Below are 57,671 nucleotides of genomic sequence, written 5' to 3'. Positions count from 1 at the left end.
TTACCCGACCCGCTCGGCCCGATAATCACCACCACCTGGCCTGGGAAGACATCGAAGTCGATACCGTTAAGCACCCGGTTGGTGCCAAAACGCTTGCCGAGATTACGGATCCTGATGATGGGATTGCCGTTAGCGCGTAAGTCTTTCATTGCAGCGCCCCTTTCGATTTGAGCCGTTTTTCACCATAACGCAATGCCAAAACAGAGATTCCCGTCAGGCAGAAGTACACCGCGGCGATAACCAGATAGGTTTCCAGATCCCGGTAGGAATTACTGATAATCGTCGATCCCGCCTGCATCACGTCCTGGATGGTGATAAGCGACACCAGCGCTGAATTCTTGATCAACGCGATAAATTCATTACCCAGCGGCGGTATCATCCGGATAACGGCCTGCGGCAGGATAATTTTATACATCGCCTGGCCGCCGGACATGCCCAGCGAGCGCGCGGCTTCATTCTGCCCTTTTTCAATGGATTGAATAGAGCCGCGTACCACTTCCGCCACATAGGAACTCGAATACAATCCCAGGCCGATAACGCCACAGAAAAATGACGGCAGCACCAGGCCAAGGCGAGGAAGCCCGTAATACCAGATAAACAGCTGTACCAGGAGCGGCGTGCCCCGAATCAACGCCACGTAGGCGCTGCACAGGACGTAGATAACTCGCCGTTCGGGATTAAGACGGCCAATACCTAATAGCAATCCAAGCGTACAACTCAAGAGCAATGCGCAAAGCGTGATTTCAACGGTCACTATCGTGCCTTGAAGCAACAATCCGGCTCCAGCAAAGACAGGTGAAAAGTTCAGGTCTAGATTCATAGGTATTTCCGTGTATTGTGCCGCAGGTACAGGTATTTAAATCAACGCTTAAAAGCCGATGACATAATGCGCATGCCTTATCGAGCCGTTCTTATTCGGTCGTTCCTATTTCGTCGTAGTGGGGAACCATTTTTGTACCAGGGCCGCATAAGTACCGTTGGCCTTGAGCTGATCAAGCGCCCCATTGATATCCGCCGTCAGCTTTGGCTGGTTCTTCTGTACGGCAATACCATATTCTTCGGTGGTCAGCTGATCGGCCAATATCCGAACGCCGCCTTTGGTGCGCGCATATTGGAACGCCGCCGGTTTGCCGGTGACAGCGGCATCAACCCGTCCGATGTCCACCAGGCTGAACATCTGCTGGTTTTTCTCGACCTCCACCAGTTGGGCCGACGGAATATTGTCGCGCAGCCACTGTACCGATTTAGTCCCCACCTGAACGCTGATTTTCTTGCCTTTCAGATCATCCAGGGTGTTGATCGTGGTATTGCCCTCTTTAACCATCGCCACCAGGCCACCGCTCAGGTAAGAGTGCGTAAAGTCGATCACTTCCGCGCGCGCGGGGGTGATATAGATGGCTGAGACCGCAATATCGGCGCGTTGGGCGGTCACGCTGGGCACCAGGCCTTTAAAATCCACGTTGGTCCAAGCGATAGGCCGGTTAAGCACATGCCCGATCGCCTCGACCAGTTCGATATCAAACCCGGCAAACTTACCGTTCTCCATATACTCCATCGGTGGGAATGTGGCATCGGTTACCGCTTTAATAGGTTGAGCATCCTGCGCAAAAGAGGTTGCGGACAGGCATAATATGCCGGCGGCGAACAGACTGGTTAAAACGGGACGAATGATGGACATGGTTCTTTCCTTTTGAATCAATAGAAGAGTGAAAATCAACCTATTTGCAGGTGATTATTTATACGTTCCGCGGCCTCGGTGGTGAGGCTTATCAACTGCGGCTGCCGATCGGCGACCCGTTGCAAAGGCGCCATTAGCGATAACACGCCCAGTAAAAACCTGCCGGAGGCAAACAAGGGCACGCTAATCCCCCAAACACCGTCGTCCACCTCACCGTGGCTGCAGGCATAACCTTGGGTGCGAATGTCCTCCAGCTGTGCTTGCCTGTCGTTTTTCTCGGCCGCATCGGGAAATTCCGCCTGGAGAATATGTTTCCTGTCCAGCTCAGGCAGATGGGCCAACAGACACTTAGCGGTGGCGCCATCCCTTAACGGCAGGCTGCGCCCCTTCTCAAAAGAGCAGCGCAGCGACTGGGGCGCCTCGATCATGTCGACGCAGACCGCCTGGGCATTCACGGCAACCGTGATAGCCACCGTTTCACGTGAAAGATCGGAGAGCCATTGCATTTCCGGGCGGGCGTATTGCGTCAGCATAGACACAGCGTTAAATCCCAGGGAGAGCTGCAGGCTGACCGGGCCGGGCGCATATAAATTGCCTGATTCAAATACAAAGCCCCAACGCTTTAACATCACCAACTGGCGGTAAAGCGTACTCTTGGCCAGGCCGGTGGCCTTCATTAACTCCGCCGCGTTAACCGGACGGCCAAATTGCGCCAGCACTTTTAAAATCATTAAGACACGCTCATGGGAGGAGATGTTTTCCACACCATCGACCTGACTTTGCGCTGGGATATCGGGCATAGGTGACTTCGTATTAAGCAAAAGAGATAACCTGGGATAAGCAGGATCCATGCCATAATATGAGAATAGAGTCTCACCACGTGGGAATACGGCTTTCCCTACATTATTAATAGATGATTTTTATCGTTTTTAAAGGTACGCTGAGTCAAGCAAAAAAGCGCTCGAACCAGGGCAGGCATAGACAGCGAAGCGATGAAATGGGGTAATGCGGCGTATGCAGAGGCTGGAGCGCACAAAACATAAAATATTTTGCACCATAATGGTGCTTTCGCACCAAAATAGGGAATAATGCGAGCGAAAGCAGGCAAGGATAAAACCGACCAGTACTGTACAGGATACGGCCCGGCGAAACATAACAGCCCGCAGCTTACCGCATGACTTTTTTTAATCCCTCAATTAAGCTCAGGTGAATATTTCAGGCGTTTTTTTTCCATCATTGTGAAAAGATAACTCTATGACCAAATCTTCTATCCCGGTGACCGCCCGACAAGCCCGCGCAATCTGGCTGCGGGCGCAGCGGCTTGATGTTGCCGCGCCTTTCGGTGAAGGACCGGACGCCGTGCGCCTGGCCACCGGGCATCTCGGGTATGTGCAGATTGATACGATCAACGTTATCGAACGCAGCCATCATCATATCCTTTATTCACGCATTCCCGCCTACCGGCGCGCCGACCTGGAGCTGGCTCAGTCGGGCGCCAAATCGGTGTTTGAATACTGGACCCATGCCCTGGCCTATGTGCCGACGGCGGATTACCGCATGTTCCTGCCGGCCATGAACCAGTTTCGCGCCAAGCCCCACGCATCGTATGCCGACCTGGATGCGCAGCATTACGCCGCGCTGCTCAAACGCATCCGCGACGACGGCGCGCTGTCGATCCGGGATATCAACGACGATGTGCTGGTGGAGAAAACCCACCCCTGGGGCAGTCGCAAACCGTCAAGGCGCGCGCTGCGCTATGGCTTTTTCAGCGGCGACCTGACGGTCAGCAAACGTACCGGCATGTTAAAAAGCTACGATTTATCCGCTCGTCATTTCGGCTGGCCCCGCCGTCCCCGCCCGGCCACCGAACAGCAGTACGCCCACTATCTTGTTGAGCGGGCCCTGCGCTCCCAGGGTATGGTCAGCCTGGATTCAATTTGCTTTGGCAATGTGGGAGCGAAGGGGGCGGTCCGTACGCTTATCGACGCGGCGGAGAAAAAAAAACAGCTGGTGCCGGTTCATATCGACAACCATGCCAAAATCCAGCATTGGACCGTCCCCGCAGCGCTGGAACAAGTCATTGAGCTGCCACCAGCGCCACGCACCGCGATCCTGTCGCCCTTTGATCCCCTGGTGATTCAACGCAAACGGCTGCAGCTGTTCTTTGGGTATGAACACCGCTTTGAAGCCTACGTACCCGCCGACAAAAGGGTATTGGGTTATTTCGCGCTGCCGGTGCTGGTGGGCGACGACATCGTGGCCGCGCTTGATCTGAAGATGGACCGCCCGGCGGGCAGGCTGCTGGTGCAAAAATGGACCTGGTTCACGGTCCCGCGACCGGAGCTACAGGTTGCCGTTGACGAGGCGTTGGGCAGGTTTGAACGATTTCAGAAGGGGTAATCTGCTGGTATAGTTATTTATAAGCTAATACTTTTTAGTGCGTCTTATAAATAAACCGTGAACAGCTTTACGAAAATAGATCATAAAATCGGGTCTCCGCCCCCGCCCCGCCAGCTCACCTTATCGTGACTTGACTAAGAATTCCTTATCCCTAAAATGTGCTTATTAAGACTTTAACCCCCAGGACATTACCGCCATGACCGATAATAGTTCTCCTTTTGAATGTTATACCCCGAAAATCCGTTACTGCAGTGATGAAACAGGTTTATCAATGCACCCGTTATTTCAAGAAATTCTTGAGAATATTTTTATTAAGATGCGCTTTAATATGACTTGGGAAATATTCAGACAAAAAAATTGTGGTTAACCCTAAAATCAATCCGGCAATTTGCCATTCAGAATCAACCCCGCCTATAAATGCATAAGCAACCCCATTCCCAAGCATGGCTAAAAGTATATTGATTTCAGCCTGTTGAAATATACGATGCCGGCCGATCTTATCAAATAAGCAATTTGCATGACCGTAATTTTAAAAAATTAAACCCATAATCAGCAAAACAATATCGCATTCATATGATATATATTATTTGCATATTTTATTCATTTGCTTTTATTTATCTGAGAAAAACCGCCCCAACATTAACAGTCAGTCTATCAGGAAATTTTATATGATTTTGATATTGCAATCTGTCCACGTATGATTTAAGTTAAAGTCACTGGCCAGGCAGATTGGTTATTTTATGAAAGCGTGGCTCGCGAATAAATACTAATTTAGTACGGGAGACATAACTTTCATTGAATATTGATCATCAATTTTAATCTAATTATTTTGAATTTGGCTAATTATAGAATAAACAATGGGGTTTATTCATTTACTGCGAAATTCAAATTATAAACCGAGCTAAACACACCCGCGTGCTGGACAGTTTACAGTACGCATTTTCAACCCAAAAGAGGAGTAACCATGAACATAAAATCCCATAAAATTATCATTGTGGCAAAAAAAACACATCCTGTCCTGATGCCTTTGCACCTATGATAGCCCAAACCAATAAGGCATCTCCTTGAGGTGCCTTTCTTCATGGAGTAATGGTCATGAGCGAATTAAATTATTGTCCGCATTTAAATTGCACGTTATCTTTATCAAACAATCATCTGCTGGCGATCACTGACGAAGACGAATTCAGCATCAACGTATTACCTGTAACCCCCAATGAAGCATATAATTTCCTGTTATTATTAGACGGTAAAACATCAATACCAGATATCATTAAGAAAAATAAAACGCAAATATCCTGTGAAGACGCAGCCTTGCTTATAGATTGTTTGTCGGAATCGGGGTTATTGACTAGAAATTTACCGACGGAGTTCCTCTCAGGAAAAGAAGCGATACTTGAAATAGAAGATGTGCAAAACCGCCTGATGGATAAATCATTATATAACAATATATTCTGGAAAAAATGTAATACCCCTAGTGAAATACCTGAAAATGTGTTTGTCGGCGTGGCGATAGAAAATTATCACCTACTTGCGCGCGGCAGTTCATTTGATGCCCATGCCCTTTATTTTCACGGTTGCCGCAAGACCAGACAGGCGATGAATACTGTTTTTTGCAACGAAAATGGACATGCGGAGATCATTCTTTCCGCTTTAACATTACTCGGTATGGACGAACAGGATATTATCAACTCAGTCCCCCTGCCGGAAACGCTGGGATTAGCCAATTCCCTTGCCTATTGGTCGGCCAACGACCCGCTGTTCTTTTTTAGCACGATGGAGGTGATCGAAGGCAAGGACGCCGAAGTGGATAGCTATGTCATTGCGATGGAGCAGTCGGGGAGAATGGACGGGCAGTTTGTTGAGAAAATCAAGTCTCATTCCATTATCAATATGGAGCATAACCATACCAGTTTTGGCCGGCAGCTGTTCGCCAATATCCCGGTGATTTCGCGAGACGCATTAATTAAAATGAAAAGACAAACACACCTTTTTGTCGAACTTTATGATGCCTATTACCGTGCAATATGGAATTATTATTCTCACTCCCATACTCTTTTGCGACTAATCTGATCTCACCAACGGGGTAATACTATCATGAATAATTTTTTCTGTTTTCCACGATTAAGAAAAGGGGTTGCTATTACGACTAATGATACCGGTATTGCCTTGCATTATCATGAACAGGGCTGCGATATTACCGTGGAGCCGGAAACAAAAAACAAACTATTCCTATTCCTGAAAACGTTAGCGAAAGGTAAATACAGTACCAAGAACTTAATACAGAAATTTTCAGAAAACGAAGGTTTCTGTTGTGTAGAAATCATTCAACGCCTGGATAAGCTGGGCCTGATAGATGACGGCATGCAAATCAAGCAAACCGGCGCGCTTAGCGGTGAGGATTTTTATTTTAGTCGTTTGCTCCCCGTAGTGCGAAAATGGCAATATAATGCCGGAGACTCACCATTTTATAGTCGAATGGTCTCAGGGAAAATAACAAATAATGAAATTATTGGTTTTGCTATGGAATACTATCATCTCGTGAAAATGTCACCGGCGCTTATTGCCCCCGCGTTAAGCCATAACCTGAATGAAAATATACGTGCCCTGCTGCTGGGCCTGTTTATCGAGGAGTATGACCATGATAAAATGTTGCTGGCATGCCTGAGCGAGGTTGGCATCGATGAATCGGTATTGTTGGCACGGCAGCCATTACCCGCTACATTTATGGCTAATGCCAGCCTGGGCGTTTATGCCCGCCAGCATTTCTTGAGCTTCTTCAGCGCCCTCTTGCTGTTTGAAACACCAAGTCAGATGTTTAACAATACCTTTATTGATGCATGCATCAATAAAGGTCTGCCGGAAGAATTTTATAACCCAATAATAACACATTCGGATATTAACGAAGAGAGCGACCATGATTTGATAACCCTGAATCTGTTGAGAGAAATTCCCGTTATTGCTGTTGAGGAGCAGAATGTTATTCTGGTGCATATTTGCAATCTTATTGAAATGCTCTTTGAGGAAGACCGGCAGATAGTAGAATTTTATAGCCAAAAAAACGACCTGAGACGAGTGTACAATTACTGATGTTAAATTTTTTGAATAAACCCAATTTTGCCGATCAAAAAGCAGCGTCTGTCAGGAAGGCCGGGTATCGTTTGCTTAATTTTTTGTGCGTGCATTTTCTTGAACGCCTGTTATTTCTTGGCGTAGCTATCGTATTACCGTTAAAACTCGCTGGCGCCGGTGAGATGAGTATGGCGCAAACAGGTTTATATTACTCGTATATCTTGTTCATGTATCGCTGCACCCCTTTACTGTTCAGCTATCTTAGCCTTTTTATCCGGCGGGAGTTTATTTTTACCGCCGGAGTAATAGTTGAGGCTACCTCCTTGCTGCTTATGGCATACAGCCAGGATCCCCAAGCAGTTTATGGTTTTGCGTTACTTGCGGGGATCGGCGGCGGCGCTACCACCACCATGCTGATCAGCCTGCTCGAATCAGCCGATCGGGACGCCAAAAGCCTGGTGGGTAACAACATCAATCATGATATTTTTAACACACATTTAATGCTTATTAACGCGTCGGCATTTATCTGCCCATTTTTTGCTTTCTTTTCAATCGGGATTTATCAAGGGGTAGTCACGTTTATCATTCTGGTACTGCTGGCTCTGGTAGTTAATTTTTTCCGTCTGGGCAAGGTCAGCAGTCCCGAATATAACATTGCAATGTTTGAAAAACGACCAGAATTTGATAAGAAATTTTTCCTGATTTGGACGGCGGCGCTTTCAGTATGGGCGGCCTGTTCCATTGTTTATACGATCCTGCCCTCGCTGGATTCTCATTTCCTTGGACAGGAGGGGGTGAATATCTGGTTATCTTTTGATGCGATTGTCGTCGTATTACTCTTTTTCTTGCTCAGACACACTGATATCTTCCGGCAAAATAGTATCTGTAATGCCAGCATCGGGCTGATTGCAATTTTAGCGGCATTGCTTTTTATCGTGCTGAGCATGCACAATTTTTATATTTTACTGTTTTCACTAGCCGTGCTGGCGTTCGGCGGTTATATCGCATTCGGCCAGTTATACGGCCTGGCCATGCAGACCCGGTTCATCCAGCGAAAAACATTTTACCTCGGGTTATTATCTTTATCTGGCGCGCTTGGTGAAGGCGGCACGCAGGCGATATTTTGGCTGACCGAAAATGCCGGTCTCAGCTTAGTGATCACTTTCGGTATTGTGTTGATCGGACTGTTTGCGCTGCATCATCTGGACCATAACTGATGATACCATCGGCCCAAGGCCAGCGGCGGCTGGCCCGTGCTTAAGCACGGCGACTGTTTTTAGCTATCATGGCGCCCCATAGGGAACGGATCCGGCCGCTATCGGGTCAGCCAAACAGCTTGCAGTTGGCGGTGAGCTTTCGTACCGTTTTTTTATTGCCGATAATCGCGATACCCAGCAGCCGGAGCTCTTCGGGCCTTTGTAGCAGTAACGCGGCGCGGAAATCATGATAGTCCGTGGTTTCCTGCCCTTCGATGGGAAATATCACCCGGTCCAGGCCCTGTTGTCGACACATCGTGGATAGATTTTTCAGCGTTTCCTCATGAGCACTCAGCACCGGGATGCCGATCGGGATAAGCCCCGGATATTCGCCGTTATCCGCATCGATCAACGGCGCGCCCACCAGTTCAGGATGACGCTGGCCCACGGTGAGGGCGATGACCGCGGAGGCATTGGCCGCTTTGCCTGACGGCAAATCTTGGTTGAGAACGATAACGCATCGTTCAGGCTGGACGGAAATTGTTTCAATAATTGTACTCATGCTCATTCTCCTGCGTTGTGGAAAACAAAGCATAGAACATTGGCATTTTAGCGGTCTGGAACGTTTGTGCAGATCTGCCGGTAGGCGGCGGGCGTCATCTGATAAGCGCGCCTGAACCAGCGGCCCAGGTGGCTTTGATCGGCAAACCCCGTCAGGGCGGCCACATCCGCCGGGCTGACGCCCAACGACAGCAGCCTGCGCGATCTGGCCAGGCGCAGTTGTACCAAATAGGCATGGGGCGGCAGGCCAAAGGTTGCCGCAAACTCGCGGCTTAAGCGAAAACGATCCATCCCCGCCACGGCGGCCAGTTCTGTCAGGCCAATATCTTCGCTCATCATATCGTGAAGATAGTCCCGCACACGATGGACCGCCGGGGTTTTATGCCCTTCCGGGCCGGGCTTTTTACGCCAGGGGAACCGCCGGGTAAGGGACAATATCAATTGCTGTATCCGATAGTCCCTGACGATTTTCAGCTCCTGGAAATGCAGCGCGTCAAATGCCGCCAGGGTAACCGTGGCCAGTTGGCGATCGTCGATAAGCGTCGCCGGAAAAGACATTTCAAACCGATCCGGCGCCTGGTCAAAAATAGCCGGCAACGCCTGATGAAACAGCCCAGGCGGGATGTAAAGCATACGATAGGTGAATCCAGCCCGATCGATGGCATCGCCGTCATGGACATCTCCCGGTTCCAGCGCAAACACCTTGCCGGGCGTGCTGCGGTATTTTATCTTCCCTGAGTGGAATTGTTGGATCCCCGCCTCCGTTACCCCTATCAGATAACTGTCATGCCAATGGGCATCGTAGGCATGGCCCTCGAAATGTGCCCTGATGGTTTCGACCTGCGTATCATTATCCCTGGAGATATCGACCCAATAATGGTTGATCATGGCTCAGTTGCCTGTTCAGGTAGCGGTTAAAGTCATTCTATATTATCAGGCCCGACGCCGGACGCGAGGAAAAGAGCGCGCGGCCCGAGGATGTGTCGGAAGCTATAAATAATCATTTGTTTAACATTAATAAACTTATTATTTATATATCAATATAAAATTCCTATAAATAATCCACCTGGCAACGCACTGCCTTGCCGGAACGATATATACTTTAAACTACCTTTTCAGCTGTTGGTGGTATATTCCACTGGAATAAATGCATTATTATTGTAAATATGGTTGCTTATTGCCTAATTCCGAACACAACACGGCGTCATAAATTTAAGCTATATATTAGAAAAAAATATTCTTTGACAACATTTATTTCTGTCGGGTTAAAGTGATATTTATCTACATTGCCAGATCCGCATAATTCTTTACAAGCATAAAATCGAAAATTTTAACTATCGAATATAGGGTATTTTTTTAAAATAACATTTTTTCCATAAACAATAGATTTTTTGGATTGACAAATTGGTTCCTGACTACCAATATTAAGGCGCTAAGTTTGTATTAATTGAAGACGTGAATGAGTTAATTGACTTATTATAAAGATGTTATGGAGCTATGCTAAAAATGCCTACACTACACAAACCAGCAATTTATCTGCCGGAATATATTATTACCCTGGAGGATACGATTGAATTAGCTAAACGGGAATTCAAGGATAATCCCAACCTGGATAAAGCAATCGACCTTATTACCAATACAGGTGTTAAAAAAAGACATATTATTCAACCAATTGAACTTGCATCTCTTCACCCTGGCTTTGGCTATAGAAATGCAATTTTTGAGTATCAATCAAAACGACTTGTTCCGGGAGTGATTGAGGAAGCGCTAGGCCATGCCGATATTACCGCCAAGAATATTTCAGCGATAATTTACGTTTCCTGCTCCGGCTTTTTGATGCCGTCCTTAACCGCATGGCTTATCAATAAAATGGGATTTCCCCTCGATACCGTGCAAATTCCTATATCGCAAATGGGTTGTGCCGCGGGCGGCGCGGCGATAAACCGGGCGCTGGATTTTATCGTCGCGCATCCCGACAGCAACGTACTGATTGTCAGCTGTGAATTTTGCTCGCTAAGCTATCAGCCTACCGACGGTGATATCGGCAGTCTCCTTTCGGACGGCCTGTTTGGCGATGCGATAACCGCAGCGGTAGTCACCGCCCATTCCGGCAACGGGCTGGAGTTACAGCGCAACAGCAGTTATTTAATTCCGGAAACCGATGAATGGATCCGCTATGCCGTAAAAGACACCGGTTTTCACTTCCGGCTGGATAAACGCGTGCCCGGCACGATGAAACCCCTGGCGCCGGTGATGACGGAATTTGCCCACGCGCATGGCTGGGAAATCGATAAGCTTGATTACTACATTATCCACGCGGGCGGGCCGAGAATATTGGACGATTTATGTAAATACCTCGGCGTGCAGCGGGAGCAATTTTCATTTAGCCGCGACACGCTGGTCAATTGCGGCAATATCGCCAGCTCGGTGGTATTCGAAGCTTATCGGCGGATGCATGAATCCAGCCTGTTTAAAACAGGCGGCAAAGCTATCATTGCCGGTTTTGGTCCGGGTATTGTCGCGGAAATGTGTTTATCCCAATGGAGATAATAGCGGCGCAGTTATGTCCAGGTATTGAAACCGCCGCTATACGGCGGTGGCGTTAACACGTTTCAAGGCTTATGGCTTTACCGGCGGCCGCGGGGCCGTCTATTCTAGCAGCGATTGGCGTTATCCATGCCAATATGGGGGATGCCGTCTTCGTCATACACTTCGGTCACCGCGCTGAAACCTAAACGACCATAGAACGCCTGCAGATGAGCCTGGGCGGACAGGTGGATGGTCCGGCCCGGCCAATGCGCCGCGCATGCCGCCAGCGCCCGCTCCATTAACTGACGGCCCAGGTTGGCGCCGCGAGCGTTGGTCGACACAATTACGCGGCCGATGGCCAATTGATCCCCACCCGCCAGGATCCGGGCATAAGCGATTAATTCACCGTCCAGATAGCCTGCCACATGGCGGTTGTCGCCAACCAGATCACGGCCGTCAACATCCTGATAAAGGCAGTTTTGCTCGATGATAAACACCGCATTGCGCAGGGCCAGGATGTCATACAGGCGTTGAGTCGTCAGCTCGCGGTGGTGCCAGTCATACCAGTTCGGGTTCATCGGGATTCCTGCCAATGGACAGGCTTGAATTGCCGCCGGCGCGGTAAGTTTTAGGCCTGGTAATGTTAACGGATTGCCCGCAGGGCCGGATAGAAATCATTGGCAATGCCGGTTCACGGATGTCGCCGGCCATATTACGTTAATTCCCCCTGGGACAATAGCCCCGCCCGATTGCGTTGCGAACGGCGGTATACCCCTCCCCCACCAGCGTATTTTATCAGCATCTTAATCTTTCCCGCCAGGCTGGGCGGAAGATTTAAGCCTTGGGCATCGCCGTCGGCATGTCGTATTTTCAGCAAAACATGACGTATTCATCATGGTCTGCGATTGGCGCTGTGCAAAGATAAGGCTATCGAAACGAGTGCGGGGAAATGCCCATGCGGATAATTGAAACGGTGTGGATCACCCTGTCGGACGGCTGTCGGCTGGCGGCGCGGATGTGGTTGCCGGATGCCCCCGGGCCGGTGCCGGCGATACTGGAATATCTGCCCTACCGGCGGCGCGATCGCCATCGCGGGGACGATGCCATCTTGCATCCAGCCCTGGCCGAAGCCGGTTACGCCGCGGTCAGGGTCGACATGCGCGGCGCGGGGGATTCCGACGGCCTGATGAACGACGAATATACGCCGCAGGAATGGTCCGACGCCTGCGAAGTGATTGCCTGGATCGCCGCGCAGCCCTGGTGCGCGGGCGCGGTGGGGATGATAGGCATCTCCTGGAGCGGCTTTAACGCGTTGCAAATCGCCGCCCTGCGGCCGCCGGCGCTCAAAGCCATCGTTACCGCCTGCTCCACCGACGACCGCTATGCCGATGATATGCATTATATGGGCGGCGTGCTGCTTAACGATAACCTGCAGTATGGCGCCACGCTGTTTACCTGGACGCCGACCCCGCCCGACCCCGATATCGTCGGCGACGGCTGGCGGGATATCTGGCTGGAGCGGCTGCAGGCCATGGACCAGCCGCCCCCGGCGCGCTGGATGCGCCATGCGGTACGCGACGACTATTGGCGCAGCGGCTCGGTCTGCGAGGATTACGCCGCCGTCCAGGTGCCGGTGCTGGCGGTCGGCGGCTGGGCGGACGGCTACACCAACACCGTGCTGCGCCTGCTGGAAAACCTGCCGGGACCACGCAAGGGCCTGATTGGCCCCTGGGGCCACGCGTTCCCGCATATCGCCACGCCGGGACCGCAAATCGATTTTATCGGCTACGTCACGCGCTGGTTCGATCACTGGCTTAAGGGTGAGCGGACCGGCATTATGGATGAGCCAATGCTGACCTGCTGGATGCAGGAAGCGGAGCCCGCGCGCGCCCGTTATCCGGCGCGGCGCGGCCGCTGGGTTGCCGAACGCCGGTGGCCGGCTGAGTCGCCCGGCGCGCGGATCCTTCACCTGGCTGCCGGGGGTTTGCAGCCGGCCGCGTCGCCGCCGTTCGCCATCACCGTCTGTTCGCCGGCCACCACCGGCATCGCGTCGGGAGAGTGGTGTCCTTACGGCTGGGGTCCGGATATGCCCGGTGACCAGCGCGAGGACGACGCCGGTTCCGCCTGTTTCGACGGGCCGGTAGCCGATACATCGCTACAGATCCTGGGCCGCCCGATCATCAATATTGAGCTGGCCGCCGATCGGCCACAGGCCATGATCGCGGTACGCCTGAACGCGGTTGGCCCGGACGGCGCCTCTATCCGAATCACCTACGGCCTGCTTAACCTGACCCAGCGTAACGGCCACGATCGCTGCGAGCCGCTGGTGCCTGGCGGGCATTATACCGTCCGGCTGCCGCTTAAGGCCGTCGCGTTTGAGCTGCCCGCCGGCTTTCGCCTGCGCGTGGCCGTTTCCACCGCCTACTGGCCTTTGGCCGCCCCCCTGCCGACGCGCGCCGTCGTCACGCTGTACGCCGGCAGCGTTGAACTGCCGCTGCGCAACGACATAATCGACCCGTGCGCCGCGCCGGATCTCGGCGCTCCCCGGTCGCCAGCGCCCGTCCCTGCCCGGGTGCTGGTGCCGCCGCAGCGGGGACGCCTGCGCCTGGTCCGGGATATGGATGACGGCGATACCACCCTGGAGGTGGCGCGCAACCTCGGGGCGCTGATGCTGGAGGAAACCGGCCTGCGCCTGGACGCACTGGGACGGGAAACGTATAGGGTGAACGCTCTCGACCCGCTATCGGCCAGTTCCGAGGCGGTGCGCAGCGCCGGTTTTCAGCGCGGCGACTGGCAGGCCAGGCTGGAGGTGACCACCCGGCTAAGCGCGGACCACGACGGCTGGCGGCTTGAGTCCAGCCTTGATGCCTTTGATCATGACCGCGCCATCTTCTCGCGCCGCTGGGAAGATTATTTCCCGTTTTTCCCCGGCGCCCGGCCTGGCGGAGAGGTATCATGAAGATTGGCATCGCCCAGATAACCGGCGCGCCCGCCGGGCGGGGCGGGATCGCGGACTGGGTGCGCGCGGCGATGGACGCCCTGCCGGACGCCGATATGATCATGCTGCCGGAATTGGCCTTGTGCGGATATGACGATCCCGACCGTATCCAGCGTATGGCGTTGGCCCAAGGCGACGCGACCCTGCAGGCACTCGCGGAACTGGCGCGGGAAAAGCAGCAGGCGTTGGTATTCGGCTATGCCGAGCGGGGCGCCGAGGGGCTGTATAATGCGCTGCGCCTTATCGATCGCCATGGCCGGGTGTTGGCTAATTATCGCAAGACCCATCTATGGTCCGGTTACGAGACGGCATTGTTCCGCCCCGGCAACAGGCTGGTCAACGTGGTGCTGGAAGGGTTAAATTTCGGTTTGCTTATCTGCTACGACCTGGATTTTCCCGAAGCGGCGCGCGCGCTGGCGGCAAACGGTATGGATTGCCTGCTGTGCATCAGCGCCACCAGCGCCGGTTATGACGTAGTACCCCGCCATACGGTGCCCGCCCGGGCCTATGAAAACGGCTGTTATGTCGTTTTTGCCAATCGCGGCGATACCGGCGGCGCGTTCCCCTGCGTTGGTCAAAGCCGCTTGGCCGGACCGGACGGCGCCATTGTAGCGACGGCGCCCTCGGGCGGGGCGGCATTTATAACGGCGGACATCAGCCTGGAAACGCTCAGCGCCTGGCGGCTAAATCATCCTTACATCGCGGACCGCCGGGCCGATTTGTATTAACCCCGGCCACGCAAACGCCTCCATCGCCATCGGGGGCGGGGTTTCTCGGCTGACGTAATATCCGGCGCGGAAAACAGGCAGCGCGTTCAGCGGTTTTTGGCGCGCCGGGCGCGCCGCATATCCGACGGCAGCACGCCGAACGCGCGCCGGAATCCACCGGCGAAATGCGATGTGGAGCTGAAGCCGGCCGATACCGCAATATCAATAATCGATAAATCCGAATAAATCAGCATCTCCCGCGCCCGCTCCAGGCGCAGCTCCAGATAATAACGCTGGGGCGTCTTGGCAAAATAGTGGGCGAACAGCCGCTCAAGCTGACGACTGCCGATGCCGACCCGCGCCGAGATTTCCGGCAACGGCAGGAGATCTTCAATATGCGTCTGCATAATGGCGATAGCCGACCCCAGCGTCGCCGGGATCGGCGCCTGCGAGGGTCGGCCGCCGAGCTGATCGTCGGCGGCGCTGCGGATCCGTTCGTGATGGAACTGATTGGCGACGGCGGTGGCGCGATCGTCGCCATAGCGCTCGGCAATCAGGGTCAGCATCATATCCATCGCCGCCGTCCCGCCGGAGCAGGTCAGCCGGTTGCGGTCGATCTCGAAGATCTTGCGGGTACACTCAATGTCCGGATAACTTTCCTCGAACGCGGTGCGGCTTTCCCAATGGATAGTACAGCGATATCCCTTGAGCAAGCCGCATTTGGCCAACAGGAACGTGCCGGTGGAAAGAGAGCCGACAAACATACCGGCCCGGGCCGCCTGCCGCACGGCCTTGAGATAACCACGCTCGAACTTGGGCGCTACCACGCGTTCGCCGCCGCAGATAAACAGATAATGGGAAACCGGCAGCACGTCGTTAACCGGCACGGTGGGGAAGGGAATGCCATTGGCCGCCTCGACCGGCTCCCCGGCCAGGCTGGCCAGGTGCCAGGCGAAGGCTTTTTGCTCGTATAGCCGGTTATAGGATCGCAGCGGCTCAATGGCCGACGCCAGGCTCATCATGGAAAAATCATGGCCCAGCAGGAAGGTAAACACGATGGGTTCATTTGGCTGCATATTACAGGGTCCGGTTGCGCAACGTTAAGCCCGTCATGTTCACCATACTAACGTAATCAGGTGTTTTTGCCGTTAATTCTTGCGGCAAATTGCTGTTCCCACCGCCGTTCAAACACCACCTGCTGGTTTTCCCGCGCTTCATAGCGGGAGGTCAGGATCAGCGCGGAGTCTTTCCAGGCCAGGGTTGTTTCGCTGCGCAGCTCGATATGCCAGCCGGGCCGGGTATAACGCTGCATCCGTACTGCCTCCCAGCGGGCGCTTTCAGGCGTGGCGCCGATATCGTAGGACTCATGGCCCTCGCCGTCAAAACTCAGCTCGCCGATGCGGGTCTGCTGCCGTTTGGCATCCATGGTCAGCCGGTGCGTACCGCTGGCCGCGTCCCATTGTACCTGGCGTGACGTGACTTCCCGCGCCAATATATCATGGTCCAGCGCGGGCGCAGAACGGGCGGCCCCAAACGGCCCGGCGCGATCCAGCACGTCCGGCGCACGGGACGGCAGGCGGAACACCGCGCCGTGCGGGAACAGCGTTACCGGCCCCTGGCCGGGCTCGGCCCAGGCCATAGGCCAGTAGGTGGTCGACAGCGCCAGGCGCACCCGGCAGCCAGGGGAAAAACGGTAGGCAACGCCTTTTAACGGCAATACCACCCGAAAGGCCTGCCCGGCCGGCACATCGGGACGCACCAGCCGATGGATGCCAAAGGTAATGCGGGCGGAGCGGCCGTCGGCGGCTACCTCGTTTAACCGTAGGATCACCATGGCCGAGGGAGTATCAAAAGCAATATCCACTTCCAGCCCGGCCTTGCCGCATAGGATCAACGGCTCATTAAGGACCGGGGTATCAAAGCAGACCGACAGGCCGTCGTCCTGGCGCTGATCGTCCTGGAATTCCGGCGCGTTGCCGCCGCCGTCCAATGGGCACCACTCGCCGGCCATCAGGCCGCAGTGCATCGGCGTATCTATCACCAGCGAGGATGTGGGCGTATGCGTCGGCGCGTTCATTGAGGCGGACGCGGGCACAGGCGGAGGCGGAAGGTCCGACAACCGGCCGTCGGCCAGGTAGAAATCCCGGCTTGGCGAAGCCACCGGCCAGCCCGGCGCGGTGATCCACTGGCCATCGAGAGTCAGCGACGAGGGTTCCGAACGTAAATGCTCCCCCTGCCAGAGATCCAGCATCGGCTCGTCCATAATACCGGTCTCCTCACCCAGCAGCCATTGCCGCCAAAAGCGTTGGCAAACGCCGAGGAAATCGATAGCCGGTCCCGGCGTGCCCCAGTTAGGATAGATATGGGTCCAGGGACCGATCAGCCCTTTGCGCGGCACGTTCAGGTTTGCCATCAGGCGCAGGATGGCGTCGGAATAACCATCGGTCCAGCCGCCCACCGCATAGACCGCGCACTGGATATCGTCGTAGTTTTCGCATACCGATCCGTGCCGCCAGAAATCGTCGCGCTCCATATGCGCCAGCCATCGGCCGAGCGGCGGCTCCATGCCCTCAAGGCGTTGCAGCCATAAATCGCGCCAGCCCTCGCCCACATGGGCCGGGTCCAGCGGCCGGCCCAGCTGGGTAAACAAGCCGCTGCCCCATTGCAGCCCGTCGGTCAGCAGCGCCCCGCCCATGAAATGCACGTCGTCGGCATAACGATCGTCGGTGGAACAACAGGTAATAATGGCCTTCAGCGCCGGCGGCCGGCGGGCGGCGATCTGCAGCGCGGCAAAACCGCCCCAGGAGATGCCGATCATGCCGACGTTGCCGTTGCACCACGGCTGGGCGGCGATCCAGGCTATTACCTCCACCGCGTCATCCTGCTCCCGGGCCAGGTACTCGTCTTGCAGCAGCCCGGTGGAGTTGCCGCTGCCGCGCAGGTCGATACGCATGGCGGCCATGCCATGGGCGGCGAAGAAGCCGTGGATCATCGAGTCGCCCACCGCCGTATTATCGGATTGGCGATAAGGAATCCATTCGAGCACCAGCGGAACCCGGGTGTCGCCATCCGGCAACCACAGTCGGGCGGCAAGCCGCACGCCATCCGACAGGGGAATGACTATCTGGCGATACGCGGGTACCGCAAGTAATGGTTCAATAGTGTCTGACATGCTGGTGCCTCCCGGCGATAACGGATAAAAGTAGGGAAATCACGCGTTGCGCCGGGCGCTAAAGCAATCCCAGCCGGCGATGGCGGCTACGCCGGCCAGGCATGCCAGGCCGCCGATGATCATGGTCAGCGGCAGCCCGAGCAGTTCGGCCGCGCCGCCGCAGATCATGGCGCCGATGGGCACGGTGCCAATCAGCATCATGGAATAAAAGGACATCAGCCGTCCGCGCAGGGCGTCGGGCACCCGGTGCTGGAGCAGCGAGTTCGAGCTCAGGTTCTGGGTTAAAATGGCATAACCTATCGGCGCGGCTATCAGGGCGCTCAGCCAGAACAGGTGCGACAGGCCCAGGCAAACCTGGGAGACGCCCAGCATCAGCGCCGCCCACATCGGCCAGGGGCGCATCTTGCCGATATCGCTGCTCCACGCCAGGCGCAGGGCGGCCGTCAGCGCGCCGACGCCGGTAATGCTCATCAGGATGCCCGACCCGGCGGGGCCGCCTTTTAACACCGTATCCGCCAGCATGGGCAAAAAGGAAAAATACGGCACGCTGGTCAGGCTGCATAAACCGACCAACAGCAGGATACGCAGGGCGTCGGGATCCTGGCGCAGGAACCTCAGACCTTCCCCCATCTCCGTCAGCAGGCTACCGCTACGGGTCACCGGCGGGCGCTGCGGGATGCGCATGGTGGATAAAAACAGGATCAGCGGCACATAGGAGGCGGCGATAAAGGCAAAACACCATCCTTCCCCGACGGTATCCACCAGCACGCCGCCCAGTGCCGGTCCGATAAGACGGGCGCCGTTAAAAATAACCGAGTTCAGCGCCAGCGCGTTGCCCAGGTCGTTATATTCCACCAGGTCGACCACCAGCGACTGCCGTCCCGGCAGGTCAAACGCGCTGATAAGGCCCAGTCCCAGCGCGATAAAGATGGCAATTTCACCGGTAATCCAATGATTTAACGTTAGCACCGACAACAGCGCAACCAACAGCGTCAGGCCGATTTGCGTGGCCAGTACCAACCGGCGACGGTCGCAGCGATCGACGATAACGCCGGTAAACAGGCCAAACAGCAGGATCGGTCCCTGGCTGCAAAAAGCCAGCAGCCCAAGCATGACCGGCGACGACACGCCCAGCCGCCAAATCAGCCAGCCAAGGGCAATCGTATGAATCCAACTGCCGATCACCGATAACAGCTGACCGCCGAAAAATCGTCGGTAATTAGGATGCCTCAGTGCGCTGGCGGCGGTGCGTACGCTTTTTTTAGGGGCGAGGGGAATACGGGCAGTAGTCAAGGAAGCTCCCACATCCGGCCCCGGGCGCAATCATAAGCCCCGGGCCGATATTCTCTTTTTCAGTGATAAGCCCGGCGATATGCGCCCGGGCGGTAAAGCCGGATAATCAGACGCTCTTAATCTCGCGGAACAGCGGCCACTGGCCGTCAGGCGTCCAGGCGCCCTTGATATGGGTAGGCGTCACCCAGGCGTTGCTGCCGTGATACAAAAAGACATAGGCGCCGGTCTCCTCCAGCTGATCCTGCAGCTTGACGTACATGGCGGCCCGTTTAGCCTGATCCAGCTCGTTGGCCGCATCGGTGTTCAACTGGTCCCATGCCTTATCGCAGGTGCGCTGGGTATTCCAGATGCCCACCTGGCTACAGGTAAACCACGCGGTGACCCAGCTGGCGTCGGGCGCGGTGGTAAAGGTGGTCATGCGCAACTGGGCGTCCTTCCAGGCGGTGCCTTCGGACTCCTGGCCCGCAGCCACAAACGCGGCGCCATCCATCTGGTTGATTTTAAGCTGGATGCCCACTTCCGCCAGCTGTGACTGGATAACCTGGGCCACGGTGCCGCCGTCGGTGGAGGTCGTTAAATCCAGCCGCAGTTGCAAATTGTCGACGCCGGCCTCCTTCAGCAACCTTTTGGCGGCGTCCGGGGAATAGGGATAGATATTTTTGCCGCGAGCGCCGGACAACGGCGGCGGCACCAGGCCGAATGCCGGTTTCACCGCGCCGCCGAAGGCGGCGTCCAGGATGGACGGTACGTCGATCGCCTGCTGGATGGCCCGGCGTACCCGCAGGTCTTTCAGCAGGGGGTGTTCGACATTCATGCCCAGCCAGGTATAGGCCAGCGCCGGTCGAACGGTGAGCGTCGTGCCGTCCACGCCCTGCTGGTACTTGGGGATGGCGCTGATATTGATTTTGGTCATATCCAAATCGCCGGCTTCAAAGGCAATTTGCGCCGTATTCAGATCGCCGATCGGCACCAGTTGGATCTGGTCGTAAAAACTGTGCGGGCCGCTCCATTTGTCATTGCGCACCAGGGTCAGCCGTTCGCGCGGCAACCATTCGCCAATTCTATACGGACCGGAGGAGGCCAGCGGATCGGTGGCGATTTTTTTGTCCTTGGCGGCTTCCACCGCTTTTTTACAGACGATCAGGCCCGAGGCGTGCGGCAGGGTACTGGTGAACAACGGCGCAAAAGGGTGCTTGAGGTGGATAATGCCCTCATAGGTGCCTTTGACCTCCACGTGATCCAGCGCTTCCCAGTCGGAGGCATAGATGGCGGAGAGTTTCGGGTCCAGGAAACGCTCATACGAGTATTTAACGTCCTCCGCCGTCATTTCGCCGAAGTCGCCGGTCCATTTAATGCCGGGCTTAAGCTTGAAATGCACCGTCAGCGGGTCGACCTGCTCCAGCATTTCAGCCGCATCCAGCTGCCAGCCCCATTCGGTGCCCGCCTTGTACTGGCACAGGCCGGAGTACACCGCGAACATCACCATTTCGTCATACCAGCCGCTGCGGTTGGCCGGATCCAGATTGGTAATATCCAAATCGTTCTGGACCCGCAGGATCTTATTCTTATTATCCGCGGCAAACGCCAGCGTCTGGCCGCCGATCATCAGCGAGCTGGAAGCCCCGGCGGCAAGGATTGCCATCGTCTTGAGAAGGGAACGTCGGTTCATCGAGGGGCCTTTCATGGGTGCATCTCCTTTACTATGATGCGGTTGGGCTGAGCCTGTTTGGGTTGAGCGTTAATTAAAGGGGTATGACAGGAAACCTGATGCTCCCCGCTGAGTGGACGTAATACCGGCGCGGCCGAACGGCACAGGCCGGTCGCCAATGGACAGCGGGTATGGAATTCACAGCCGGAAGGCCGGCGGGACAGGGTGGGCACCTCGCCTGCCAACGCGCCGGCACCGGGCAGGTTATGTTTGCTTTTGGCGCTCAGCAGCGCCCGGGTGTACGGGTGGGCCGGTAGTCGAAACACCATGTCGGTGGGGCCGGTTTCCACAATGCGCCCGAGATACATGATGGCGATGCGGTCAGTCACATGACGGGTAATGGCCAGGTTATGGGTAATTATCAGATAGCTCATGCCCAGCTCGTGCTGCAGCGAGGTCAGCAGGTTAAGCAGTTCGCCCTGCACCGACAAATCCAGTCCCGCGGTGGGTTCGTCGGCAATAATCAGCTTGGGCCGCAGCGCCAGCGCGCGGGCCACCGCAACCCGCCGCGCCTGGCCGCCGGACAGCTGATGGGGATAGCGGTCCAGGAATAGCGACGGCAGTCCCACCAGGTCGAGCAGACGGGACGCCTCCTGCCGGCGCTTAATCTCACGGCCGTTAACGGTGAAAGGCTCGGTGACCAGATGTTCAACGGTCATGCGCGGGTCGAGCGCGGCCATCGGGTCCTGGAAAATCAGTCCGGTTTCCCGGCGGATGGCGCGCCATGACAGATCGCTGGCGTCATTCGGCGCCCGGCCGTTGACCTGGATGCTGCCGCGCGCGGCGGGCGCCAGGCCGATAACCGCACGGCCTAAGGTGGTTTTGCCGCTGCCGCTTTCGCCGATAAGTCCCAGGGTCTTGCCCGGCGGCACATGCAGGCTGACGCCCGCCAATACATCCACATGACTGACGGCGCCGGGCCGCAGGCGGCTTAGCAGGGTACCCGTCTTGTAGCGAACCACTAAATCCTGGATCTCAAGCATGGGCGCTCACCTTATGACAACGAACCACCCAGCCGCCGGCGTCAAGCACGGTGTCGGGCGGGGTTTCCACGCTGCAGGGAGCAAAGGCCGCCCCGCAGCGGGGCTGGAAAGGGCAGCCGACCCGATCGACGCTTGGCATCGGCACGGAGCCGGCGATAAACGGCAGTTCACGCGTGGCCACCTCAATCCGCTCCGGGTCGCAGGCTAGCAGCGCCTGCGTATAGGGATGGGACGGCGAGGTAAAAATCTGCTGTATCGGGCCGGCTTCGACTATTTCCCCGGCGTACATCACCGCCACCTTGTCGCAAAGGGCGCTGACCAAGTGCAAATCGTGGGTCACGAAGATGATGGCCCCGTCCACCAGCTTCCGGCTGGCCCGGAGTACCTCCACCACCTGCATTTCGGTGGTGGCGTCCAGCGCGGTAGTGGGTTCGTCGGCGATCAGCAGCTCCGGTTCGGTCAGCAGGGCGGCGGCAATGGCGATGCGCTGGCGAATGCCGCCGCTCAGCTCATGGGGATACTGCATTAACCGTCCTTGGGGGTCGGAGATGCCGACGCGCTCGAGCATCACCAGGGCGCGCGCCATCTTGTCCGCCCTGGAGCCCGGTTTATGATGCTGAAACGCCAGCAATTGCTTGCCGATGGTAATGACTGGATTAAGGGCGGTGAACGGGTCTTGGGATACCGTGGCGATACCGTTGCCGCGCAGTTTGCGCTTGGCGTATTCCGGCAGGCCGAGCAGGTTTTGCCCTTTATAGCGCAGTTGGCCGCTGGCGTGGGCGTTGGCCGGCAGCAGGGTAAGCATGGCGCCGACCAGCGTCGATTTGCCCGAACCACTCTCCCCCACTAATCCCAGGACCTCGCCTTTGTCCACACAGAGGGAAATATTGCGTACCGCTTTCAGCGGGCCTTTGGCCGAGTCATAGGTGACCGACAGATCTTCGATTTCCAGCAGGGCCATCAGCGCCCTCCCCGTGATTGTTGCGCGGTGCGCGGGTCCAGCGCATCGCGCAGCGCTTCGCCAAGGAAGGTAAACCCCAGGGTGGCCAGGATAATGGGAATGCCGGCGGCGATAACGATATGCGGCGCCTGGCGGATAAAGGAGTAGCCGTCGTTAAGCACCGTGCCCCAGCTGGCATCGGGAGGCTGAACGCCCTGGCCGAGGAAACTCAGCCCGGATTCGATGGCAATAACCGCCGGGATATCCATCGCCACCAGCACCAGCAGGGTGCCGACCAGATTGGGGATCAGGTGGCGGAACACCACGCTCAGGGGCGAGGCGCCCATGGCGCGGGCGGCGACGATATATTCCATGCGTTTCAGCACCCGCGTCTGGCTGCGCACCACCCGGAAATACCCCGGCACCATAAAGGTGACGATAATCATGATGATGGTGACCACGCTTGAGCCGATAAGCGTCACCACCGCCAGCGCGAATAAAATCATCGGAATCGACATCAGCGCGTCGCAAAACAACATCAGCAGCGTATCGATTTGCCGGGGACCATACCCGGCCAGCAGCCCCAGCATGGACCCGATCAGCAGCGCGCCGCCGGTACCGATAAACGCCACCGTCATGGCGATACGGCTGCCATAAATCAGGCGCGAGAGAATATCGCGCCCCAACTGATCGTTGCCCAGCCAATACTCCATGCTGGGCCCCTTGAGACGCAGCGCCGCCTTGATGGCAATGGGATCGTGCGGAGCCAGCCAGGGAGCGAAGACGGCACAGGCCAGCAGCGCGACGACGCAGATCAACGCAAAACGGCCCATGCCGCCCGACCAGACCTGGCGCAGCACCCGAAACGCGCCGGGACGTGGCGCGGCGGCGGCGGGCAGGGTATCCAGCCCGGCGGTGGAGGTAGTGATAAGAGCCATAATCAGAGCTCCTGCCGCACGCGCGGGTCGAGAAAGGTATTAATCAAATCGGCAATCAGGTTGGCCAGCACATAAAAACCCGAGGTCACCACCACCGTGCCCATCACCACCGGGAAATTACGCGAAATGACCGAATCAAAAGCCAGTTTTCCCAGTCCCGGACGGGCAAAGACGATTTCGGTCAGCACCGCGCCGGACAGTAGCGAGCCAATGCCGACGCCGAGCACCGACACCACCGGCACCACCGCAATCGGCAGCGCATAACGCATGGCGATCAGCCGCTCGCCGATGCCAAAAGCGCGATAGGTGCGAATATGATTTTCCTTGAGTACCTCCAGCATCGACGCCCGCACCAGACGCGATATATAGCCGATCCAGCTCAGGCCCACCGTCAAAGAAGGCAACACCAGGGCATTGAGCTGGGAAACGGGATCGCCCTGACGCCCCGCGCCAATGGCGGGAAACCATTTCAGGGTGACCGCAAAAATAAGCAGGGCGTAGATCGCCACCACAAAAGCCGGCAGGGCGATAACGCTGGTGGACAGGAGGCCGATAAGACGGTCGGCCAGGCTATTCTGGCGCAGCGCCGCCCAGCAGCCCAGCGGGATACCGAGCAGGATTGCCCAGGCAATGGCCGACAGGGCGAGGATCAGGGTATTGGGCAGGGCCCTGGCAATCAATTGGCTCACCGGCCGGCGGGTAAGAACATCTTCGCCCAGGTCGCCGGTGGCCACATTACCGATAAAGCGGCCAATCTGTACGATGGCCGGCCGGTCCAGGCCCATATGTTCGCGCAGCGCCTGTTTTTGCGCCTCGCTGGCGCGCGGCCCCAGCGCCACCGACGCCGGATCGCCCGGCACCAGGAACACCAGGCAAAAAAGTAACGAAATGGCAAGCAGCATCACTGAAGCCGCCAGCACCAGCCGCCGAAGCAGGTAGAAAAACATAAGCGCAGCCTGTTTAAATTTTCGCTAGGGAACATCCGCCGGCACACCGGTGAAAACGCGGTGGACGGACCGGATTCCGCCGGGTAGGAGCGGGAAACGTAAGCAAGCTTGCCAGTGTTTATCAAAGATGAACGTCGTAATTACGACACGTTTTCGCAAAAGAACGACATATAAGAACGACGTATGCTTCGATACGCGGCCACCCTCTGCCGGCAAGGACACAGCAGGTTTTTTGCCTTTGGCAGTCACATATTGCACTTATTACCAGCGGCTTTATCATAAGGTGGTATCGGTGGCGCCTGCGGATGAACATGGATAAAATTCTAATCAGCGCCTGCCTGGCAGGCTTTAACGTCCGTTATAACGGTTCGGCCAAAACGCTGCTCCATCCCGCGTTGCAGCAGTGGCGTAATGAGGGACGCCTGGTGGTGTGCTGCCCGGAGCTGGCGGCGGGTTTCAGCACGCCGCGGCCACCGGCGGAAATTACCGTGGGCCGCTATGGCGACACCCGGGTCAGCGAAGGGGCGAAGGTTATCGAGAACACTGGCCAAGACGTTACCGAACGCTATCTCCTCGGGGCCTACCTGACGTTAAAAATGGCGCAACTCCATCAGTGCCGCTATGCGCTGCTGACCGACGGCAGCCCTTCCTGCGGTAGCCAGACCATTTACGCCGGCGCATTTAACGGTGATACCAAATCCGGTTATGGGGTAACCGCCCAGTTATTGCATGAACACGGAATCGTTGTTTTTTCCCACCGGCAAATAGATCGGCTAACTCGCCGCGTAGCGGCTCGAGAATAAAAATAATGCCTTTATCTCTTTGTATAATCTGACAATAACCAGCCGGCCATCGGGTAGGATAAAAAACATAATAATTACAAATCAACAACTTAAATAAAATATCCGCGCGTTAAATCCAGGGCATCAGTTTTTGTGAGGAATTTATTTAAATTAATTTTTTTATCCCTTATTACTTTCCTATGAAAAAGAATAAGTGATTCATTTTTATTAATTTATAGATATTTATAAACACCATATACATCATGTAGTTACACCATTTATATTTGATAACAAATATAAAGATAGCTGACTATCAAGTTAATGTAAAAGTAATAAAATAAAATAAAGTATCACTGCCGTGATAACTCCATATTATATGCGTATTTTTCTATTAGTCATGTTTCAAAATAGAAAAGATTCATATAAACTGCGCTGGCAATAAACAACGCGTCATGTATATGGCTCCCTTCAAGGAAGAGCTTATTATTGATTTTCGTAACGCTTCATACGGTCAATTTTGACAAACCGAGGGGACACTTTATTCCCTGTATCGCCATAACAAATTTTTAACCTGCCATCGCGGCAAGTGAATCGCCTTAATTTCACAGAGAGATACCATAATGGAAAAAGTAATTGATATGTCAGTCACCGTAGAATCTTTATCACGCATCTATCATCGCCTGAGAAAAGAAGTGAACGGTCAACTGGTTAACGAAGGACTTTCATTGTCCAAAATGAAGATCCTGCAATTGATAACCCTCGGCAAAACCAGCGCTACCGATATCAAGAACTATATGGGTTTCTCTTCCCGTACGGTGGTGACCGTGCTGGACGCATTGGAAAAAGACGAGATGTTGCAACGTCAGCAAAGCCCGACCGATCGTCGTGTAAAACATGTTTATATTACGGAAAAAGGCCGCGACAAACTGGAAATTGCCCAACAGACCCATCGGGCTATCCTGGAGCGTATTCTTGCGCCGCTGTCGGAATCGCAATTGGAAAAATTCAGTGAGATTTGCAGTGCGCTTGAAGCCAGTCAGCGCTAATTGCCGTTTCAGCAGTCGAATGACGTATTCTAAAATGGTGGTGTATACCAGTTCACCCGTAAAACATAAGCAAGGCTAAACTTTTTTCATCAACAAGCGGTCATTTGTTGGTGAAGAAAGCCATCCCTGGAATCAGGAAATATAAGCCGTGCTTGATAAACATACGCCAATAGATTCTTCTGGCAGCGCGAGGTGAAATTAAGTCCTCGCGGTAATAACCATTACTCTACAAGGTGATATAAGCGGCGGTCGGTGTCCCTGTCCCGTTATATATCTGCTGTCGATGATAGCTGTTAATCATTGTTAGCATCACATCAATTAAATTTTATTTATGTAATACCCGAAAAGTATAAACTGCATCTACTATTTTCGAGCTCGTTGTTTTACCGGAGCCGTCTATTTTAACGGCGGCAACGGCACAAAACCCTCGCCCAGGCTGCGAGGGAAGCTGCAACATGGCTCAATGCCGTGTATAATGTGTCAGGATATCGCCTTCACATGTTGATTTATCAACTACCGTTATCAACTACAGCCGAAAAATTCCCACTATGGTCCATGGTACGCTCTACATTGTTTCCGCACCTAGCGGCGCGGGAAAATCAAGCCTGATCCAGGCGTTGCTTAAAACACAACCGCTGTACGACACCCAGGTATCGATCTCCCACACCACACGGCCCATACGTCCGGGGGAAACGCACGGAGAACACTATTTCTTCGTTTCCGAGGCTGAGTTTACGCGCATGATCCGGGAAGAATGCTTTCTGGAATATGCCAATGTCTTCGGTAATTATTACGGAACTTCGCGTGAAGCGATCGAACAGATATTATCCACCGGCGTGGATGTTTTTCTGGATATCGATTGGCAGGGCGCGCAGCAAATCCGTGAGCGGATGCCGCAGGCGCGCAGCATTTTTGTGCTGCCCCCCTCCAGGGAAGAACTGGACAGGCGCCTGCGCGGCCGCGGCCAGGACAGCGAAGAGGTCATAGCGCGGCGCATGGCGCAGGCGGTGGCTGAAATGTCGCATTATGCCGAGTATGATTATCTGATTGTGAATGACGAATTCAATACGGCCTTAATGGATTTGAAAACCATTATCCGTGCCGAACGCCTGCGTCTTGGCCGCCAAAAGTTACGGCATGACGCTTTAATCACCAAACTGTTGGCGGACTGAAACAACTTTCAGTATGATGCCCAGTCATTTCTCTATTTGCGGAGTAGCTCACATATGGCACGCGTAACTGTACAAGACGCCGTTGAAAAAATTGGTAACCGTTTTGACCTGGTGCTGGTCGCTGCCCGTCGCGCTCGCCAACTTCAGGTCGGCGGTAAAGATCCCCTGGTGGCGGAAGAAAACGATAAGTTTACCGTTATCGCCCTGCGTGAAATAGAAGAAGGCCTGATCACCAATCAGATCCTCGACTTGCGGGATCGCCAGGAACAGCAGGAGCAGGAAGCCGCGGAAATCCAGGCGGTTACCGCGATTGCTGAAGGTCGTCGCTAAACTCGGACAACGGTTCACAATTGTATCTGTTTGAAAGCCTGAATCTATTGATTCAACGATACCTGCCCGAGGATCAGATCAAACTCCTCCGGCAGGCATATCTTGTCGCCCGTGATGCCCACGAGGGACAGTCACGCTCCAGCGGCGAGCCTTACATCACCCATCCGGTTGCCGTGGCCTGTATCCTGGCCGAGATGCGTCTCGATCATGAAACGCTGATGGCGGCGCTGCTGCATGATGTAATTGAGGATACGCCGGCCACTTACCAGGACATGGAACAGCTGTTCGGTAAAAGCGTGGCCGAACTGGTCGAAGGCGTTTCCAAACTTGATAAGCTGAAGTTCCGCGACAAGAAAGAAGCCCAGGCGGAAAACTTCCGCAAAATGATCATGGCCATGGTGCAGGATATCCGCGTCGTGCTGATCAAACTTGCCGACCGCACCCACAATATGCGCACCCTCGGCGCCCTGCGTCCGGATAAACGCCGCCGCATTGCCCGTGAAACCCTCGAAATTTACAGCCCGCTGGCCCATCGGCTGGGCATCCATCATCTCAAGACCGAACTTGAGGAGCTGGGCTTCGAGGCGCTGTATCCCAACCGCTACCGGGTTATCAAGGAAGTGGTCAAGGCCGCGCGCGGCAACCGTAAAGAGATGATCCAGAAAATTCTGGCGGAAATCGAAGGACGGCTGACCGAAGCGGGTATCCCCTGCCGCGTCAGCGGGCGCGAAAAGCACCTTTACTCTATCTACTGCAAGATGCATCTGAAAGAGCAGCGCTTTCACTCCATTATGGATATCTACGCCTTCCGGGTTATCGTCGGCGAAGTGGACACCTGCTACCGGGTGCTGGGGCAGATGCATAGCCTGTATAAACCGCGCCCCGGCCGGGTGAAGGATTATATCGCCATTCCCAAGGCCAACGGCTATCAATCATTGCACACCTCGATGATAGGCCCCCATGGCGTGCCGGTGGAAGTGCAAATCCGCACCGAGGACATGGACCAGATGGCGGAAATGGGGGTGGCGGCGCACTGGGCGTATAAAGAACAGGGTGAAACCGGCACCACGGCGCAGATCCGCGCGCAGCGCTGGATGCAAAGCCTGCTGGAGCTACAGCAAAGCGCCGGCAGCTCGTTTGAATTTATTGAAAGCGTTAAGTCCGATCTGTTTCCGGACGAAATTTATGTATTTACCCCGGAAGGTCGTATCGTCGAGCTGCCGGCCGGCGCCACGCCGGTGGACTTCGCTTATGCGGTGCACACCGATATCGGCCACGCCTGCGTCGGCGCCAGGGTCGACAGGCAGCCTTATCCCTTGTCCCAGGCCCTGACCAGCGGGCAGGCGGTGGAAATCATTACCGCCCCCGGCGCCCGGCCCAATGCCGCCTGGCTGAATTTTGTCGTCAGCTCCAAGGCGCGTGCCAAAATCCGCCAGATGTTGAAAAACCTTAAGCGCGATGACTCGGTAAGCTTAGGCCGGCGATTATTAAACCACGCGCTCGGCGGCAGCCGTAAACTGGCCGAAGTTCCGCCGGAAAATATCCAGCATGAGCTGGACCGGATGAAACTGGCCACCCTGGACGATCTGCTGGCGGAAATCGGCCTGGGCAATGCCATGAGCGTGGTGATTGCCCGTAATCTCCAGGGCGATCAGTCCAATATGACGCCGACCGGCACCGCCGTCCCAGGCCCCAAGACCCTGCCGATCAAAGGCGCGGAAGGGGTGCTTATCACCTTCGCCAAATGCTGCCGCCCTATTCCCGGCGATCCGATTATCGCCCATGTCAGCCCGGGCAAAGGGCTGGTGGTGCACCATGAATCCTGCCGCAATATCCGCGGCTACCAAAAAGAAGCGGAAAAATTCATGGCGGTGGAGTGGGATCTGGATACCGAGCAGGAGTTTATCGCCGAGATTAAAGCGGATATGTTTAATCACCAGGGCGCGTTGGCCAACCTGACTGCGGCGATCAATGCCGCCGACTCCAATATCCAGAGTCTGAACACCGAAGAGAAAGACGGGCGGGTCTACAGCGCGTTTATTCGCCTGACCGTGCGCGACCGTGTCCATCTGGCGAATATTATGCGTAAAATACGCGTTATGCCGGATGTGATACGGGTCACCCGTAACCGCAACTAACGTCCTGGCCGCCAACTGGCGCGACATCACGGCCGTTCCGCCATTGCGGGCCAGTTTACCTGCCACGGAGTGCTGAAATGATGGAAGGCCGTCTGCTGAATGCCATACCGCTGAGTTCGCTTTCAGGGGTCGGCCCCGCCCAGTCGGCAAAACTTGCGCGGCTTGGCCTGGAAAACCTGCAGGACCTGTTGCTGCATCTACCCTCGCGCTACGAGGATCGTACCCGCCTATACCCGATTAACGATGCGCTGCCCGGCATGTTTGTCACCGTGCAGGGCGAAGTGCTGGCCTGTGATATCAGCTTCGGCCGGCGGCGCATGCTGACCTGCCGCATGCGCGACGACAGCGGCATGATTACCCTGCGTTTCTTTAACTTCAACGCCGCGATGAAAAACAGCCTTGCCCCAGGCAGGCGCGTCACCGCCTATGGTGAAATTCGCCGCGGCCAGCAGGGCGCCGAAATCATCCATCCGGAATACCATGTGCTCGGCGATCGGGACGATGTCGCGCTTGAACCCTCGTTGACCCCGGTATATCCCACCACCGAAGGCGTGCGCCAGGCAACGCTGCGCAGCCTGACGGATCAGGCGCTGACGCTGCTCGATACCTGCCCGATTGCCGAACTGCTGCCGCCGGAGCTGTGCCGGGGCCTGATAAGCCTGCCCGATGCCCTGCGTACGCTGCACCGCCCCGCGCCGGACATTTCACTCGCCGATCTGGAGCTGGGCAAACACCCGGCGCAAAGACGGCTGATCCTGGAAGAACTGCTGGCCCATAATCTCAGTATGCTGGCGGTGCGGGCCGGGGTGCGCAAGGACCTGGCGCTGGCGCTCACCGCCGATCATCATCTTAAGCAACAATTCCTGGGCCTGCTGCCCTTTGCCCCGACCGGCGCGCAGCAACGGGTAGTGAATGAAATCGAGCGCGACCTGGCGCAGCCGGTGCCGATGATGCGTTTGGTGCAGGGCGACGTCGGCTCGGGCAAAACATTGGTGTCGGCCCTGGCGGCGCTGCGGGCCATTGCCCAGGGCAAACAGGTGGCATTGATGGCGCCGACCGAGCTGCTGGCCGAACAGCACGCGCAGACCTTCCGTAACTGGTTTGAGCCGCTGGGTATTGAAGTAGGCTGGCTGGCCGGCAAACAAAAGGGCAAGGCGCGCATTGCCCAGCAGGATGCCATCGCCGCCGGCGCCGTGTCCATGGTGGTGGGCACCCATGCGATTTTCCAGGAGCAGGTGCAATTCTCCGGGCTGGCGCTGGTGATTATCGACGAGCAGCACCGCTTCGGCGTGCACCAGCGCCTGGCGCTGTGGGAAAAGGGCCTGGCGCAAGGATTCCACCCCCACCAGTTGATCATGACCGCCACTCCGATCCCCCGTACGCTGGCCATGACCGCCTATGCCGATCTGGATACCTCGGTCATCGATGAATTGCCTCCCGGCCGTACGCCGGTAACCACGGTGGCCATCCCGGACACCCGGCGCGAGGATATTATCCAGCGGGTCCGGCAAGCCTGTTTGCAGGAACAGCGGCAGGCCTATTGGGTCTGTACCTTGATCGAGGAATCCGATCTGCTGGAAGCACAGGCGGCGCAGGCCACCTGGGAAGGACTGGAGGCCGCATTGCCGGAACTGAACATCGGGCTGGTGCACGGCCGGATGAAGTCGCAGGAAAAACAGCTGATCATGCAGGCATTCAAGGCCGGCGAGGTGCAACTGTTGGTGGCGACCACGGTGATCGAAGTCGGCGTCGACGTGCCGAATGCCAGCCTGATGATTATCGAAAACCCGGAACGGCTGGGACTGGCGCAGCTGCATCAACTGCGCGGACGCGTGGGACGCGGCGCGGTGGCCTCCCACTGCGTGCTGTTGTACAAATCGCCGCTGAGCAAGACCGCGCAACGGCGATTGCAGGTGTTAAGGGATACCAATGACGGTTTTATCATTGCCCAGCAGGATTTGGAGATTCGGGGACCCGGTGAACTGCTGGGCACCCGCCAGACCGGCAATGCGGAATTCAAAGTGGCGGACCTGCTGCGCGACCAGGCCATGATCCCGGAAGTGCAGCGGCTGGCGCGGCATATCCACCAAACCTATCCCGAATCCGCCCAGGCGCTGATCGAGCGCTGGATGCCGGAGCGCGTGCGTTATACCAATGCCTGAGGCAAATTTATCTACCCCGCGCCGATCGCGCGCTCAATATAAGCGCCTGGGGCGGATGTAATTTCCTTCGCGCGGCCGGAGCGGGCGATAAGCTGCCATGCCCGCGGACGGCCGGGGGAGAATATGCGTCGGCATTGACCTATATCAACCGGCGGAGATGAAGGTTAGGTGCAATCGTTTGCTTTTAAAAGCAGGATGATTAAAATGCCTCCTTTGCCGCCCAGGAAAGCATCCCAACATGACCATGCCAGCCTCAGAAGTCGATGACGCGCCGATTCCCGTTGCCAAAAGCGAACTGATTTATCATCTCGACGATCGCCCACCCCTGGCGGAAACCCTGTTTGCCGCCTGCCAACATCTGCTGGCCATGTTTGTCGCCGTCATTACGCCCGGTCTGTTGATTTGCCAGGCGCTGGGATTACCGGCGCAGGATACGCAACATATCATCAGCATGTCGCTATTTGCCTCCGGCCTGGCCTCGATACTGCAAATCAAGACCTGGGGGCCGGTGGGTTCGGGCCTGCTGTCGATCCAGGGCACCAGCTTTAACTTCGTTACGCCACTTATCATGGGTGGCCTGGCGCTGAAGAACGGCGGCGCCGATGTGCCCAGCATGATGGCGGCCCTGTTCGGCACCCTGATGGTGGCGTCCTGCACCGAAATACTGTTATCCAGGGTGCTGCATCTGGCCCGGCGCATTATTACCCCGCTGGTATCGGGTATCGTGGTGATGATCATCGGCATTTCGCTGATCCAGGTCGGATTGACCTCCATCGGCGGCGGCTTCGCCGCCATGGGCGACCATACCTTCGGCGCGCCCAAAAACCTGCTGCTGGCGGGCGTGGTGCTGCTGGTCATCATCCTGCTCAATCGCCAGCGCAACCCTTACCTGCGGGTCGCCTCGCTGGTGATCGCCATGGCGGTGGGCTATCTGGCGGCCTGGATGATGGGCATGCTGCCGGACACCGTCCCCGCGCCGGCGCAATCCCTCATCATGGTGCCGACCCCGCTGTATTATGGCCTGGGTTTTGACTGGGACCTGCTGATCCCGCTGATGTTGGTATTTATGGTCACGTCGCTGGAAACCATCGGCGACATCACCGCCACCTCCGACGTTTCGGAGCAACCGGTGCGCGGCCCCGTCTACATGCGGCGCCTGAAGGGCGGCGTGTTGGCCAACGGCCTGAACTCCATGCTGTCCGCCGTGTTTAATACCTTCCCGAACTCTTGTTTCGGCCAGAACAACGGCGTCATCCAGCTGACCGGCGTGGCCAGCCGTTACGTGGGCTTCGTGGTGTCGCTGATGCTGATAGCGCTGGGGTTGTTCCCGGCGGTCAGCGGTTTTGTGCAGAATATCCCCGAGCCGGTGCTGGGCGGCGCGACCATCGTCATGTTCGGCACCATTGCCGCGTCCGGCGTGCGTATCGTTTCCCGTGAACGGCTTAATCGCCGCGCCATTATGATTATCGCCCTATCGCTGGCGGTAGGGCTGGGCGTGTCGCAGCAGCCGCTGATTCTGCAATTCGCGCCGCAGTGGCTGAAAACCCTGATGTCCTCCGGCATTGCCGCCGGCGGCATTACCGCCATCATCTTGAATTTGCTGTTCCCACCCGAGCGCAATTGAATAGTTGGCTATCAATTTATGCGGCCGCCGTATCAATACGGCGGCTTTTTTTTACCTGAAGCACATTGGCTATTGAGAAGCCCCGTTAATTACGGCATAAACAGGGTAACCTTTATGACAGCGATGGATTTGAGCAATGAAATTTATTGGGAAACTCTTGTTATCAATACTTTTGATAGTGCTATTGATAATCGTCCTGATCTACGTGTTGCTGCAAACCACCTGGGGCGCCGGCTGGGTTGGCCGGTTGGTCACCCAGCACAGCGATTACCAGCTGTCCTTGAATAAAATCACCCATAGCTGGTCCGATCCGAGCGAAATTTATTTCGACAACATCTCCTTCGGACAAAAAGAACGCCGGGCTACCCTGGTCGCCAAACGACTGGTGGCCGGTTTCAGCGTGCGTCAATTCACCGACCCTTATCATTTCTACCGCATCCAGCTGCAGGACGGCACCCTGAACCTGGATCCCGCTTCGCTGGCATTCCCGCTGGAAGCGGACGTCCTGCAACTGAACGGTATGGCCATCCAGTCCCCCTACGGGGGCTGGGAGCTTAACGGCCAAAACGTCAATGCCGGCATTACCCCCTGGAAACCGGAAACCGGCTTTCCGCTGGGGCGAAATTCCCGTTTCCAAATTAGCGCCCGCTCCCTGACCCTTAACGGCATTCCGGCGGAAAACGTGCTGGTGCAGGGCGAAATCAATAATAACCAACTGCGGCTGGACAACCTGGGGGCCGATCTGTCCCAGGGGGAATTAACCGGTAATGCCCGACGTGACGAAGACGGCGCCTGGCAGGTGGATAACCTGCGCCTGAGCAATGTACGCATGCAAACCGCGCAAAGCCTGGATGAGTTCCTGCGCCAGCTGTCGGAAGTCCCTAAAATTACCATCCATCGCTTTGATTTGATCGATGCGCGCATGGAAGGCAAGAACTGGGCCTTTAGCGACCTGGATTTGACCCTGCGCAACATCACCTTTCAGGATGGCGACTGGTCGTCGGACGACGGCGCCCTGTCGTTTAATGCCAGCGACCTGATTAACGGCGCCGTGCATTTAAACGATCCGATAGCCAATATGACCCTGTCCCCGCAGGGTATTGAAATACGCCAGTTCAGCGGACGCTGGCAGGGGGGGCTGATGCGCACCTCGGGCCGCTGGCAGCGCGACGGCCAGCGTCTGGAGCTGGATGATTTCATGGTGGCTGGATTGGAATACACCTTGCCCGGACAATGGCTGGACAGCTGGCTGCAGCCCTTGCCTTCCTGGCTTGCCGAGGTGCAGGTGGATAAATTTACCGCCAACCGCAATCTGCTGATTGATATTAATCCCGCGTTTCCGTTTCAAATCACCGCACTCGACGGCTACGGTAAAAACCTGGTATTGGCGCGTGATCATCAATGGGGCGTCTGGTCCGGCAGCCTCAACCTTAACGGCAGCGACGCCACTTTTAATAAAATTGATGTCCGGCGCCCGTCGCTGGCGTTAACCGCCGATCGGGGCAAGATTGCCATTACCGAGCTCAGCGCCTTTGCCGGCGAGGGATTGTTCGAGGCGACGGCGGTGGTTAACCAGCAGGCAGAACGGGGATTTACGCTGAGCCTGAATGGCAGGGCGGTGCCGTTAACCGTATTGCAGCGCTGGGGATGGCCCATGGCGCCGTTGCCGGGCAACGGTAATGTGCAGTTAACGCTGACAGGTAAAATGCCCGCCAATGCGCTGTTTAAGCCCTCCCTTAACGGCAGGCTGCATGCGCTGAACGCGCAGGGCCAGACGGTAGATCAAACCATGGTCAACGGGGATCTGGCGCCGATCGCGCCATAAATGGCAGCGCTTGCGGGCATGCGCTTCAAATAGTTATGCAGGTTCGTCAGCGGTCTGGAACCGGCTTAACCGGCCTGGGATCCGCCGCGCTCCAGCGGTTTATCCGGCGCGGGGGGCAGCACCAGGTAGACGCCCCTGAAGATAGCGCCCTTATCCTCGTTGCCAAATAATTCCACCTCAAGCTGTACCCGCGCCTTACGTCCGCGCGCCAAACGGTCGAGATCCCCGCTCAGGGAGCTCAAATCCGCCACGGCGCAGGGGCGGCCGGTCACCGGGGTGAGATAGCGGATATGGGCATCGGCCAGGATAATGGTGCCGCCCAGCTGGCGCTCGCGCAACAATAGCCATATCAGGCCCCAGCCGGTCAGGGTCGCCAGTGAAAACAGGCTGCCGGCAAACAGGGTATGATGAGGGTTCTGGTTACCGGTTTCAGGCATGGTGGTCATAAACTTCTGGCCGGTGTACTGGCTGATGCGCACGCCCATCTTTTCACTAAGCGGGATATGCTGATACCAGGCCTGCTGCAATTGGCCGCACCAGTCCGGACGGTGCAGGATATCATCCAGCGTCACAATAGGCTTGATCATCAAAAAATGGCGTATCGGCGTGGTGGACGGCACCATGATTTCGCCCTGATTAATGAACCCCAGCTTGGCAAAAAAATCCACCGCGTCCTCGCGCGCGCTGCAGACTACGCGTTTCACTCCTTCCTGGCGGGCCACCGATTCCAGCGTCATGGCCACCAGGGTGCCCAGGCCCTTATCCTGCACCTGCGGATCCACTGCCAGGAATCTGATGGAGGCTTCGTTGTCGGCGTTAATATACAGCCGGCCAATGGCCACCGGCCTGCCATCCTCATCAACCACCATCTGGTGATGCGCCATCGCGTCATAGGCATCCCTTTCGGAGCCTTGCGGCTGATGCAACGGCTTGCGTAACATTTCCCAGCGGAACTGATAGTAGTCGCTTAGCTCTTTTTCGGTGTGGGGAACGCGCAGGTGATACATGCCATATTCTCTCTTTTAAGGTCTTTAACGTCTCAAACCTGAAGCCAAAAGGTCACCGGGCCGTCATTAACCAGCGAGACCTGCATATCCGCAGCAAAGCGGCCGGTCTCGGTCCTGATATCCGCCTGACGGCAGCAGTGGTTAAAATACGCATACAATTGTTCAGCAAGCTCCGGCGGCGCGGCGCGCGAGAAGCCGGGACGCAGCCCCTTATCGGTTTCCGCCGCCAGCGTGAACTGTGATACCACCAGCACGCTACCGCCGGCCTGACGAACATCAAGGTTCATTTTACCCTGCCGATCGCCGAATATCCGGTAGGCTAAAACGCGCTCACATAGCTTTGCCGCCTTTTGCCTGTCGTCATCCCGCTCGACGCCCAACAGGATCAATAATCCGGGACCGATGGCCCCAACGCTGTCACCCTCGATGGCGACCTCCGCGCGTAGCACCCGTTGTATCAAGGCAATCATCGGGATAACCTCTCCTCTTGCCGCAAGCGCCGATGCTCCGTCAGCGAGGCGGTGATCTCCGCCCCCAGCAATACAATACACCAGCTCCAATACACCCAAAGAAATAAGATGGGTATCACCGCCAGCACGCCATAGATCAGCTGATACGACGGGAACATGGTGACATATAAGCCGAAGGCCTTTTTACCCAGTTCAAACAGCGCGCCGGCGACCAACGCGCCGATCAGGGCATCGCGGCCGGGAACGCGAACCGTCGGCACGACGCAGTATAATAACCAGAACGAGGCGCAGGAGAGCAACAGCGGGAAGACCCGCAGCACTGCGGTCACCAGCGTGGTGGTGCCGGTATTGTTCAGCCAGGTCAGGGAAATCAAATATGAGCTTATCACCATGCTGGCGCCGGTGAGTATCGGCCCCAGCGTTAACACCATCCAGTAAACCGCAAAAGAGAAAATGATCGGCCGCTTGTTTTTGCTGCGCCAGATGCTGTTGAGCACCGTATCGACTGAATAAATCAGCAGCAGCGCGGTCACGATCAGCCCACAGGTTCCCACCGCCGTCATTTTGCTGGTATTGAGGATAAACTGCTCGAGATAACGCTGGATCACGTCGCCGGTCGCCGGCATAAAGTTATGGAAGATAAAACTTTTCAGCTGCACGCTGGCGCCGGAAAATACTGGAAACGCGGCAATAAGCGCAAAAACGACGGTAATCAGCGGTACCAGCGAGAGCAGGGAAACATAGGCCAGGTGTCCGGCCAACACCGTCATCCCGTCATGGTCGATGCGTTTATATAACAGGGCGCAGTACGAGAAAAAACGGGTGATTTTTTTCCGATAAGCAGGTTTCATCGCCACAGCCTCCCCGATGAATACGCCACTTATGCAAAATAAGCGGGTATTACGCCCGGATCCGTTACATGAACCGACTCTAAGCCTACGCTTTGCGCACCCAGGATATTATCCGCGTTATCATCGAAGAAAACCGCGTCCCGTGCGCCCACCCCTTCCTGCTCCAGCACGGCGCGATAAATGGCCGGATCGGGTTTGCGCATGCCGAGATCCTGTGACAAATAGAGTTTATCCACGCACTGCTGGATTTCAGGATACTGGCTCGGCCAATAGTCACAATGTAAACGATTGGTATTGGACAGGATGACTACCCGGTGGCCCTGCTCGCGCAGGCGACGGATGATATCGATAACCCCTGGCCTTACGCCGACAAACACCGCCTGCCAGCCGGCAGTGAACTGCTCAAAGCTCAAGGCAATGCCCAGCTCGTTACAGATCAGGGCGGCAAAGGCCTCATCGGTAATATCCCCCCTTTCGTGCTGCTCGAACGCTTCCCCCATGACGAACTGCTTCTTCAGGCGGGCCAGGGGCACACCGCTGAGATTACTCCATACACCCAGTACGCGGCTGAAATCGATATCTATCACGACATTACCCAAATCAAAGATATAAAGCATGGCTCCCTCCCAATCTTTCATCATGTTCCCACTGTAGCGGTAAATGCGCCGACTGAACAGTCATGAACACGTATTCGGTTGGTTTCGAATGCATACCTCTTTTGAGTACGGGTAACCTGGCCATCGGACCCTTGCCGCGATGACCGATCATCACTCCTTGGGTTATGACGCCTTAACCACGCATATCAAGACAGCCCGCACGGTTTGCGCGGTTATATCATTGAAGGTAAAATTGCCAGCCTGTTTGTTGTGTTCACCACACATTGTCGGGACAATATGGAAACGCGGCGGGAAGAAAGGATTCATAAGCTGATACTGGCCCTGAAGCGGGAAGACAAAATGCATTTAAAAGATGCAGCCCTGCTGCTCGGCGTCTCGGAAATGACCATCCGCCGCGATCTCAGCGCCGAACCCGCGCAGGTGGTGCTGCTCGGCGGTTATGTGGTTAACGATCCGCGCAATCACAACGTCACCCACTATTTTGTCTCGGATCAAAAGGCCAAGCACGTAGAGGAAAAGAGCATCGCCGGACGTCTAGCGGCGGCGCTGATTGAGCCGGACGATACGGTTTTTTTTGACTGCGGCACCACCACCTCGTTTATCATCGACGCCATCGGCGACGACCTGCCCTTTACCGCCATCTGTTATTCCCTGAACACGTTCCTGGCCCTGCAGGACCGTTCCAACTGCAAAGTCATCCTGTGCGGTGGCGAATTCCATCCCGCCAACTGTATCTTCACGCCGCTGACACAGCATTCCATCCTGGATAATATCCGCCCCGACAAAGCCTTTATCTCCGCGGCGGGCATTGATATACGCTTTGGCGCCACCTGCTTCAACTTTGACGAACTCACCATGAAGCATCGCGCGTTATCCAGGTCGCAGCAGGCGATAGTGGTGGCCGATCACAGTAAATTTGATAACACCAAGGCCGCCTTCATCGGCGCCTTGTCCCTGTTTAATATCCTGATAACCGATCAATCGCCGCACCGCAAATTCCATGATTATTGCCGGCAGCATAAAATAACGCTGCGGTACCCTCGGGAATAACGGAGCGTTGGGCATAAAAAATGCCGGCCTGCTGATGCAGACCGGCATTCTTCGCTTAATCGCAGCCTGGTGAGGCGGGTTTAAGCTTCTTTACCCGAACGATTCGCGCGTTTACGATCGTTTTCAGTTAAATGACGTTTACGCAAACGGACGGACAGCGGCGTGACTTCCACCAGTTCATCATCATCGATAAACTCCAGCGCCTGCTCAAGCGACATCTTGATCGGCGTCACCAGCGTCGTGGCCTCATCGGTACCGGAAGCACGCATGTTGGTAAGTTTTTTACCGGTCAGGCAGTTTACCGTCAGGTCGTTGGAACGGGTATGAATGCCGATAACCTGGCCTTCATACACTTCCGCGCCGTGGCCCAGGAACAACCGGCCGCGATCCTGCAGGCTATACAGGGCGTAAGCTACCGCTTTACCCTGGCCGTTGGAGATCATCACGCCGTTCTGGCGCTGGCCGATTTCACCCGGACGGACGTCATCATAATGACTGAACGACGAATACAGCAGGCCGGTGCCGGAAGTCATGGTCAGGAAGTCGGTACGAAAACCAATTAAACCGCGGCTCGGGATGATGTAATCAAGACGGATGCGCCCCTTGCCATCCGGCAGCATATCGCGCATTTCACCTTTACGGATGCCCATGGCTTCCATGACCGGACCTTGGTTCTGCTCTTCGATATCCAGGGTAACCTGTTCGAACGGCTCTTGTTTCTTGCCGTCGACGGTACGATAGATAACCTTAGGGCGCGATACCGCGATTTCAAAACCTTCGCGACGCATGTTTTCGATAAGTACCGAAAGATGCAGCTCGCCACGGCCGGAAACCAGGAAGGTATCCGGATCGACGGTTTCTTCCACGCGCAGGGCCACGTTGTGCACCAGTTCTTTATTCAGGCGCTCGAGGATCTGGCGGGAGGTAACGTATTTACCTTCCTTGCCGCAGAACGGCGAGGTGTTGACGCCGAACGACATGGAAACGGTAGGTTCGTCCACCGTCAGCGGCGGCAACGCTTCAACCTGTGCCTGATCGCAGATGGTATCGGAGATGTTCAGTTCGCCAAGGCCGGTAACGGCGATGATATCGCCCGCTTCCGCCAGCTTGGACTCGATACGCAGCAGGCCCATATGGCCCAGTACCTGGCCCACTTTGCCGTTGCGACGCTTACCTTCATGATCGATGATGGTAACGGCCTGGTTAGGCTTAACTGAACCGCGCTTGATACGACCGATGCCGATTACGCCAACATAGCTGTTGTAATCAAGCTGCGAAATCTGCATCTGGAACGGACCGTCGCTGTCGACATTAGGCGCTTCGACGTTCTTGACGATAGATTCAAACAGCGGGGTCATGTCGCTGGCCATGTTTTCGTGTTCATAGCCCGCAACACCGTTCAACGCGGAGGCATAAATGATCGGAAAATCCAGTTGCTCATCGGTGGCGCCGAGGTTGACGAATAAATCAAACACCTGGTCCACTACCCAATCAGGGCGCGCGCCGGGACGGTCGACTTTATTGATAACGACGATGGGTTTGAGACCATAGGCAAAGGCTTTCTGGGTCACGAACCGGGTCTGCGGCATGGGTCCATCCATGGCGTCGACCAACAGTAATACCGAGTCAACCATGGACATGACGCGTTCAACTTCGCCGCCGAAATCGGCATGTCCAGGGGTATCAACGATGTTGATACGGTAGTCGTGCCAGTTAATAGCGGTATTTTTTGCGAGGATGGTAATCCCACGCTCTTTCTCCAAATCGTTGGAGTCCATAACGCGCTCGGTGGCGTCGTTGCGGTCACCCAATGTTCCGGATTGTTGCAACAGCTTATCGACCAGGGTAGTTTTACCATGGTCGACGTGCGCGATGATGGCGATGTTACGCAAATTTTCGATCACAACTTTGCCTCAGGCATTAGAAATAGCGCGTTATTGTACACGTAATAAGCGAGGGACTAAACAAGATCGCGATGATCTCTGCATTTGCGTCATTTTTGACGCTTCGTCATCCCTTTCCCAGTGCAATGTTTCACCTCGCCCCATTTACTGCACCAAAATAGTGCCCACTTACTGCCCAAATGCACTAAAATAGCACTATACCACCAATCTGGTGCAGCTGGACTTGGGGTGGTAAGGCCGCATTAGCGGCCCTTCTCATCATTTTGGCAATGTTGGCACACTTTTAGCTTTAGTTTAACTTAGAGTTTAACCTAGCCTAGTTAGCCTAGCCGATCTAAGTTAAATAAAATTCGATCCATACGATTTCGTTCCACGACGACACAATGGCACATCCGGGAGAATACAAGTTATGTCCGCTGAACACGTTTTGACGATGCTTAACGAGCACGAAGTAAAATTCGTCGACCTGCGTTTCACTGATACGAAAGGTAAAGAACAGCACGTCACTATACCAGCCCATCAGGTAGATGCCGACTTCTTTGAAGATGGAAAAATGTTTGACGGCTCCTCCATTGGCGGCTGGAAAGGCATTAATGAATCCGACATGGTGCTGATGCCTGATGCCAGCACCGCCATGCTTGACCCTTTCTTCGAAGAATCAACCCTGATTATCCGTTGCGACATCCTTGAGCCTGCCACCATGCAGGGCTACGATCGCGACCCGCGTTCCATCGCCAAACGCGCCGAAGAGTTTCTGAAATCTTCCGGTATCGCCGATACCGTGCTGTTTGGGCCGGAACCTGAATTCTTCTTGTTCGACGATATCCGCTTTGGTTCGTCCATCTCCGGTTCCCATGTCGCCATTGACGACGTTGAAGCCGCATGGAATACCGATAAAGTTTACGAAGGCGGCAATAAAGGCCATCGTCCCGGCATTAAAGGCGGTTATTTCCCGGTTCCCCCGGTGGATTCATCACAGGATCTGCGTTCCGCCATGTGTTTGACCCTGGAAGAAATGGGCCTGGTGGTTGAAGCCCATCACCATGAAGTCGCCACCGCCGGCCAGAACGAAATCGCCACCCGCTTCAACAGCCTGACGAAAAAAGCCGACGAGATCCAAATCTATAAATATGTGGTGCATAACGTTGCCCATGCCTTTGGCAAAACCGCGACCTTCATGCCGAAACCGATGTTCGGCGATAACGGTTCGGGCATGCACTGCCATATGTCGTTAACCAAAGACGGCAATAACCTGTTCTCCGGCGACAAGTACGGCGGCCTGTCTGAAACAGCGCTGTTCTACATCGGCGGCGTAATAAAACATGCCAAGGCTATCAACGCCCTGACCAACCCGACCACCAATTCCTACAAACGTCTGGTCCCAGGGTATGAAGCGCCGGTTATGCTGGCCTACTCCGCCCGTAACCGCTCCGCCTCCATCCGTATCCCGGTGGTTGCCAGCCCGAAAGCACGCCGTATTGAAGTGCGCTTCCCGGACCCGGCCGCCAACCCATACCTGGCGTTTGCCGCCCTGCTGATGGCCGGCCTGGACGGGGTTATCAACAAAATCCATCCTGGCGATGCCATGGACAAGAACCTGTACGATTTGCCTCCTGAAGAAGCAAAAGAAATTCCGCAGGTGGCCGGATCGTTGGAAGAAGCCCTTAAGGCGCTGGAAGCAGATCACGAGTTCCTCACCCGTGGCGGCGTTTTCACCGAAGACTCCATCGACGCGTATATCACCTTACGTACCGAAGAAGTCGACCGTATTCGCATGACGCCGCATCCGGTGGAATTCGAGCTGTACTACAGCGTATAACTTGACAGTGTTTTTTGTTGCCGTGGAAACTTTCAGCCCATCTCCGGATGGGCTTTTTTCTCCAGCAAACCTTGCGCGCAGCCAAGCGCATTATTATCTAATGGAATAAATGCACTCGAATAGTGCGGGAGACTGCTTTATGGCTACAGGCGCATTGCCCGATGCTGGGCAGATCCTTAATTCGTTAATTAACAGCATATTGCTGCTGGATAACGATCTTGCCGTTCATTACGCCAATCCGGCGGCGCAACAGCTTTTGGCGCAAAGCTCACGCAAGCTTTTTGGTACGCCGTTGCCTGAACTGCTCGGGTACTTTTCGCTCAACGTCGAACTGATGCGCGAAAGCCTTAACGCGGGCCAGGGGTTTACCGATAACGAGGTCACGTTGGTGGTTGATGGGCGGGCACATATTCTTTCCCTTACCGTACAACGCCTGCCCGAGGATTTTTTCCTGATGGAGCTGGCGCCGATGGATAATCAGCGACGCCTCAGCCAGGAGCAAATCCAGCATGCCCAACAGGTGGCGGCGAGGGATCTGGTGCGCGGCCTGGCCCATGAAATCAAAAACCCGCTGGGCGGACTGCGCGGCGCGGCGCAACTGCTTGCCAAGGCTTTACCCGATCCGTCCCTGCTGGAATATACCAAGGTGATTATTGAACAGGCCGACCGCCTGCGCAATCTGGTCGACCGCCTGCTTGGGCCGCAGCAGCCCGGCATGCATGTCACGCAAAGTATCCACCAGGTGGCCGAGCGGGTATTCCAACTGGTCTCGCTGGAAAAACCGGATAATGTCACCCTCCTGCGGGATTACGATCCCAGCCTGCCTGAACTGGCACACGATCCCGACCAAATGGAACAGGTGTTGCTGAATATTACCCGTAACTCGCTGCAGGCCCTGGGTGAAGACGGTGGCACGATCACTATACGTACCCGTACCGCGTTCCAGTTAACGCTGCACGGCGTTCGTTATCGTTTGGTTGCGCGAATTGATATTGAAGACGACGGCCCGGGCGTACCGGCACAGTTGCAGGATACGTTGTTCTACCCCATGGTCAGCGGCCGTGAGGGCGGGACCGGTTTAGGGTTATCCATTGCCCGCAGTCTTATCGATCAAAATTCGGGTAAAATTGAATTTAACAGTTGGCCGGGCCATACCGAATTTTCGGTGTACCTGCCTATTCGCCAGTGAGGTCACTATGCAACGAGGGATAGTCTGGATCGTCGACGACGATAGCTCCATCCGCTGGGTGCTTGAACGCGCCCTCACTGGAGCCGGGTTGACTTGCGTCACCTTTGAAGGTGGCAATGAAGTGCTGGATGCAATCTCCACCCAAACTCCGGACGTGTTGTTATCGGATATACGCATGCCCGGCATGGACGGCCTGGCATTACTCAAACAGATCAAGCAGCGCCATCCGATGCTGCCGGTGATCATCATGACCGCCCATTCCGATTTGGACGCCGCTGTCAGTGCTTACCAACAAGGCGCGTTTGATTACCTGCCCAAGCCGTTCGATATCGACGAAGCGGTGGCGTTGGTTGAGCGCGCGGTCAGCCACTATCTGGAACAGCAGCAGCCGGCGCGCGTGCAGCCCGCCAGCGGCCCGACCACCGATATTATCGGTGAGGCGCCGGCCATGCAGGATGTGTTCCGCATTATCGGCCGGTTGTCCCGTTCGTCCATCAGCGTGCTGATTAACGGCGAATCCGGCACCGGTAAAGAACTGGTTGCCCATGCATTGCATCGCCATAGCCCGCGCGCCAAGGCCTCGTTTATCGCGCTGAATATGGCGGCCATCCCCAAGGATTTGATTGAGTCGGAACTGTTCGGTCATGAGAAAGGGGCCTTTACCGGCGCCAACCAGGTGCGCCAGGGCCGTTTTGAGCAGGCGGACGGCGGCACCCTGTTCCTGGATGAAATCGGCGATATGCCGCTGGATGTCCAGACCCGGCTGCTGCGCGTATTGGCGGACGGCCAGTTTTACCGGGTCGGTGGTTACGCGCCGGTCAAGGTGGACGTCAGGATCATCGCCGCCACCCATCAAAACCTTGAGCTGCGCGTGCAGGAAGGCAAGTTCCGCGAGGATTTATTCCATCGTCTGAACGTCATCCGGGTGCATTTGCCCCCGCTGCGTGAACGACGGGAAGATATTCCGCGCCTGGCGCGCTATTTCCTGCAGGTGGCGGCCAAGGAGCTGGGCGTGGAGCCGAAAAACCTGCATCCGGAAACCGAAACCGCGCTGACCCGCCTGCCATGGCAAGGCAATGTCCGCCAGTTGGAGAATACCTGCCGCTGGCTGACCGTCATGGCCGCCGGCCAGGAAGTGTTGATCCAGGACCTGCCGCCGGAATTATTTGAAAGCACGGCGCCGGACGCCACGGTTCAGTCGCTGCCGGACAGTTGGGCCACGCTGCTGGCGCAATGGGCGGACCGCGCGCTGCGTTCCGGTCACCAGAACCTGCTGTCCGAAGCCCAGCCGGAAATGGAGAGAACCCTGCTGACCACCGCCCTGCGCCATACCCAAGGCCATAAGCAGGAAGCGGCCAGACTACTCGGGTGGGGCCGCAATACCCTGACGCGTAAGCTGAAAGAGTTGGGCATGGAATAAAACGCGGGGTTTAATACCCTGGCGGAATAACGGCGTAAAAAATAGCAAAATAACGCGCAAATCGGCGTTATTTTGCCCTTTACATCCCGCATGCAGACAGTATGATCTTGTCGCTGACCGGGAGGAAGACCATGCTAGATTCATTGATCAATTTAATATCCCAGGGCGCGGATATGACCGCCGCCGTGGGCCACGCACCGCAAACCGCGCTGGCCGCCATCCTCTGCGCCGCGCTGCTTAACTTTTTCAGCTGATCAAATCACCCGTGAGAACTGGCGCTGGAGCGATTTATTGCGCAGGTAGATATCAAAGCACATGCAGATATTGCGGATCAGCAGGCGTCCTTTGGCCGTGACCGTTATCGCCTGTTCGGAGAGAGCCACCAGTCCGTCGCGCTCAAGGGGCCGCAGCAGCGCGATATCATCGGCGAAATAATCGGTAAAACGCACGGCATAGCGGTTTTCCAGTACGCTGAAATCGATATGGAACTGGCAAATCAACGCCTTGATCACGTCACGGCGCAGGCGGTCATCGTCCGACAGCGCCACGCCGCGCCATAATCCGTTGCCCTGGCGCGCAACGCTTGCCACGTAGCTCTTCATCTCTTTCTGGTTCTGCACGTAGCTATCCCCGATCATGCTAATCGCCGAGATGCCAAGCCCCAGTAAGTCGCAGTCGCCTTGGGTGGTGTAACCCTGGAAATTGCGATGCAGCCTGCCGGCACGCTGCGCCACGGCCAATTCGTCGTCCGGACGCGCAAAATGGTCCATGCCGATAAACTGATAGCCCGCATCGCAAAGCGCGGCGATGGAATGCTGCAAAATGTCCATTTTTTGTGCCGCGTCCGGTAAATCAGCGGTTTTGATTTTCCGCTGGGCGGCAAACAGCGCAGGCATGTGCGCATAATTGAATACGCTGAGCCGCTGGGGGTTGAGCGTTATCACCCGGGCCAGGGTATGCTGAAAGCTCGCCAGCGTTTGGCGCGGCAGGCCGTAAATCAGATCGATATTGGTGGAAAGGAAACCCAGCGCCTTGGCGCGGCCGATCAGATCGAAGATCAGCTGTTCATCCTGTTCCCGGTTGACCAGCCGCTGGACCTCGGGGTCAAAATCCTGCACGCCCATGCTGATGCGGTTAAACCCTTCGGCATGGAGATGATCCATCATCTCCAGTTCGATGTCGCGTGGGTCGATTTCAATGGACATCTCGGCGCCGGCGGCGATGGTAAACTGTTCACGCACCAGGGCCACCAGGCGCGATATCTGCGCCGGCGACAAAAAGGTGGGCGTACCGCCGCCCCAGTGCATCTGCGTGACCAGGCGGCCCTTGAACAAAGGCGCGCGCCGGAGGATTTCCTGCTCCAGGACATCCAGGTAACGATCGGCTTTTTCCGGCTGGCGGGTAACGATTTTATTACAGCCGCAGAAGTAACAGCCCTTGTGGCAAAACGGCAGATGCAGATACAGCGACAGCGGGCGGGCAGGATAGCGCGCCACCGCGTAGATGAAAGCGGCCTCGTCATACCCTTCGCTAAACTCCAGGGCGGTAGGGTAGGACGTATAGCGCGGCCCTGATTGATTATATTTTTGAATGAGGGCCGAATCCCATTCTATCGCTGGCACTGACATGGCTGCTTACTCCTTACGAAATTTACGCCGCCCCCGCCTTTTTATAGGCGCAGCCGGTTTTCGCCCGGCGGCCCGCGCCAAACGTAACCGGTCTTTACGCCGCGAAAGCCGCCATAGTTTACTCAATAACCACACTAAATAACATGTCAACGGCGCGGCGATTAGCAGCAGCAGCGGATTCAACGGTTAAAATGAATCTTTCTGGCCGCGTTTGAGCAGTTGCAGCATATCTTCGTTTTTGACGTCTTCCTCTTCATCATCTTCAATCTCAATGCCCAGCAAGGTCATCAGCTCGTCGATGCGATCCAGGGTCTTATCGACGTATGCCTGCTCCGGAGCCGCTAATTCCTTACCCTGCTCCAGCTTTTGCAATAATTCGTCCAGGCGCTCGTCGTTTTCCAGGTTCTCCAGCTCCACTTCCGGCAAAATAGCCGTGGTGGTGGGAATATAAATTTCCGGCGCTACCGGTTTTTTAACCGTGGCGGCGTCAGCGATAAGCGGCACGGGTTTTTTGCTGCCAATACGGCGATCGACGATCCCCGACTGCGCATTGCGGCCGCCGGCCTTATTGCCTTCCTGTGCCCGGGAGCCGGAAGCCAGACCGCGTCGTTTTTTCTGGCGCTGGCGGGCACGCCCCTCGGTATTCAACTCTTCACGGCTTTTGCGTTTGTTCTTGGCGATGGCTGGTTTACCGCGCCCGCCTTTTGCTGATGGATTCATGTTGTCTGCTCTTGGGTAAGTGTCATTAAGTATAGAATTGCGGCGGAATCTATCAGAAACCCTACCAATAAAAAAGGCGGCAGTTAATCTGCCACCATAAAGTGAAGGTGCTTCGCGAGAAAAACAGTCCCCCGGCGATGAACCTGACGGTCCACATCCTGTGTATCGGATCGTCGCTGCGATGATGTTTTATTCTACTCTATACGAAGCAGATTGGTTAGGGTGTATTCCTTTACGCACTCATCCTAAGCAGAATTCATCCCTGGGAAAAACGTGGATATGGCTTGGTGCAGGGCTAAAGCGGAGCACTTGGCCATGTCTTGAACTTTTCATGATGAAAAGTGCCAATTTCAGGCGCTCCGTGCCTTGCCACCTAATGTAGCCTAATTACATTTACCCGCAATACGGTCACGCCATGCTGGCAGGCTGTTGTGACAGTGATAATTATTTAAATTTATGATTTATAATAAATTAATTTATATCAAAACGAGATTACTCTCTCAGTAAAGCGCCGATCTCTCACAAACATAAAACGTTAAATACTCACATCTAATAACACAGTGGTTAGAATGGCGGCCAAATAGCAACGGCTGGGTGGATGCGGTTAAAGATAAAAACCGCTTTTTACCTTATAACCCGTATAATTGACGGTAATAAGTCATTCCGCGGGAGAGGAAAATTTGATCACCTCATATAATTACCATATGACGCATTTTGTCATGAGTGCCCCTGATATCCGTCATTTGCCCACGGATACCGGGATCGAAGTCGCGTTTGCCGGGCGATCCAACGCCGGCAAATCCAGCGCGCTGAATACCCTGACCAATCAAAAAAGCCTGGCCAGGACCAGTAAAACGCCGGGGCGTACGCAGCTTATCAATTTGTTTGAGGTCGAGCCGGAAATCCGCCTGGTGGATTTACCGGGTTATGGCTATGCCGAAGTGCCTGAAGAAATGAAACGTAAGTGGCAACGCGCCCTGGGCGAGTATTTGCAAAAGCGCCATAGCCTGAAGGGGCTGGTGGTACTGATGGATATCCGCCACCCGATGAAAGATCTGGATCAGCAAATGGTACAGTGGGCGGTGGGTGTCGATATCCCGGTCCTGGTGCTATTGACCAAATCCGACAAGCTGGCTTCCGGCGCATGCAAGGCCCAGCTTAACCAGGTAAGGGAAGCCGCGGCGGCATTTGAGGGTGATATACAGGTTGAGGCGTTTTCGTCGCTGAAAAAGACCGGCGTCGACAAACTGCGTCTTAAGCTTGACAGCTGGTTCAGTGAAACCCTGCCGGTAACGGATGAAGAGCTACCCTATACGGAATAAGCGGTTGCGCCGGCGCGGCGCCCAATAAAAAACGCCCCAGCCAATAATGACTGGGGCGGCTAATATTTAGCCAAATCCGATTACGTGAAGTAAAAGGTCTGAAAGATAGAACATCTTACCTCTGTACCCTACGTCTGTAACTTTACATCAATTTATCGCAGTGCAAAAGATTTTTTTGTAGTTTAATTTCACTTATTTGGCATTTGCATAGTGATTATCTCAAGCCATATCACCTTTTTATGTAGCTTAATTACGAAAAATGCTTATTGTTTCGCCACTTAGTGAGCCTGATCCCAGTTTTCACCCATCCCCACATCAACCCGCAGCGGGACATCCAGGGCAAAAGAGCCTTCCATCAGGCTCTTGATCCTGGGAATAGCCGACTCCACCGCGTCGCGTCGCACTTCAAATACCAGTTCATCATGCACCTGCATGATCATGCGCACCGCAGGCTTTTCTTTTTGCAGCCAGGAATCGATGGCAATCATCGCGCGTTTGATGATATCCGCGGCGGTCCCCTGCATCGGGGCGTTTATCGCCGCACGCTCGGCGGCTTTCTTACGCGTCCCGTTACGTGAGTGGATATCGGGCAAGTAGAGCCGGCGGCCGTCGAGGGTGGAAACATAACCTTGCTCCTCCGCCTGCCTGCGGGTGCGCTCCATATATTCCAACACGCCCGGGTAGCGCTCAAAATAGAGGTTCATATAGCGTTGCGCCTGCGCACGTCCCACCGATAGCTGCCGTGCCAGACCAAAGGCGCTCATGCCATAGATCAGGCCGAAGTTAATCGCCTTGGCGCTGCGGCGCTGCTCATTGGACACCTTCTCCAGCGCCAGGCCGAAGACTTCGGCGGCGGTGGCCCGATGTATATCCTTGCCCTCGGCAAAGGCCTTAAGCAGTCCCTGGTCGCGCGAGAGGTGCGCCATGATGCGCAGTTCGATCTGCGAATAGTCCGCCGCTACGATAACGGAATCCTTCGGCGCGATAAATGCCTGCCTGATACGCCGCCCTTCGTCATTACGCACCGGGATGTTTTGCAGGTTGGGATCGGTCGAGGACAATCGGCCGGTGGCGGTAACCGCCTGTTGATAAGACGTATGCACGCGCTTTGAGTGCGGATTAATCATCAGCGGCAATTTATCGGTATAGGTCGACTTCAGCTTGGCCAGGCCGCGATACTCGAGGAGAAGCTTTGGCAGCGGATAATCCAGCGCCAGCTCGGCCAGCACTTCCTCATTGGTCGATGGCGCGCCGCCCGGCGTTTTTTTCAGGATCGGCAGTTTTTGCTTATCGTATAAAATCGCCTGGAGCTGCTTGGTGGATGAGAGATTAAAGGCTTCGCCCGCCAGTTCATGCGCCTCGGTTTCCAGCTCGCCCAGACGCTTAGTCAATTCAACCGAATGCGCGGCCAGGATCTTCTCGTCAATCAGCACCCCGGTGCGTTCGATGCGCGACAGTACCGGCACCAGCGGCATTTCGATTTCCTCGAACACCTTCTTCAGGCCGGTCTCCCGTTCGATCTGCGGCCAGAATTTTTCATGCAGCCGCAACGTAACGTCCACATCCTCGGCGGCATACGGCCCCGCCTGCTCAAGGGCGATTTGATTAAAGGTCAGCTGGTTTTTGCCTTTACCGGCAATGTCGGCAAAACCGACCGTGGTATGTTTCAGGAAACGATCGGCCATGCTGTCCATATCATGACGTCCCGACACGCTGTTAAGCACGTAGGATTCGAGCATGGTGTCAAAGGCAATGCCGGCCAGCTCGATATCGTAACGTTGCAACACGCCGCGATCGAATTTCAGGTTCTGGCCGATTTTGCGAATGGCAGGGTCTTCGAGCAGTGGTTTAAGCAACGCCAATACCTCGTCGCGATTTAATTGGTCCGGCGCGTCGAGATAATCGTGACCGACCGGTAAATACGCGGCGTCTCCAGGGGTAATGGCGAAAGAGAGCCCAATCAGGTTGGCACTCAGGGTATCCAGGCTATCGGTTTCGGTATCAAAGGTGAACTGCCCCGCCTGTTTTATCCGTTTTATCCAGCTGTTCAGGTCCGCCAGCTCGTAGACGACCTGGTAACCGTCCTGGGGAAGCTGCGCCGCCTCCCGATCATCCTCATCGGCCGGGACGGCCGGGGCATTAAACGGCGTGCGCGCGGCGGGAACGGGATTGATTCGTCCCTGCAGCCATTTACCCGCTTCCAAATCCGCCAGCCAGCGTTTGAATTCATATTTCGTGAACAGCAGCTGCAATGCCGCCGCGTCGGGCTCGGTAACGGTTAATTGATCAAAGGGCAAATCCAACGGCACATCAGTCTTAATGGTCGCCAGCTGATAAGACAAATAGGCCAGCTCTTTATTTTGTTCCAGCTTCGGCGCCATGGTTTTAGCGCCGCGAAACGACAGCCCGCCCACGCTGGTCAGATCGCTGTAAATATTATCCAGGCTGCCCAGTCCCTGCAGCAGCGCCTGGGCAGTTTTCTCACCGACGCCCGGCACGCCGGGAATATTATCCGAGCTGTCGCCCATCAGCGCCAGGTAATCAATGATCAATTCCGGTGGAACGCCGAATTTTTCCCGCACTTCCTCCGGCCCAAGAATAGTGTTGGACATGGTATTGATAAGCGTAATGGTAGGGGATACCAGCTGCGCCATATCTTTGTCACCGGTGCTGATCAGCACTTCGCGGCCAGCCCGCGCGGCTTCCAGCGCCAGCGTGCCAATCACATCGTCCGCCTCGACGCCGGATACCGCCAGCAAGGGCAGGCCCATCGCCTTGACCATGCTGTGCAATGGCTCGATTTGGCTGCGCAAATCATCCGGCATTGAGGGACGGTGAGCTTTATAGTGTTCGAATAATTCGTCGCGAAAAGTTTTACCCTTGGCGTCAAACACCACCGCCACGTGGCTTGGCTTATACTGCGTCAGCAGGCTTTTCAGCATATTCAGCACGCCGTACATGGCGCCGGTCGGTTCGCCCGCGCCGTTGGTTAACGGCGGGAAGGCATGATAGGCACGATAAAGATAGGAGGAACCATCAACCAGGATTAACGGGTTGTCTGCAATGTGAGCCATAGCGTCTTCGTTCTTTTTAGTCAGCAATCATGGGGGATAGCATGCCACAGCTGGCCGCCGGAGACGAACGTTAGCGTAGCATAAGGGCGATAAAAAAATCGGGTTACGAACGGATCCGCGCGATCCTGCTGTGGATAACTTTGTGAGTAAAAAAAATGGATAATGTTTATATATCTATAATAATGTTGGCTTTTATAAAAAATACTCTCTTTATCAATGGTTTATTGCGAACCACTAACTAATCCCATATATATCAGTGGCATTTCATGTTTGTGGATATAACCCGCATCCATTTGTCGCAGTGGATATGATGTTGGTTTGCTGTTGAAAAAGCATATACATAAATGCTCATTTCCAACAGACGCAGCGGTGGAAATAACTTACTGCCAGTGGCTAATCAATTCGATTAAAAACGCCGGAAATATCCAGCGTTTATTATAATAAGTCAGTGATTTAATTCTGCGTCAGCAAGAATTTAACCACATCGGCGAATTGCTTCACGTACACGTCCTGTGAAGACATATCCAGGCCGTCGTTTTTGACCATATATTTGCCATTCACGAACATAGCCGGGACACCGCGCAATTGCAAATCCGAGGCGGCCTTTTCCTGCTGGACCACCAGGGATTTGACCACAAAGCTATTCCAGGCGCCGTCATATTCCTCACCGCTTACGCCGGCCTGAATAAAGACATTGCGCAGATCGGCGGGGGTTTGCACCGTCTGGGTTTTTTGAATACCGTCAAACAACAAGGGACTGACTTTGTCCTCGACGCCTAACGCCATGGCGACAGCCCAAGCTTGGGTCACCTGCTTGCCCATATCGCCGCCAAGGAAATCGACATGATATTTGGTCACTTTGGTTCCCGCGGGCAGCGACTGTTTCACGGTGCTGGAAACATGAAAGTTCTGTTCAAATTCATAGCAGTGCGGACAATAGAACGAGAAAAACTCCAAGACCTGCGGTTCACCGGTCGCCGGCTTATCAAGCTGGATATATTGCTGGCCTTCGGTAAATTGCGCGGCCGAAACGCTAAATGCCAACGCGAGTCCCATAAGCGCAAACCAAATCTTCTTCATTAATTTATTCTCCAATGTTTAATACGTAGGCATAAGCTGTAAAGGTGGTTCCTGCAATAGCTTCACCTGCTCCGTGAAGATCAATGTTTGCTGTGACCAGAACTCAGCTTCCACCATCCAGGGGAAACTATAGGGAAATGCGGGATCTCCCCACCGTCGGCTAATCCAAGCCAGGTAATAGATCATACGCATCGCGCGTAATGGCTCTATCAGAGCCAATTCGCGCGGATTAAAGTCCATGAATTCACTATAAGCATCAAGCAAAAGCGATAGCTGATATTGCTGTTCGATACGATCGCCATTAAGCAGCATCCAGAGATCCTGAACGGCAGGTCCGTTTCGGGCATCATCCAGGTCGACAAACATCGGACCGTCGCGCCACATGATATTGCCCGCATGCAGATCGCCATGCAGACGCAGCGGACGCCATTGCGTCGTCCAGCATAGCTTAACTTCGGCAATTAACGTGTCAACGGACTGTAAAAATGCGGTTTTTTGTTTGCCGGCAATCAGCGTGCTGCGCTCAAATTCACGTCTTGGTTCATATAAATACTCTTCAAGACCTATAGTCGGCCGGCTACTGAAGCATTTGTCGCCATTACTGCGATGGATGCGCCCGATAAAACGCCCCACCCATTCAAGCTGCTCATCATTGTCTTGTTCAAATTGCCTGCCGCCGACGCTTGGAAATACGGCAAAATGAAAGCCCTGATGTTCCAAAAGCGTGGAACCATTAATGCGTATCGGCGGAACTACCGGGATTTCCGCATCATTCAATCCCAATGAAAGTTCATGTTCTTCAAGAATCTGCTCAACCGACCAGCGTTCAGGGCGATAGAATTTGACTACATAGCGTTTTTTATCTTCATCAAGGAACTGATAAACACGGTTTTCGTAACTATTGAGGGCGGTTAACCCGGAGTCTACGCGTAAACCGACGTTTTCCAGGGCATCCATTATAAGCTCTGGCATCAACGTCTTGAAATTAAATGCGGTTATATTCATAAAACGCTCATTTCGTCGTCTTTGCCTAGTCTTTGATGATACCGCGCGCGCGCAGGATCGCGGTTTTGAAATCTTCTTCGTAATCCTTTTGCAATCCCGGGATGGCTTGCGTTTTGTCGGCACCGCGCATTTTTAGATGATAAATTAACGTATCATCAGACAGAGCGAACAAGTCCCCGTCATAGCCGGCTTCTTGCGCCAGTTTTTGCAGGAATTGCAGCAAATTTAACTCGGACTCTTTCTGCCATGCCGGATGAAGCAGTTCGATGAGCTCATTAACGCGGTGATATTTCATAACGCAATCCCTCTCTTTGTTCCCAGTGCTAATGTATCAAGATCCACCGGGCAGGATAAACACGATTGTTCTGTAACATGTGAAACATTGTATCTTAATATGAGGGCCTGCCTATCAATGATTAAGGCTAACGGAGGAGAGTCATTATAAAAGCTGACATCACAGGCGTGATCCTGGCCGGCGGGCAATCGACGCGCATGGCCGGCAAAGATAAAGGGTTGGTCATGGTTAACCAACGCCCTCTTTATCAGTATGTTCTGGACGGTCTGTCGCGGCAGGTCGATACGGTTATACTTAACGCCAACCGTAATCTTGAACTCTACCGGCAAAGCGGTTTGCAGGTAGTGACCGACACCTTGCCCGATTACCCCGGACCGCTTGCCGGCATACTGGCGGGGCTGCAGGCGGCGCAGACGCAATGGGCGATGTTCGCCCCTTGCGACGTGCCGGTTTTTCCATTGGATCTGGTCCAACGGCTATGGGACGGCAAGCGGATGGCGTCAGCCGCCTTCGCCAGTTCGGGGGGACAAGACCATCCGGCGTTTGCGCTGCTCAACCGCTCGTTGATTGACCCGTTAGAGACCTTCCTAACGCAGGGGGAGCGCAAGGTAATGCTGTTTTATACCCGTATCGGGGCCGAAAGAGTGGTTTTCCCGGTAAAAACCCCGAATTTCCATAACCTTAATACCCCTCTTGATGTGCAGAACTGGGCAAAATCGTAAGGAACACCCTATGCCACACGCCCTTCCCCCATTATTGGCCATTACCGCCTTCAGCGGCACCGGCAAGACTACCCTGTTAAAACAGCTGATACCCTTGCTAAACCAGGCCGGCGTGCGGGTAGGCATCATCAAGCATACCCACCATAAGGTGGATGTGGATACCCCCGGAAAAGACAGTTACGAGCTACGTAAGGCCGGCGCTCGGCAAACCATGGTGGCAAGCGAAGCGCGATGGGCGCTGATGACCGAAACGCCGGATCTGGTCATGCCGTCATTATCCTGGCTGGCCGGTCAAATGGATAACAACCTGATCGACCTGATCCTGGTTGAGGGGTTCAAAGATGAACCGGTGCCCAAAATTGCGTTATTCCGCGAGGACGTTGGCAAAGAGTGGCTTCCTTTGATGGACGGGCACGTTATCGCAGTGGCCAGCGACGTTTATCTCGATATCAACCTGCCGTTACTGGATATCAATCTGCCCGGCGATATCGCGGCTTTTATCAGCAACTGGCTGCGCAGCCAGCGGTAATCAGGCGGCACCTGATAAAAAATGCGCGACGCCAACATTGGTTGGCGTGGTTTTATCTGAATTTATACTATCCGGCACATATGGATGAGACATTTCCATAGTAGTGCCTGTATTGCTGATAAATTGGTAAACGTACAGCCAGTCTTGCAACTACCCACAATTATACTAATATAATCATAAGGATAATCGGATAAAGTTATTTTCATGGAAGGCTGAACAATGGTTAATCCGGAACAAGTTTCGCTTTCATGGCTAGATGAGGAAATTAATTGTTCTGTGTTTAGCGATCGCCGCCATGCCAGTCGCTTTAAATCTTTGATGCAAAAACTCTGGCGCGGGATGGGCAACAGCCTTCCTTTTTCCTGCCAGGATCGTGCAGCGGCAAAAGCCGCTTATCGGTTTCTTTCCAGCGACAGTATGGGAAATAAAAATAAACATCCGCCCGGTAATATTGTTATCTGGCGTGGCCTGCGACGATTAAACGAAATACAGACCGGATGGGAAATGGCCACCCGGAGATGTGGGTAATTGCAAAACTAAGCGTACGCGTACGCTGCGGATGGTATTGCTGCGGGATCAGGCGTAGCAAAACCGTCCGTTCAGCACATATGAAAAAGCCCTCTGTTTCCACAGAGGGCTTCGTCATTATTGGATGCCTGGCAGTTCCCTACTCTCGCATGGGGAGACCCCACACTACCATCGGCGCTACGGCGTTTCACTGCTGAGTTCGGCATGGGGTCAGGTGGGACCACCGCGCTAGTGCCGCCAGGC

The 57,671-nt window shown here is 55.2% G+C and carries 51 protein-coding genes and 1 rRNA gene (1 of these 52 running past the window's edge); 24 read left to right on the top strand and 28 right to left on the bottom strand.

Going from position 1 to position 57,671, the window contains the following annotated elements; all coding sequences use genetic code 11:
• The 4 genes from GRH90_RS18635 to GRH90_RS18620 all read right to left on the bottom strand — a co-directional run.
• A protein-coding gene (locus GRH90_RS18635) for an amino acid ABC transporter ATP-binding protein (protein ID WP_312857202.1) crosses the window boundary here: on the bottom strand, positions 1-119 show its 5' portion. It extends 628 nt beyond the left edge of the window; 119 of the gene's 747 nt are visible here — the first part of the coding sequence; its start codon is at positions 117-119; its stop codon lies beyond the left edge, outside the window.
• A gap of 26 nt (positions 120-145) precedes the next feature.
• Positions 146-820, bottom strand: coding sequence for an amino acid ABC transporter permease (locus tag GRH90_RS18630; protein ID WP_162367466.1), 675 nt, complete (start codon positions 818-820; stop codon positions 146-148).
• Positions 821-925: 105 nt separating this feature from the next.
• The gene (locus GRH90_RS18625) at positions 926-1,678 is read right to left on the bottom strand and encodes a transporter substrate-binding domain-containing protein (RefSeq protein ID WP_162367465.1); all 753 of its coding nucleotides are present in this window, start codon (positions 1,676-1,678) and stop codon (positions 926-928) included.
• A gap of 35 nt (positions 1,679-1,713) precedes the next feature.
• Positions 1,714-2,478 (bottom strand): IclR family transcriptional regulator, encoded by a 765-nt coding sequence (locus GRH90_RS18620; protein WP_162367464.1) that lies wholly within the window; start codon positions 2,476-2,478, stop codon positions 1,714-1,716.
• A gap of 454 nt (positions 2,479-2,932) precedes the next feature.
• Here GRH90_RS18620 and GRH90_RS18615 point away from each other — a divergent pair, with 454 nt between their 5' ends.
• The 4 genes from GRH90_RS18615 to GRH90_RS18600 all read left to right on the top strand — a co-directional run bounded on the left by GRH90_RS18615 (position 2,933) and on the right by GRH90_RS18600 (position 8,364).
• The gene (locus tag GRH90_RS18615; RefSeq protein WP_162367463.1) at positions 2,933-4,078 is read left to right on the top strand and encodes a winged helix-turn-helix domain-containing protein; all 1,146 of its coding nucleotides are present in this window, start codon (positions 2,933-2,935) and stop codon (positions 4,076-4,078) included.
• A 1,095-nt stretch (positions 4,079-5,173) separates the two neighbouring features.
• Positions 5,174-6,148, top strand: coding sequence for an iron-containing redox enzyme family protein (locus GRH90_RS18610; RefSeq protein ID WP_162367462.1), 975 nt, complete (start codon positions 5,174-5,176; stop codon positions 6,146-6,148).
• A 24-nt stretch (positions 6,149-6,172) separates the two neighbouring features.
• Entirely contained in the window at positions 6,173-7,165 is a 993-nt protein-coding gene (locus GRH90_RS18605; RefSeq protein WP_162367461.1) for an iron-containing redox enzyme family protein, read from the top strand.
• Positions 7,166-7,176: 11 nt separating this feature from the next.
• Positions 7,177-8,364, top strand: coding sequence for an MFS transporter (locus tag GRH90_RS18600; protein ID WP_162367460.1), 1,188 nt, complete (start codon positions 7,177-7,179; stop codon positions 8,362-8,364).
• A 106-nt stretch (positions 8,365-8,470) separates the two neighbouring features.
• On the opposite strand, the gene GRH90_RS18595 is transcribed toward GRH90_RS18600, so the two are convergent.
• Entirely contained in the window at positions 8,471-8,905 is a 435-nt protein-coding gene (locus tag GRH90_RS18595; protein ID WP_246236143.1) for a DUF2000 domain-containing protein, read from the bottom strand.
• A gap of 47 nt (positions 8,906-8,952) precedes the next feature.
• The gene (locus GRH90_RS18590) at positions 8,953-9,792 is read right to left on the bottom strand and encodes an AraC family transcriptional regulator (protein WP_162367458.1); all 840 of its coding nucleotides are present in this window, start codon (positions 9,790-9,792) and stop codon (positions 8,953-8,955) included.
• A 609-nt stretch (positions 9,793-10,401) separates the two neighbouring features.
• On the opposite strand from GRH90_RS18590, the gene GRH90_RS18585 reads away from it, so the two are divergent.
• On the top strand, positions 10,402-11,454 hold the full coding sequence (locus GRH90_RS18585) for a type III polyketide synthase (protein WP_218586265.1): 1,053 nt from the start codon (positions 10,402-10,404) through the stop codon (positions 11,452-11,454).
• A gap of 104 nt (positions 11,455-11,558) precedes the next feature.
• Here GRH90_RS18585 and GRH90_RS18580 read toward each other — a convergent pair whose 3' ends face one another.
• Positions 11,559-12,011 carry a GNAT family N-acetyltransferase gene (locus GRH90_RS18580; protein ID WP_162367457.1) on the bottom strand — a complete coding sequence of 151 codons (453 nt, stop codon included), beginning with the start codon at positions 12,009-12,011 and terminating at the stop codon, positions 11,559-11,561.
• 377 nt (positions 12,012-12,388) lie between these two features.
• Here GRH90_RS18580 and GRH90_RS18575 point away from each other — a divergent pair, with 377 nt between their 5' ends.
• Both GRH90_RS18575 and GRH90_RS18570 read left to right on the top strand, forming a co-directional pair.
• Positions 12,389-14,392 (top strand): CocE/NonD family hydrolase, encoded by a 2,004-nt coding sequence (locus GRH90_RS18575; protein WP_218586264.1) that lies wholly within the window; start codon positions 12,389-12,391, stop codon positions 14,390-14,392.
• On the top strand, positions 14,389-15,159 hold the full coding sequence (locus tag GRH90_RS18570; protein ID WP_162367455.1) for a nitrilase-related carbon-nitrogen hydrolase: 771 nt from the start codon (positions 14,389-14,391) through the stop codon (positions 15,157-15,159). Before GRH90_RS18575 ends, GRH90_RS18570 begins: the two co-directional genes overlap by 4 nt.
• Before the next feature lie 86 nt (positions 15,160-15,245).
• Here the strand turns inward: GRH90_RS18570 and GRH90_RS18565 are convergent, their stop codons facing one another.
• The 8 genes from GRH90_RS18565 to GRH90_RS18530 all read right to left on the bottom strand — a co-directional run bounded on the left by GRH90_RS18565 (position 15,246) and on the right by GRH90_RS18530 (position 25,119).
• Positions 15,246-16,214 carry a GlxA family transcriptional regulator gene (locus GRH90_RS18565; RefSeq protein ID WP_162367454.1) on the bottom strand — a complete coding sequence of 323 codons (969 nt, stop codon included), beginning with the start codon at positions 16,212-16,214 and terminating at the stop codon, positions 15,246-15,248.
• A 56-nt stretch (positions 16,215-16,270) separates the two neighbouring features.
• Positions 16,271-18,310: a CocE/NonD family hydrolase gene (locus GRH90_RS18560; protein WP_162367453.1), complete on the bottom strand. Its 2,040-nt coding sequence runs from the start codon at positions 18,308-18,310 to the stop codon at positions 16,271-16,273.
• Between the two features lie 39 nt (positions 18,311-18,349).
• Positions 18,350-19,603, bottom strand: coding sequence for an MFS transporter (locus GRH90_RS18555; RefSeq protein WP_162367452.1), 1,254 nt, complete (start codon positions 19,601-19,603; stop codon positions 18,350-18,352).
• 106 nt (positions 19,604-19,709) lie between these two features.
• Complete coding sequence (locus tag GRH90_RS18550; protein WP_162367451.1) at positions 19,710-21,287, bottom strand: ABC transporter substrate-binding protein; 1,578 nt, start codon at positions 21,285-21,287, stop codon at positions 19,710-19,712.
• The gene (locus GRH90_RS18545) at positions 21,284-22,294 is read right to left on the bottom strand and encodes an ABC transporter ATP-binding protein (RefSeq protein WP_162367450.1); all 1,011 of its coding nucleotides are present in this window, start codon (positions 22,292-22,294) and stop codon (positions 21,284-21,286) included. The genes GRH90_RS18550 and GRH90_RS18545 overlap by 4 nt, the downstream gene beginning before the upstream one ends.
• Positions 22,287-23,255 (bottom strand): ABC transporter ATP-binding protein, encoded by a 969-nt coding sequence (locus tag GRH90_RS18540; RefSeq protein WP_162367449.1) that lies wholly within the window; start codon positions 23,253-23,255, stop codon positions 22,287-22,289. The genes GRH90_RS18545 and GRH90_RS18540 overlap by 8 nt, the downstream gene beginning before the upstream one ends.
• Positions 23,255-24,172, bottom strand: coding sequence for an ABC transporter permease (locus GRH90_RS18535; protein ID WP_162367448.1), 918 nt, complete (start codon positions 24,170-24,172; stop codon positions 23,255-23,257). Before GRH90_RS18535 ends, GRH90_RS18540 begins: the two co-directional genes overlap by 1 nt.
• Positions 24,173-24,174: 2 nt before the next feature.
• Positions 24,175-25,119, bottom strand: coding sequence for an ABC transporter permease (locus GRH90_RS18530; protein WP_162367447.1), 945 nt, complete (start codon positions 25,117-25,119; stop codon positions 24,175-24,177).
• A gap of 311 nt (positions 25,120-25,430) precedes the next feature.
• Between GRH90_RS18530 and GRH90_RS18525 the strand changes: the two genes are divergently transcribed.
• From GRH90_RS18525 to GRH90_RS18490, 8 genes are all read left to right on the top strand, one after another.
• On the top strand, positions 25,431-25,922 hold the full coding sequence (locus GRH90_RS18525) for a 2-thiouracil desulfurase family protein (RefSeq protein ID WP_162367446.1): 492 nt from the start codon (positions 25,431-25,433) through the stop codon (positions 25,920-25,922).
• A gap of 599 nt (positions 25,923-26,521) precedes the next feature.
• Positions 26,522-26,947 carry a MarR family winged helix-turn-helix transcriptional regulator gene (locus tag GRH90_RS18520; protein ID WP_162367445.1) on the top strand — a complete coding sequence of 142 codons (426 nt, stop codon included), beginning with the start codon at positions 26,522-26,524 and terminating at the stop codon, positions 26,945-26,947.
• A gap of 548 nt (positions 26,948-27,495) precedes the next feature.
• Complete coding sequence (gene gmk / locus GRH90_RS18515; protein ID WP_162367444.1) at positions 27,496-28,119, top strand: guanylate kinase; 624 nt, start codon at positions 27,496-27,498, stop codon at positions 28,117-28,119.
• Positions 28,120-28,173: 54 nt separating this feature from the next.
• A complete protein-coding gene (rpoZ, locus tag GRH90_RS18510; RefSeq protein ID WP_132924177.1) occupies positions 28,174-28,449 on the top strand; it encodes a DNA-directed RNA polymerase subunit omega in 276 nt (91 codons plus the stop codon).
• 20 nt (positions 28,450-28,469) lie between these two features.
• Positions 28,470-30,587: a bifunctional GTP diphosphokinase/guanosine-3',5'-bis pyrophosphate 3'-pyrophosphohydrolase gene (spoT, locus tag GRH90_RS18505; RefSeq protein ID WP_162367443.1), complete on the top strand. Its 2,118-nt coding sequence runs from the start codon at positions 28,470-28,472 to the stop codon at positions 30,585-30,587.
• 80 nt (positions 30,588-30,667) lie between these two features.
• Positions 30,668-32,749, top strand: coding sequence for an ATP-dependent DNA helicase RecG (gene recG / locus GRH90_RS18500; RefSeq protein WP_162367598.1), 2,082 nt, complete (start codon positions 30,668-30,670; stop codon positions 32,747-32,749).
• Positions 32,750-32,993: 244 nt separating this feature from the next.
• Entirely contained in the window at positions 32,994-34,373 is a 1,380-nt protein-coding gene (locus GRH90_RS18495; protein WP_376766092.1) for a nucleobase:cation symporter-2 family protein, read from the top strand.
• Between the two features lie 136 nt (positions 34,374-34,509).
• Positions 34,510-36,198 carry an AsmA family protein gene (locus GRH90_RS18490; protein ID WP_162367441.1) on the top strand — a complete coding sequence of 563 codons (1,689 nt, stop codon included), beginning with the start codon at positions 34,510-34,512 and terminating at the stop codon, positions 36,196-36,198.
• 65 nt (positions 36,199-36,263) lie between these two features.
• Here GRH90_RS18490 and fabY read toward each other — a convergent pair whose 3' ends face one another.
• Genes fabY through yihX form a run of 4 tightly spaced genes read right to left on the bottom strand, consistent with a single transcriptional unit; the run spans position 36,264 to position 39,143 of the window.
• Positions 36,264-37,205: a fatty acid biosynthesis protein FabY gene (gene fabY / locus GRH90_RS18485; protein WP_162367440.1), complete on the bottom strand. Its 942-nt coding sequence runs from the start codon at positions 37,203-37,205 to the stop codon at positions 36,264-36,266.
• A 32-nt stretch (positions 37,206-37,237) separates the two neighbouring features.
• Positions 37,238-37,675 carry a D-aminoacyl-tRNA deacylase gene (gene dtd, locus GRH90_RS18480; RefSeq protein ID WP_162367439.1) on the bottom strand — a complete coding sequence of 146 codons (438 nt, stop codon included), beginning with the start codon at positions 37,673-37,675 and terminating at the stop codon, positions 37,238-37,240.
• Complete coding sequence (locus GRH90_RS18475) at positions 37,672-38,526, bottom strand: virulence factor BrkB family protein (protein ID WP_162367438.1); 855 nt, start codon at positions 38,524-38,526, stop codon at positions 37,672-37,674. Before GRH90_RS18475 ends, dtd begins: the two co-directional genes overlap by 4 nt.
• Positions 38,527-38,555: 29 nt before the next feature.
• The gene (gene yihX / locus GRH90_RS18470) at positions 38,556-39,143 is read right to left on the bottom strand and encodes a glucose-1-phosphatase (protein ID WP_162367437.1); all 588 of its coding nucleotides are present in this window, start codon (positions 39,141-39,143) and stop codon (positions 38,556-38,558) included.
• 276 nt (positions 39,144-39,419) lie between these two features.
• Between yihX and deoR the strand changes: the two genes are divergently transcribed.
• A complete protein-coding gene (gene deoR / locus GRH90_RS18465; RefSeq protein WP_162367436.1) occupies positions 39,420-40,193 on the top strand; it encodes a DNA-binding transcriptional repressor DeoR in 774 nt (257 codons plus the stop codon).
• A gap of 80 nt (positions 40,194-40,273) precedes the next feature.
• Here deoR and typA read toward each other — a convergent pair whose 3' ends face one another.
• The gene (typA, locus tag GRH90_RS18460) at positions 40,274-42,097 is read right to left on the bottom strand and encodes a translational GTPase TypA (protein WP_162367435.1); all 1,824 of its coding nucleotides are present in this window, start codon (positions 42,095-42,097) and stop codon (positions 40,274-40,276) included.
• Positions 42,098-42,506: 409 nt separating this feature from the next.
• Here typA and glnA point away from each other — a divergent pair, with 409 nt between their 5' ends.
• The 4 genes from glnA to GRH90_RS18440 all read left to right on the top strand — a co-directional run bounded on the left by glnA (position 42,507) and on the right by GRH90_RS18440 (position 46,779).
• Entirely contained in the window at positions 42,507-43,916 is a 1,410-nt protein-coding gene (gene glnA, locus GRH90_RS18455; protein WP_162367434.1) for a glutamate--ammonia ligase, read from the top strand.
• Between the two features lie 139 nt (positions 43,917-44,055).
• Positions 44,056-45,105 carry a nitrogen regulation protein NR(II) gene (glnL, locus tag GRH90_RS18450; protein WP_162367433.1) on the top strand — a complete coding sequence of 350 codons (1,050 nt, stop codon included), beginning with the start codon at positions 44,056-44,058 and terminating at the stop codon, positions 45,103-45,105.
• Between the two features lie 7 nt (positions 45,106-45,112).
• On the top strand, positions 45,113-46,525 hold the full coding sequence (gene glnG / locus GRH90_RS18445; RefSeq protein WP_162367432.1) for a nitrogen regulation protein NR(I): 1,413 nt from the start codon (positions 45,113-45,115) through the stop codon (positions 46,523-46,525).
• A 131-nt stretch (positions 46,526-46,656) separates the two neighbouring features.
• Positions 46,657-46,779, top strand: coding sequence for a YshB family small membrane protein (locus GRH90_RS18440; RefSeq protein ID WP_162367431.1), 123 nt, complete (start codon positions 46,657-46,659; stop codon positions 46,777-46,779).
• On the opposite strand, the gene hemN is transcribed toward GRH90_RS18440, so the two are convergent.
• Positions 46,780-48,153, bottom strand: a complete 1,374-nt coding sequence (hemN, locus tag GRH90_RS18435; RefSeq protein WP_162367430.1) for an oxygen-independent coproporphyrinogen III oxidase — start codon at positions 48,151-48,153, stop codon at positions 46,780-46,782.
• Between the two features lie 186 nt (positions 48,154-48,339).
• Entirely contained in the window at positions 48,340-48,873 is a 534-nt protein-coding gene (gene yihI, locus GRH90_RS18430; protein WP_162367429.1) for a Der GTPase-activating protein YihI, read from the bottom strand.
• Between the two features lie 683 nt (positions 48,874-49,556).
• Between yihI and yihA the strand changes: the two genes are divergently transcribed.
• The gene (gene yihA, locus GRH90_RS18425; protein WP_162367597.1) at positions 49,557-50,195 is read left to right on the top strand and encodes a ribosome biogenesis GTP-binding protein YihA/YsxC; all 639 of its coding nucleotides are present in this window, start codon (positions 49,557-49,559) and stop codon (positions 50,193-50,195) included.
• Positions 50,196-50,261: 66 nt separating this feature from the next.
• On the opposite strand, the gene spfP is transcribed toward yihA, so the two are convergent.
• From spfP to GRH90_RS18405, 5 genes are all read right to left on the bottom strand, one after another.
• Positions 50,262-50,309, bottom strand: a complete 48-nt coding sequence (spfP, locus tag GRH90_RS26835) for a small protein SpfP (protein WP_071892919.1) — start codon at positions 50,307-50,309, stop codon at positions 50,262-50,264.
• Positions 50,310-50,473: 164 nt separating this feature from the next.
• Positions 50,474-53,269: a DNA polymerase I gene (polA, locus tag GRH90_RS18420; RefSeq protein ID WP_162367428.1), complete on the bottom strand. Its 2,796-nt coding sequence runs from the start codon at positions 53,267-53,269 to the stop codon at positions 50,474-50,476.
• Between the two features lie 453 nt (positions 53,270-53,722).
• Positions 53,723-54,349 (bottom strand): thiol:disulfide interchange protein DsbA, encoded by a 627-nt coding sequence (gene dsbA, locus GRH90_RS18415; protein WP_162367427.1) that lies wholly within the window; start codon positions 54,347-54,349, stop codon positions 53,723-53,725.
• Between the two features lie 18 nt (positions 54,350-54,367).
• Positions 54,368-55,354: a serine/threonine protein kinase gene (locus GRH90_RS18410; RefSeq protein ID WP_162367426.1), complete on the bottom strand. Its 987-nt coding sequence runs from the start codon at positions 55,352-55,354 to the stop codon at positions 54,368-54,370.
• Positions 55,355-55,379: 25 nt separating this feature from the next.
• Positions 55,380-55,649: a YihD family protein gene (locus GRH90_RS18405; RefSeq protein ID WP_162367425.1), complete on the bottom strand. Its 270-nt coding sequence runs from the start codon at positions 55,647-55,649 to the stop codon at positions 55,380-55,382.
• Positions 55,650-55,795: 146 nt separating this feature from the next.
• Between GRH90_RS18405 and mobA the strand changes: the two genes are divergently transcribed.
• The 3 genes from mobA (at position 55,796) to GRH90_RS26305 (ending at position 57,428) form a co-directional block, all read left to right on the top strand.
• The gene (gene mobA / locus GRH90_RS18400) at positions 55,796-56,371 is read left to right on the top strand and encodes a molybdenum cofactor guanylyltransferase MobA (protein ID WP_162367596.1); all 576 of its coding nucleotides are present in this window, start codon (positions 55,796-55,798) and stop codon (positions 56,369-56,371) included.
• 10 nt (positions 56,372-56,381) lie between these two features.
• Positions 56,382-56,900: a molybdopterin-guanine dinucleotide biosynthesis protein MobB gene (gene mobB / locus GRH90_RS18395; protein ID WP_162367424.1), complete on the top strand. Its 519-nt coding sequence runs from the start codon at positions 56,382-56,384 to the stop codon at positions 56,898-56,900.
• Positions 56,901-57,119: 219 nt separating this feature from the next.
• Complete coding sequence (locus GRH90_RS26305; RefSeq protein ID WP_246236140.1) at positions 57,120-57,428, top strand: IS4/Tn5 family transposase DNA-binding protein; 309 nt, start codon at positions 57,120-57,122, stop codon at positions 57,426-57,428.
• A 126-nt stretch (positions 57,429-57,554) separates the two neighbouring features.
• On the opposite strand, the gene rrf is transcribed toward GRH90_RS26305, so the two are convergent.
• Positions 57,555-57,670: ribosomal RNA gene (gene rrf / locus GRH90_RS18385) — 5S ribosomal RNA — on the bottom strand.
• Position 57,671 lies beyond the last annotated feature (1 nt).

The sequence above is a fragment of the Acerihabitans arboris genome, from assembly GCF_010131535.1.
GTDB lineage: Bacteria > Pseudomonadota > Gammaproteobacteria > Enterobacterales > Enterobacteriaceae > Acerihabitans > Acerihabitans arboris.
Note: the sequence above shows the minus strand (reverse complement) of the source record. Positions and strands in the feature narration are given on the sequence as shown.

Excerpts from the sequence above, each read along its gene's own strand:
- GRH90_RS18410 (WP_162367426.1), bottom strand. The coding sequence starts at position 55,354 with ATGAATATAACCGCATTTAATTTCAAGACGTTGATGCCAGAGCTTATA.
- deoR (WP_162367436.1), top strand. The coding sequence starts at position 39,420 with ATGGAAACGCGGCGGGAAGAAAGGATTCATAAGCTGATACTGGCCCTG.
- GRH90_RS18595 (WP_246236143.1), bottom strand. The coding sequence starts at position 8,905 with ATGAGTACAATTATTGAAACAATTTCCGTCCAGCCTGAACGATGCGTT.
- GRH90_RS26305 (WP_246236140.1), top strand. The coding sequence starts at position 57,120 with ATGGTTAATCCGGAACAAGTTTCGCTTTCATGGCTAGATGAGGAAATT.
- GRH90_RS18585 (WP_218586265.1), top strand. The coding sequence starts at position 10,402 with ATGCTAAAAATGCCTACACTACACAAACCAGCAATTTATCTGCCGGAA.
- glnL (WP_162367433.1), top strand. The coding sequence starts at position 44,056 with ATGGCTACAGGCGCATTGCCCGATGCTGGGCAGATCCTTAATTCGTTA.
- GRH90_RS18570 (WP_162367455.1), top strand. The coding sequence starts at position 14,389 with ATGAAGATTGGCATCGCCCAGATAACCGGCGCGCCCGCCGGGCGGGGC.
- GRH90_RS18475 (WP_162367438.1), bottom strand. The coding sequence starts at position 38,526 with ATGAAACCTGCTTATCGGAAAAAAATCACCCGTTTTTTCTCGTACTGC.
- GRH90_RS18530 (WP_162367447.1), bottom strand. The coding sequence starts at position 25,119 with ATGTTTTTCTACCTGCTTCGGCGGCTGGTGCTGGCGGCTTCAGTGATG.
- GRH90_RS18550 (WP_162367451.1), bottom strand. The coding sequence starts at position 21,287 with ATGAAAGGCCCCTCGATGAACCGACGTTCCCTTCTCAAGACGATGGCA.
- GRH90_RS18615 (WP_162367463.1), top strand. The coding sequence starts at position 2,933 with ATGACCAAATCTTCTATCCCGGTGACCGCCCGACAAGCCCGCGCAATC.
- GRH90_RS18620 (WP_162367464.1), bottom strand. The coding sequence starts at position 2,478 with ATGCCCGATATCCCAGCGCAAAGTCAGGTCGATGGTGTGGAAAACATC.
- GRH90_RS18490 (WP_162367441.1), top strand. The coding sequence starts at position 34,510 with ATGAAATTTATTGGGAAACTCTTGTTATCAATACTTTTGATAGTGCTA.
- dsbA (WP_162367427.1), bottom strand. The coding sequence starts at position 54,349 with ATGAAGAAGATTTGGTTTGCGCTTATGGGACTCGCGTTGGCATTTAGC.
- yihX (WP_162367437.1), bottom strand. The coding sequence starts at position 39,143 with ATGCTTTATATCTTTGATTTGGGTAATGTCGTGATAGATATCGATTTC.
- yihI (WP_162367429.1), bottom strand. The coding sequence starts at position 48,873 with ATGAATCCATCAGCAAAAGGCGGGCGCGGTAAACCAGCCATCGCCAAG.
- hemN (WP_162367430.1), bottom strand. The coding sequence starts at position 48,153 with ATGTCAGTGCCAGCGATAGAATGGGATTCGGCCCTCATTCAAAAATAT.
- GRH90_RS18535 (WP_162367448.1), bottom strand. The coding sequence starts at position 24,172 with ATGGCTCTTATCACTACCTCCACCGCCGGGCTGGATACCCTGCCCGCC.
- GRH90_RS18495 (WP_376766092.1), top strand. The coding sequence starts at position 32,994 with ATGCCAGCCTCAGAAGTCGATGACGCGCCGATTCCCGTTGCCAAAAGC.
- GRH90_RS18565 (WP_162367454.1), bottom strand. The coding sequence starts at position 16,214 with ATGCAGCCAAATGAACCCATCGTGTTTACCTTCCTGCTGGGCCATGAT.
- GRH90_RS18405 (WP_162367425.1), bottom strand. The coding sequence starts at position 55,649 with ATGAAATATCACCGCGTTAATGAGCTCATCGAACTGCTTCATCCGGCA.
- gmk (WP_162367444.1), top strand. The coding sequence starts at position 27,496 with ATGGTCCATGGTACGCTCTACATTGTTTCCGCACCTAGCGGCGCGGGA.
- mobB (WP_162367424.1), top strand. The coding sequence starts at position 56,382 with ATGCCACACGCCCTTCCCCCATTATTGGCCATTACCGCCTTCAGCGGC.
- GRH90_RS18610 (WP_162367462.1), top strand. The coding sequence starts at position 5,174 with ATGAGCGAATTAAATTATTGTCCGCATTTAAATTGCACGTTATCTTTA.
- GRH90_RS18625 (WP_162367465.1), bottom strand. The coding sequence starts at position 1,678 with ATGTCCATCATTCGTCCCGTTTTAACCAGTCTGTTCGCCGCCGGCATA.
- GRH90_RS18630 (WP_162367466.1), bottom strand. The coding sequence starts at position 820 with ATGAATCTAGACCTGAACTTTTCACCTGTCTTTGCTGGAGCCGGATTG.
- glnA (WP_162367434.1), top strand. The coding sequence starts at position 42,507 with ATGTCCGCTGAACACGTTTTGACGATGCTTAACGAGCACGAAGTAAAA.
- GRH90_RS18575 (WP_218586264.1), top strand. The coding sequence starts at position 12,389 with ATGCGGATAATTGAAACGGTGTGGATCACCCTGTCGGACGGCTGTCGG.
- GRH90_RS18590 (WP_162367458.1), bottom strand. The coding sequence starts at position 9,792 with ATGATCAACCATTATTGGGTCGATATCTCCAGGGATAATGATACGCAG.
- dtd (WP_162367439.1), bottom strand. The coding sequence starts at position 37,675 with ATGATTGCCTTGATACAACGGGTGCTACGCGCGGAGGTCGCCATCGAG.
- GRH90_RS18540 (WP_162367449.1), bottom strand. The coding sequence starts at position 23,255 with ATGGCCCTGCTGGAAATCGAAGATCTGTCGGTCACCTATGACTCGGCC.
- GRH90_RS18440 (WP_162367431.1), top strand. The coding sequence starts at position 46,657 with ATGCTAGATTCATTGATCAATTTAATATCCCAGGGCGCGGATATGACC.
- glnG (WP_162367432.1), top strand. The coding sequence starts at position 45,113 with ATGCAACGAGGGATAGTCTGGATCGTCGACGACGATAGCTCCATCCGC.
- recG (WP_162367598.1), top strand. The coding sequence starts at position 30,668 with ATGGAAGGCCGTCTGCTGAATGCCATACCGCTGAGTTCGCTTTCAGGG.
- fabY (WP_162367440.1), bottom strand. The coding sequence starts at position 37,205 with ATGTATCACCTGCGCGTTCCCCACACCGAAAAAGAGCTAAGCGACTAC.
- GRH90_RS18545 (WP_162367450.1), bottom strand. The coding sequence starts at position 22,294 with ATGCTTGAGATCCAGGATTTAGTGGTTCGCTACAAGACGGGTACCCTG.
- rpoZ (WP_132924177.1), top strand. The coding sequence starts at position 28,174 with ATGGCACGCGTAACTGTACAAGACGCCGTTGAAAAAATTGGTAACCGT.
- GRH90_RS18605 (WP_162367461.1), top strand. The coding sequence starts at position 6,173 with ATGAATAATTTTTTCTGTTTTCCACGATTAAGAAAAGGGGTTGCTATT.
- GRH90_RS18560 (WP_162367453.1), bottom strand. The coding sequence starts at position 18,310 with ATGTCAGACACTATTGAACCATTACTTGCGGTACCCGCGTATCGCCAG.
- polA (WP_162367428.1), bottom strand. The coding sequence starts at position 53,269 with ATGGCTCACATTGCAGACAACCCGTTAATCCTGGTTGATGGTTCCTCC.
- GRH90_RS18525 (WP_162367446.1), top strand. The coding sequence starts at position 25,431 with ATGGATAAAATTCTAATCAGCGCCTGCCTGGCAGGCTTTAACGTCCGT.
- GRH90_RS18580 (WP_162367457.1), bottom strand. The coding sequence starts at position 12,011 with ATGAACCCGAACTGGTATGACTGGCACCACCGCGAGCTGACGACTCAA.
- GRH90_RS18520 (WP_162367445.1), top strand. The coding sequence starts at position 26,522 with ATGGAAAAAGTAATTGATATGTCAGTCACCGTAGAATCTTTATCACGC.